General features: G+C 63.5%; 54 protein-coding genes (2 of these 54 cut by a window edge). 21 read left to right on the top strand and 33 right to left on the bottom strand.

Annotated elements, in window-relative coordinates; genetic code table 11:
- The 14 genes from A3AI_RS0111820 to A3AI_RS0111755 all read right to left on the bottom strand — a co-directional run.
- Positions 1-41, bottom strand: the start of a protein-coding gene (locus tag A3AI_RS0111820) for a sugar ABC transporter ATP-binding protein (protein WP_024515774.1). It extends 1462 nt beyond the left edge of the window; only the first 41 of its 1503 coding nucleotides appear in the window; its start codon is at positions 39-41; the stop codon falls past the left edge of the window.
- A gap of 35 nt (positions 42-76) precedes the next feature.
- Entirely contained in the window at positions 77-1030 is a 954-nt protein-coding gene (locus A3AI_RS0111815) for a sugar-binding protein (RefSeq protein ID WP_024515773.1), read from the bottom strand.
- Positions 1031-1363: 333 nt separating this feature from the next.
- Positions 1364-1885, bottom strand: coding sequence for a bifunctional 3-hydroxydecanoyl-ACP dehydratase/trans-2-decenoyl-ACP isomerase (gene fabA, locus A3AI_RS0111810; RefSeq protein WP_024515772.1), 522 nt, complete (start codon positions 1883-1885; stop codon positions 1364-1366).
- A 126-nt stretch (positions 1886-2011) separates the two neighbouring features.
- Positions 2012-2479, bottom strand: a complete 468-nt coding sequence (locus tag A3AI_RS0111805) for a cupin domain-containing protein (protein ID WP_036048076.1) — start codon at positions 2477-2479, stop codon at positions 2012-2014.
- A 204-nt stretch (positions 2480-2683) separates the two neighbouring features.
- Complete coding sequence (locus A3AI_RS0111800) at positions 2684-2998, bottom strand: hypothetical protein (RefSeq protein WP_024515770.1); 315 nt, start codon at positions 2996-2998, stop codon at positions 2684-2686.
- A 107-nt stretch (positions 2999-3105) separates the two neighbouring features.
- Positions 3106-5136 (bottom strand): YgiQ family radical SAM protein, encoded by a 2031-nt coding sequence (locus tag A3AI_RS0111795; RefSeq protein ID WP_024515769.1) that lies wholly within the window; start codon positions 5134-5136, stop codon positions 3106-3108.
- A 100-nt stretch (positions 5137-5236) separates the two neighbouring features.
- Positions 5237-6070: a pentapeptide repeat-containing protein gene (locus A3AI_RS0111790; RefSeq protein WP_024515768.1), complete on the bottom strand. Its 834-nt coding sequence runs from the start codon at positions 6068-6070 to the stop codon at positions 5237-5239.
- A 94-nt stretch (positions 6071-6164) separates the two neighbouring features.
- Positions 6165-6860 carry an ABC transporter ATP-binding protein gene (locus A3AI_RS0111785; RefSeq protein ID WP_024515767.1) on the bottom strand — a complete coding sequence of 232 codons (696 nt, stop codon included), beginning with the start codon at positions 6858-6860 and terminating at the stop codon, positions 6165-6167.
- Positions 6860-7609 carry an ABC transporter ATP-binding protein gene (locus A3AI_RS0111780; protein WP_024515766.1) on the bottom strand — a complete coding sequence of 250 codons (750 nt, stop codon included), beginning with the start codon at positions 7607-7609 and terminating at the stop codon, positions 6860-6862. The genes A3AI_RS0111785 and A3AI_RS0111780 overlap by 1 nt, the downstream gene beginning before the upstream one ends.
- Entirely contained in the window at positions 7606-8910 is a 1305-nt protein-coding gene (locus A3AI_RS0111775; RefSeq protein ID WP_024515765.1) for a branched-chain amino acid ABC transporter permease, read from the bottom strand. The genes A3AI_RS0111780 and A3AI_RS0111775 overlap by 4 nt, the downstream gene beginning before the upstream one ends.
- Positions 8907-9854 carry a branched-chain amino acid ABC transporter permease gene (locus tag A3AI_RS0111770; protein ID WP_024515764.1) on the bottom strand — a complete coding sequence of 316 codons (948 nt, stop codon included), beginning with the start codon at positions 9852-9854 and terminating at the stop codon, positions 8907-8909. Before A3AI_RS0111770 ends, A3AI_RS0111775 begins: the two co-directional genes overlap by 4 nt.
- Positions 9855-9989: 135 nt before the next feature.
- A complete protein-coding gene (locus A3AI_RS0111765) occupies positions 9990-11228 on the bottom strand; it encodes a branched-chain amino acid ABC transporter substrate-binding protein (RefSeq protein ID WP_024515763.1) in 1239 nt (412 codons plus the stop codon).
- 361 nt (positions 11229-11589) lie between these two features.
- On the bottom strand, positions 11590-12612 hold the full coding sequence (locus tag A3AI_RS0111760) for an alpha/beta hydrolase (RefSeq protein ID WP_024515762.1): 1023 nt from the start codon (positions 12610-12612) through the stop codon (positions 11590-11592).
- Between the two features lie 183 nt (positions 12613-12795).
- Entirely contained in the window at positions 12796-14043 is a 1248-nt protein-coding gene (locus A3AI_RS0111755) for a glycosyltransferase family 87 protein (RefSeq protein WP_024515761.1), read from the bottom strand.
- 96 nt (positions 14044-14139) lie between these two features.
- Here A3AI_RS0111755 and A3AI_RS0111750 point away from each other — a divergent pair, with 96 nt between their 5' ends.
- The 6 genes from A3AI_RS0111750 (at position 14140) to A3AI_RS0111720 (ending at position 22237) form a co-directional block, all read left to right on the top strand.
- Positions 14140-15666, top strand: a complete 1527-nt coding sequence (locus tag A3AI_RS0111750) for a UbiA family prenyltransferase (RefSeq protein ID WP_084800894.1) — start codon at positions 14140-14142, stop codon at positions 15664-15666.
- A 69-nt stretch (positions 15667-15735) separates the two neighbouring features.
- Positions 15736-17064: an FAD-binding oxidoreductase gene (locus A3AI_RS0111745; protein ID WP_024515759.1), complete on the top strand. Its 1329-nt coding sequence runs from the start codon at positions 15736-15738 to the stop codon at positions 17062-17064.
- Between the two features lie 9 nt (positions 17065-17073).
- Complete coding sequence (locus tag A3AI_RS0111740; RefSeq protein ID WP_024515758.1) at positions 17074-17817, top strand: SDR family oxidoreductase; 744 nt, start codon at positions 17074-17076, stop codon at positions 17815-17817.
- 431 nt (positions 17818-18248) lie between these two features.
- Entirely contained in the window at positions 18249-19268 is a 1020-nt protein-coding gene (locus A3AI_RS0111730; RefSeq protein WP_024515757.1) for a patatin-like phospholipase family protein, read from the top strand.
- The gene (locus tag A3AI_RS0111725) at positions 19269-20723 is read left to right on the top strand and encodes a GntP family permease (protein ID WP_024515756.1); all 1455 of its coding nucleotides are present in this window, start codon (positions 19269-19271) and stop codon (positions 20721-20723) included.
- A gap of 281 nt (positions 20724-21004) precedes the next feature.
- Positions 21005-22237, top strand: coding sequence for a rhodanese-like domain-containing protein (locus tag A3AI_RS0111720; RefSeq protein ID WP_024515755.1), 1233 nt, complete (start codon positions 21005-21007; stop codon positions 22235-22237).
- Positions 22238-22286: 49 nt separating this feature from the next.
- On the opposite strand, the gene A3AI_RS45220 is transcribed toward A3AI_RS0111720, so the two are convergent.
- The 4 genes from A3AI_RS45220 to A3AI_RS50220 form a co-directional block, all read right to left on the bottom strand.
- Entirely contained in the window at positions 22287-23249 is a 963-nt protein-coding gene (locus A3AI_RS45220; protein ID WP_024515754.1) for an aldolase/citrate lyase family protein, read from the bottom strand.
- 100 nt (positions 23250-23349) lie between these two features.
- On the bottom strand, positions 23350-23604 hold the full coding sequence (locus A3AI_RS0111710) for a hypothetical protein (protein WP_024515753.1): 255 nt from the start codon (positions 23602-23604) through the stop codon (positions 23350-23352).
- Between the two features lie 45 nt (positions 23605-23649).
- Entirely contained in the window at positions 23650-24024 is a 375-nt protein-coding gene (locus A3AI_RS0111705) for a CsbD family protein (RefSeq protein WP_024515752.1), read from the bottom strand.
- Between the two features lie 96 nt (positions 24025-24120).
- Positions 24121-24210, bottom strand: a complete 90-nt coding sequence (locus tag A3AI_RS50220; protein WP_156927753.1) for an AraC family transcriptional regulator — start codon at positions 24208-24210, stop codon at positions 24121-24123.
- A gap of 128 nt (positions 24211-24338) precedes the next feature.
- Here A3AI_RS50220 and A3AI_RS0111700 point away from each other — a divergent pair, with 128 nt between their 5' ends.
- From A3AI_RS0111700 to A3AI_RS0111690, 3 genes are all read left to right on the top strand, one after another.
- Complete coding sequence (locus A3AI_RS0111700; protein WP_156927735.1) at positions 24339-24743, top strand: hypothetical protein; 405 nt, start codon at positions 24339-24341, stop codon at positions 24741-24743.
- 152 nt (positions 24744-24895) lie between these two features.
- Positions 24896-25867, top strand: coding sequence for an amidohydrolase family protein (locus A3AI_RS0111695; protein WP_024515750.1), 972 nt, complete (start codon positions 24896-24898; stop codon positions 25865-25867).
- 186 nt (positions 25868-26053) lie between these two features.
- On the top strand, positions 26054-27733 hold the full coding sequence (locus A3AI_RS0111690) for an arylsulfatase (RefSeq protein ID WP_024515749.1): 1680 nt from the start codon (positions 26054-26056) through the stop codon (positions 27731-27733).
- Between the two features lie 271 nt (positions 27734-28004).
- Here the strand turns inward: A3AI_RS0111690 and A3AI_RS49910 are convergent, their stop codons facing one another.
- Both A3AI_RS49910 and A3AI_RS0111675 read right to left on the bottom strand, forming a co-directional pair.
- A complete protein-coding gene (locus A3AI_RS49910) occupies positions 28005-28139 on the bottom strand; it encodes a hypothetical protein (RefSeq protein WP_283807225.1) in 135 nt (44 codons plus the stop codon).
- Positions 28140-28513: 374 nt separating this feature from the next.
- Positions 28514-30421: a potassium transporter Kup gene (locus A3AI_RS0111675; protein WP_024515748.1), complete on the bottom strand. Its 1908-nt coding sequence runs from the start codon at positions 30419-30421 to the stop codon at positions 28514-28516.
- Between the two features lie 374 nt (positions 30422-30795).
- Between A3AI_RS0111675 and A3AI_RS0111670 the strand changes: the two genes are divergently transcribed.
- The gene (locus tag A3AI_RS0111670) at positions 30796-33147 is read left to right on the top strand and encodes a Tex family protein (protein WP_024515747.1); all 2352 of its coding nucleotides are present in this window, start codon (positions 30796-30798) and stop codon (positions 33145-33147) included.
- 254 nt (positions 33148-33401) lie between these two features.
- On the top strand, positions 33402-34820 hold the full coding sequence (locus A3AI_RS0111660; protein ID WP_024515746.1) for a M20 family metallopeptidase: 1419 nt from the start codon (positions 33402-33404) through the stop codon (positions 34818-34820).
- A 117-nt stretch (positions 34821-34937) separates the two neighbouring features.
- On the opposite strand, the gene A3AI_RS0111655 is transcribed toward A3AI_RS0111660, so the two are convergent.
- From A3AI_RS0111655 to A3AI_RS0111645, 3 genes are all read right to left on the bottom strand, one after another.
- Complete coding sequence (locus A3AI_RS0111655; RefSeq protein WP_024515745.1) at positions 34938-35663, bottom strand: type 1 glutamine amidotransferase; 726 nt, start codon at positions 35661-35663, stop codon at positions 34938-34940.
- A gap of 103 nt (positions 35664-35766) precedes the next feature.
- Positions 35767-37248 (bottom strand): glycosyl hydrolase family 79 N-terminal domain-containing protein, encoded by a 1482-nt coding sequence (locus tag A3AI_RS0111650; protein WP_036048072.1) that lies wholly within the window; start codon positions 37246-37248, stop codon positions 35767-35769.
- A 142-nt stretch (positions 37249-37390) separates the two neighbouring features.
- On the bottom strand, positions 37391-38935 hold the full coding sequence (locus A3AI_RS0111645) for a cation:proton antiporter (protein ID WP_024515743.1): 1545 nt from the start codon (positions 38933-38935) through the stop codon (positions 37391-37393).
- Positions 38936-39062: 127 nt separating this feature from the next.
- On the opposite strand from A3AI_RS0111645, the gene A3AI_RS0111640 reads away from it, so the two are divergent.
- From A3AI_RS0111640 to A3AI_RS0111625, 4 genes are all read left to right on the top strand, one after another.
- The gene (locus A3AI_RS0111640) at positions 39063-39830 is read left to right on the top strand and encodes a tetratricopeptide repeat protein (RefSeq protein ID WP_024515742.1); all 768 of its coding nucleotides are present in this window, start codon (positions 39063-39065) and stop codon (positions 39828-39830) included.
- Between the two features lie 137 nt (positions 39831-39967).
- Positions 39968-41878 (top strand): propionyl-CoA synthetase, encoded by a 1911-nt coding sequence (locus A3AI_RS0111635; RefSeq protein WP_024515741.1) that lies wholly within the window; start codon positions 39968-39970, stop codon positions 41876-41878.
- Positions 41879-42080: 202 nt separating this feature from the next.
- Complete coding sequence (locus A3AI_RS0111630; protein WP_024515740.1) at positions 42081-42347, top strand: hypothetical protein; 267 nt, start codon at positions 42081-42083, stop codon at positions 42345-42347.
- 24 nt (positions 42348-42371) lie between these two features.
- Positions 42372-42578: a DUF6494 family protein gene (locus tag A3AI_RS0111625; RefSeq protein WP_024515739.1), complete on the top strand. Its 207-nt coding sequence runs from the start codon at positions 42372-42374 to the stop codon at positions 42576-42578.
- A gap of 131 nt (positions 42579-42709) precedes the next feature.
- Here the strand turns inward: A3AI_RS0111625 and A3AI_RS0111620 are convergent, their stop codons facing one another.
- On the bottom strand, positions 42710-43405 hold the full coding sequence (locus tag A3AI_RS0111620) for a DUF1013 domain-containing protein (protein ID WP_024515738.1): 696 nt from the start codon (positions 43403-43405) through the stop codon (positions 42710-42712).
- A gap of 323 nt (positions 43406-43728) precedes the next feature.
- Between A3AI_RS0111620 and ispH the strand changes: the two genes are divergently transcribed.
- Genes ispH through rnhA form a run of 3 tightly spaced genes read left to right on the top strand, consistent with a single transcriptional unit; the run spans position 43729 to position 46138 of the window.
- Positions 43729-44691, top strand: a complete 963-nt coding sequence (gene ispH / locus A3AI_RS0111615) for a 4-hydroxy-3-methylbut-2-enyl diphosphate reductase (protein WP_024515737.1) — start codon at positions 43729-43731, stop codon at positions 44689-44691.
- Between the two features lie 5 nt (positions 44692-44696).
- Entirely contained in the window at positions 44697-45677 is a 981-nt protein-coding gene (locus A3AI_RS0111610) for a homoserine kinase (RefSeq protein WP_024515736.1), read from the top strand.
- Entirely contained in the window at positions 45674-46138 is a 465-nt protein-coding gene (gene rnhA, locus A3AI_RS0111605) for a ribonuclease HI (protein ID WP_024515735.1), read from the top strand. The genes A3AI_RS0111610 and rnhA overlap by 4 nt, the downstream gene beginning before the upstream one ends.
- 110 nt (positions 46139-46248) lie before the next feature.
- Here the strand turns inward: rnhA and A3AI_RS0111600 are convergent, their stop codons facing one another.
- The 7 genes from A3AI_RS0111600 to A3AI_RS0111570 all read right to left on the bottom strand — a co-directional run bounded on the left by A3AI_RS0111600 (position 46249) and on the right by A3AI_RS0111570 (position 53862).
- Positions 46249-46734: a peroxiredoxin gene (locus tag A3AI_RS0111600; protein WP_024515734.1), complete on the bottom strand. Its 486-nt coding sequence runs from the start codon at positions 46732-46734 to the stop codon at positions 46249-46251.
- Between the two features lie 73 nt (positions 46735-46807).
- Positions 46808-47056, bottom strand: coding sequence for a type II toxin-antitoxin system Phd/YefM family antitoxin (locus tag A3AI_RS0111595; protein ID WP_024515733.1), 249 nt, complete (start codon positions 47054-47056; stop codon positions 46808-46810).
- A complete protein-coding gene (locus A3AI_RS50215) occupies positions 47053-47346 on the bottom strand; it encodes a type II toxin-antitoxin system RelE/ParE family toxin (RefSeq protein WP_024515732.1) in 294 nt (97 codons plus the stop codon). The genes A3AI_RS0111595 and A3AI_RS50215 overlap by 4 nt, the downstream gene beginning before the upstream one ends.
- A gap of 69 nt (positions 47347-47415) precedes the next feature.
- The gene (locus tag A3AI_RS0111585) at positions 47416-49101 is read right to left on the bottom strand and encodes a long-chain fatty acid--CoA ligase (protein WP_024515731.1); all 1686 of its coding nucleotides are present in this window, start codon (positions 49099-49101) and stop codon (positions 47416-47418) included.
- A gap of 140 nt (positions 49102-49241) precedes the next feature.
- Positions 49242-50645, bottom strand: coding sequence for a serine hydrolase (locus A3AI_RS0111580; protein WP_051382378.1), 1404 nt, complete (start codon positions 50643-50645; stop codon positions 49242-49244).
- A gap of 280 nt (positions 50646-50925) precedes the next feature.
- Complete coding sequence (locus A3AI_RS0111575) at positions 50926-52779, bottom strand: glucan ABC transporter ATP-binding protein/ permease (protein WP_024515729.1); 1854 nt, start codon at positions 52777-52779, stop codon at positions 50926-50928.
- A gap of 24 nt (positions 52780-52803) precedes the next feature.
- A complete protein-coding gene (locus A3AI_RS0111570) occupies positions 52804-53862 on the bottom strand; it encodes an ABC transporter substrate-binding protein (protein WP_245286871.1) in 1059 nt (352 codons plus the stop codon).
- Between the two features lie 354 nt (positions 53863-54216).
- Here A3AI_RS0111570 and hisE point away from each other — a divergent pair, with 354 nt between their 5' ends.
- The gene (gene hisE / locus A3AI_RS0111565; protein ID WP_024515727.1) at positions 54217-54621 is read left to right on the top strand and encodes a phosphoribosyl-ATP diphosphatase; all 405 of its coding nucleotides are present in this window, start codon (positions 54217-54219) and stop codon (positions 54619-54621) included.
- A 167-nt stretch (positions 54622-54788) separates the two neighbouring features.
- Complete coding sequence (locus tag A3AI_RS0111560; RefSeq protein WP_024515726.1) at positions 54789-55370, top strand: YqaA family protein; 582 nt, start codon at positions 54789-54791, stop codon at positions 55368-55370.
- Between the two features lie 53 nt (positions 55371-55423).
- Here A3AI_RS0111560 and A3AI_RS0111555 read toward each other — a convergent pair whose 3' ends face one another.
- On the bottom strand, positions 55424-55729 hold the full coding sequence (locus A3AI_RS0111555; RefSeq protein ID WP_024515725.1) for a hypothetical protein: 306 nt from the start codon (positions 55727-55729) through the stop codon (positions 55424-55426).
- Between the two features lie 112 nt (positions 55730-55841).
- On the opposite strand from A3AI_RS0111555, the gene A3AI_RS0111550 reads away from it, so the two are divergent.
- Positions 55842-56810, top strand: coding sequence for an NAD(P)H-dependent flavin oxidoreductase (locus tag A3AI_RS0111550; protein WP_024515724.1), 969 nt, complete (start codon positions 55842-55844; stop codon positions 56808-56810).
- 624 nt (positions 56811-57434) lie between these two features.
- Here the strand turns inward: A3AI_RS0111550 and A3AI_RS0111545 are convergent.
- Positions 57435-57671 carry the final stretch of an ABC transporter substrate-binding protein gene (locus tag A3AI_RS0111545; protein WP_024515723.1) on the bottom strand. Its footprint extends 1377 nt past the window's final position, so the window shows 237 of its 1614 coding nt (coding positions 1378-1614); the start codon falls outside the window, past its right edge; its stop codon occupies positions 57435-57437.

Genomic DNA, 57671 nt, shown 5'->3' with positions numbered 1-57671 from the left:
ATCTTGCCGATGTCGACCAGTTCGAGGAACGGCTCCGGCATGGACGGCCGCACCGGGGGCAGCGCTGACAAGAGCCTTACTTGTGGAGCATCTGCTTCATCTGCGCCATGAAGTCGTCGACGTTCGATTTGTCGATCAGCTTGCCGGGAACAATGATGACGCCGTTGGCTGGAATGCCCGACTTGTCGCCTTCGACATATTTTGCCATCAGCTTCATGCCCTGGTAGCCCCACTCGAACGGCTGCTGCACAACGGTCCCGACGATGCTGCCCTCCTTGACCCCACCCAGCGTGATCGGATCCTCGTCAAAGCCGATGATCTTGATCTTGTCGAGCTTGCCCGCTTCCTTCAGCACCTCGTAGATGCGCGGCGTATTGTAGGAGTAGAAGCCGACCAGGCAGCTCACGTCAGGCATGGCGGCGAGAATGTCCTCCACATTGCGCTTGGCGCGGGTCTGGTCGATCTCGTCGCCGCGAACATCGACGAGTTCGACCTTCGAACCCTTGATCGTCTCCTTGACGCCTTCGATACGCTCACGCGCATTGTCGGCCCCGGGTAGTCCGACGAAGCCAACGCACTTGCCTCCATTCGGCAACGCCTTCAACATCAGCTTGCCGGCTTCCTTGCCGAGATCGGTGTTGGACGAGCCGATATAGGCCACGCGCTTCGATTGTGGGGCATCGCTGTCGGTGGTGAACAGCACCGTCTGGGAGGCGATCTTGTTGAGCTCCGCCGTCTGGTTCTTGGGATCCACCGAGCTGACCATGATTCCGGCAGCGCCCGCTGCTACGAGGTCGTCCATCACCCGCTGCTGCACCGCAGCGGCAGCCTGCTCCGGATATTTGAACTGAAGGTCGTAACTGGGCAGTTCGCCCTGCGCCTTCTTCACGCCGGCCTCGGCGATCTTCCAGAAGTCGGAGGCGCCGTTGACGACGAAGGCCAGGACCTTCTTGTCGGCCGCATTCGCCGAGCCGAGACCAAGCGCCATTGCCAAGGCAACGGACGCACCTGCAACCAAGAGACGCTGCATTACACTCCTCCCTGTGGTCGGCCATTCGCGCGGCCAACGTTTCATATTATTGAGCGAACCTCTATTTCTGCTGCCCACGAGGAGAGCTGCCATTCGCATTTGCCGAAGAATGCTTCGTCGCAGCTCTGCCCCGCAAGTCGAAATGCGGAACGCAACTCAAAGTACTTGAAGCAGACTGGATGTTCAACTGCTAGGCGTTCGCCCGGCTGGTACAATCGGCCGATATTCGCGACAACGGAAAATCCGGCGGAGCTGTCCGACGATCATCGGCGACAGGATTCGATTGTCAGCTTGATGTAATCCGTGGGACGGAGCTGGATTCCCAACGAGAGGTCAGACCGCTGACATCGTCAGACCAACCCTCATGTCCTTGGCGACGTAGACGCATTCGTCGTCGGCAAGCACGCGGCCGTTGGCGATCCCGAGAACCAGTCTGCCGCGCCGCGCCTGGCGCATATGAATCTCATAGCGCACGCGCATTGTGTCCGGGGTGATGGGCCCTCGGAACTCCACCGCGCCAACACCGACGGCGCGGCCTTTGCCGGGTGAGCCCGACCAGCCAAGCCAATAGCCGATCATCTGCCACATGGCGTCCAGGCCCAGACAGCCCGGCATGACGGGATCGCCAGGATTGAAGAACCAGAGCTTCGGCGTAATGTCCAACTCGCCGATCATATGGCCTTTTCCGAATTCGCCGCCGTTCATGCTGATCTCCGTGATGCGGTCAATCATCAGCATGGGAGGCGCGGGCAACTGCGCGTTGCCCGGACCGAAATAGCCGCCTTCGCTTGATTTGAGCAGATCGTCCCTGCTGTAGGACGATTGCGGCGTGTGAAAATCGTGTGGGTTGGGCAAGACAACAAAGCCTTCGGTGCGATGCGGGACCGGCGTTGCTCAACGTCGGGCGACCCAGTCGCCTACATCATTATCGGCGATGCATGTCTTGCTGTCCATCCACGCGACGAGTTCGGCGTGTCCAAATCAACGATGGGACAGCATCGGCGGGCCGACAACCTCAATCTGGAAGCTCGCCCCCAGCGCCAGCATGTCAATGTCGCCGCCCCTTGCAATCACGCGAAACGCATCTTCACAGCCTCCCGGCGAAGCGATGACCACCATCCGGAATGGGGTATCAAACGGGTTGCACCAGGCGTGGGGAATATTTCTCAGTCCGGAGACCGATGTGCCGGCGGGTGCGTCAAACGTTCGGTCGCCGCAAAGGAAGCGCGCCGTACCCTCCAGAATAACGAAATGCTCGTCCTCATTTCGGTGGATGTGTACGGCTGTGCCGTCACCTGGCTGCGATATGATCTCGACCACCGAGAAATCGCCGCCAGTGTCGGCTGCCGATGTACGAATCAGGCAGCGCTCCCCGGGGCGCGTCTGTAGCCACTCCTCCTTGCCGTCGGCAGAAATTGAATCGTCGAGCGCAGAAAATCGCTTTCTCATTAGCGTCTCCATGAATACGCATACGTCACCTTTCGCATCGGCGACGCGGCGGCTATTGGCTGCAGAATGAGACGGAGTTGAGGACAAGCATCGGCGGTCGCCGTTCCGGTTACAGCGGTAACGCAAAAAAGCCCGGGAATGCTGGTCGCTCTGCTTAGCCCCACAGCTACTTGGTCTGCCGTGAAGGCTGCAGGTCACCAACCGCTAGACATCAGAGCTTTTTGCTGGGCTTGGGAGCGTTGGTGTCCGACCGTCGGAGAGCATCATCGTCTGTGCTGTCAGCAGCCAGGGCATCCACATCAATCGCGCGGCACGTAGCCAAAAAGCGAACGGGTCGGCGACCTCGGAAAGGCTCCCGAGCGCTTCGAAGGACGGCGTTGCACGCAAGTTGATCGAGATCTGCTCCCACTCACCATTCGGCGATCTCTGGTGAACAATGTCGATGTCGACTCCGGGCAACCTGGCGCTTGCTTTTGTAGAATCCATCTCGCTCTGTCGGCCATATGTCGTTTCAGACATGAGAGCTCCTGTCCCGTTTGACGTCTCGTTCGATGACTTCCACAGCAGGCCCGTCTCTCGCACGTCATTATCAGCAAATGAAGCTCGGCCTGGAACACGGCCCCGCTTCACTTGCCCATCCGCAGGCCCTTCGTCGTGAACCGCTGCATCTTGTCCCCGCCGCGCAACGGGCGGCGCGTGCCGGCGGCCTTGCCGGTGCCGGGCGGCTGATGGGCCGGCACGAGCTGCTCGGGGCGCGAGCCGATCAGGTCGGCGCGGCCCATCTGTTTTAGCGCCTCGCGCAGGATCGGCCAGTTGTCGGGGTCGTGATAGCGCAGGAAGGCCTTGTGCAGCCTTCGCTGCTTCAACCCCTTGATCGCCTCGACCTTGTCGCTGCCGCCGTGCCGCACGCCGCGCAGCGGGTTGACGCCGGTGTGGTACATGGCGGTCGCGGTCGCCATCGGCGAGGGCAGGAAGGTCTGCACCTGGTCGGCGCGGTAGCGGTTCTTCTTGAGCCAGAGCGCGAGGTTCATCATGTCCTCGTCGGTCGTGCCCGGATGTGCCGCAATGAAATAAGGGATCAGGTAATATTTCTTGCCGGCCTCTTTCGCTGCGGCATCGAACATCTGCTTGAAGCGGTCGTAGGCGCCAATGCCCGGCTTCATCATCTTGTCGAGCGGGCCGCGCTCGGTGTGCTCGGGCGCGATCTTCAGATAGCCGCCGACGTGATGGGTGACGAGCTCCTTGACATATTCGGGGCTCTGCACCGCGAGGTCGTAGCGCACGCCGGATGCGACCATCACCCTTTTGACGCCCTTCACCTCGCGCACCTTGCGATAGAGCCGGATCAGATCGTCATGCGAGGTGTTCAGGTTCGGGCAAATGTCGGGGAATACGCAAGACGGCCGTCTGCACAATGCTTCGACTTTCGGATCCTTGCACGCCATCCGGTACATGTTGGCGGTGGGACCGCCGATGTCGGAGATCACGCCGGTGAAGCCCGGCGTCTTGTCGCGGATCCGCTCGATCTCGCGCAGGACCGAGCCTTCCGAGCGGTTCTGGATGATGCGGCCCTCATGCTCGGTGATGGAGCAGAAGGTGCAGCCGCCGAAGCAGCCGCGCATGATCGTCACCGAGAACTTGATCATCTCCCAGGCCGGAATCTTGGCATCGCCGTAAGAGGGATGCGGCGCGCGGGCGTAGGGCAGGTCGTAGACCGAATCCATCTCCGCCGTGGTCAGCGGGATCGGCGGCGGGTTCAGCCACAAATCGCGGTCGCCGTGGCGCTGCACCAGCGGGCGCGCGTTGCCGGGATTGCTCTCCCGGTGCAGCACGCGCGAGGCGCGGGCATAGGCCTCGCGGTCCTGCTCGACCTGCTCGCAGGCCGGCAGCCGGATCACGGTGTCGCCGGGGTGGCGGCCTGCGCCTTCATCGGCGGAGTCGAGGTCGTCGGCATGCAGCTCGGTGTAACCATCAGGCACGCGGCGGAACAGCGCGGTGCCCCGGACGGAGCCGAGATCGCGCGGCGCTTCGCCGGCGGCCAGCCGGTGCGCGACCTCGACGACGGCACGCTCGGCGTTGCCGTAGAGCAGGAGGTCCGCCTTGGCATCGGCCAGCATCGAGCGTCGCACCTTTTCGGACCAGTAGTCGTAATGCGCAATACGGCGCAACGACGCCTCGATGCCGCCGAGCACGATCGGCACGTCCTTGTACGCCTCGCGGCAGCGCTGCGCGTAGACGATGGTGCAGCGGTCCGGCCGCCGGCCGCCGCCGCCGTCCGGCGTATAGGCGTCGTCATGGCGCAGCCTGCGGTCGGCCGTGTAGCGGTTGACCATCGAGTCCATGTTGCCGCCGGTGATGCCGAAGAACACGCGCGGCTTGCCCAGTGCCTTGAACGGCTCGGCCGACTGCCAGTCAGGCTGGGCAATGATGCCGACCCGGAAGCCCTGGGATTCGAGCAGCCGGCCGATGATCGCCATGCCGAAGCTCGGATGGTCGACATAGGCGTCGCCCGTCACCAGCACGATGTCGCAGGCATCCCAGCCGAGCGCCGTCATCTCGGCGCGGCTCATCGGCAGGAACGGCGCCGGCTTTCCGGGTTGCGCCCGGTGGCGGGGCCAGGAACTCAGGGGCTTTGCGGCAAGGGCGAGGGTGCTCATGGCGCCGACGAATAGGACTCTGGCGTCGCAAATTCAACTGGCCGGCATACCATCTGACGCGGCCGTGTATCGGTTCCCCTGACGACCCGGGGGGTCTGCCCTAGGGCTGGCGCCGCGCCAGGTTCAAGTTCGAGGCCTTGTCCAGATTGCGGGCCTTTTCCAGCGCGGCCGCGCCTGGCAAAAGGGCCGACGCCAGGTCGGTCTCGGTAAAATCGGCACCGGCGAGGCGGGCGTTGGACAAGTCGGCTCCCGCAAGGTCGGCACGGCTGAGGTTGCAATTCGCCAGATTGGCGTTCCGCAGTTTGGCGAATTCGAGATCGGCGCGCGCGAGGTTGGCGCCGCTCAGATCCGCATTGCTGAGGTCGGCGGATTTGAGCACGCCACGCATCATGCCCATCGATTGGTTGCGCATATCGGCGCTCAAGTCGGCGCCCGCAAGCCTTGCCCCGATCAGGCTCGCACCGGAAAGATCCGCGGTGATGCGCGCGTCTTTCAAATCGGCACGGCCAAGCCTGGCGCGTTGCATCTGCGTGCCGAGCAGCGATGCCCCTACCAGGGACGCCCCGGTCAAATCCGCATCGATCAGCCACGCCTGATTCAGGATGGCCCGATCGAAGCGCGCGCCTTTCAGATTCGCACCGTTGAGCTTGACGAGGCGAAGATTGCCGCCGGAGAAGTCGACGCCCGAGAGATCGAGGTGCGACAGCCGCTTTCCCTGCAAATCTGCAGAGCGCGCTCCCGTGGCGTCTTGAGGCGACGCCTCGAGAAGCGCCTCGACCTCGCTGCGCGTCATCTCCGATGTCGACATTTCGGGGCTGTCGAGGTCGACGTTGCGCAGCATGTCCTGTGCTACGGCGTCAATGGGATCGACCAGCAGTGCCGTCATCGACACCAGAGCAATCGACGCAAAAGCAAATGCGAGACGAAACAGCATCGCCGTCTCTCCGCTAGCCGGTTTCAGCTGTAGCACCGGATCAGGACCTTGGCGATGCCCGTTGCCGCCCTTTTTAGCGCCGGGTGGCTTCGGCCTACACTTCGAGCCATTCCTTGCGAACGGCATCGTTGGCTTTCAGCTCATCCGGCGTGCCTTCGAATACGATGCGGCCGTGGCCCATGACGTAGACGCGGTGGGAGATTCGCAGCGCAATCGACAGCTTCTGCTCGACTAGCAGGATGGCGACACCGGCTTCCGCGATCCGCGCGATGAGGTCGCCGACCTGCTGCACGATCAGCGGCGCGAGCCCTTCCGTCGGCTCGTCGATCATGATGAGCTCCGGATCGCCCATCAGCGTGCGGCAGATGGTCAGCATCTGCTTCTCGCCGCCGGACAGGACGCCGGCCGGTGTGTCGGCGCGCGCGGCGAGATTGGGGAACATCTCCAGCATGCCCTCGAGCCGCCACTTGCCGGGACGGCGGACATCCTTGACGCCGAGCAGCAGGTTCTGGCGGACGGTGAGGCCGGGGAAGATGTCGCGATGCTCCGGCACATAGCCGAGACCGCGATGCGCGATCTTGTAGCTCGGTAGCCCCGCGATCTGCTGTCCCTTGAAACGAATTGTGCCCTGCGGCGGCACCTCGCCCATGATCGCCTTCACCGTGGTGGAGCGGCCGACGCCGTTGCGCCCCAACAGGCTCACGACCTCGCCGCCGGCGATGTTGAGATCGACGCCCTGCAGGATGTGGCTTTTGCCGTAATAGGCGTGAAGATCCCTGACCTCCAGCATCAGTGCCCCTCCTCGCCGAGATAGGCTTCCCTGACCTTGGGATTGGCGCGAATTTCCTCCGGCGTGCCGGAGGCGATGATGTGTCCATAGACCAGCACCGAGATGCGGTCGGCCAGGCCGAACACCACACTCATGTCGTGCTCGACGATCACGAGCGTGCGCCCTTCGGTCAGGCGGCGGATCAGCGCTACGGCGCGCTCGGTCTCGGCGTGGCTCATGCCCGCGGTCGGCTCGTCCAGCATGATGACATTGGCGCCGCCGGCGATGGTGATGCCGATCTCGAGCTCGCGCTGCTCGGCATAGGTCAGAAGCCCCGCAGGCACGTCGCGGCGATGGCTGAGATGGATGTCATCGAGGATCTCGGCGGTGCGCTGCTTCACTTCCGGCAGGTGATCGACGTTCTTCCAGAAGGCGTAGCGGTGACCGGTCGCCCACAGCACGGCGCAGCGGACGTTTTCCCACACGGTCATGCGGGCGAAGACGTTGGTGACCTGGAACGAGCGCGACAGCCCGCGCCGGTTGATCTCGAAGGGACGCAAGCCCGAGATCACGCCGCCGTTCAGGCGGATCTCGCCCGAGCTCGGCTTGAGATGGCCGCTGATCAGGTTGAACGTCGTCGACTTGCCGGCGCCGTTAGGGCCGATGATGGCGTGACGTTCGCCCTTCGCGACGCTCAGATTGAGGTCGCGGATGATGCTGACATTGCCGAAGTGCTTCTGAACGGCATTGACTTCGATCGCTGCGGTCACGCGAGATACCCCCGGTCACGGGCCACAGTGGCGGCGCGGTCCCAGGCCTCCGCGACACGCCGCCAGGTGAGGCGGGCGACCAGGAAGCCGCCGACGACGAGCAGTGCCGCGACGATCCATGTCACAGGCGCTGTCGCGTTGAAGGGAATGCCGAGCAAATTGATGATGTTGCCCTCGCCTTCGCTCGCGGTGTAGCGCGCCACCGTCTCGATCGAGAGGATGACGCCGAGTGCCAGAGCCAAAGTCGGGATCGCCGCCATCAGATAGGACGGGATCACCATGCCGAGCGATCCGGCACGGATCAGCGGACGGTGCATCATCAGGAGCCCTGCGATGCCGCCCGGCGCGAACATCACGATGCCGATGAAGATGATGCCGAAATAGAGCTGCCAGACCGTGGTGAGGTTGGTGAGCCCGAGCTGCAGATAGGTGACGAGGATCGCGCCGAGGATCGGCCCAAAGAAATAGGCGGCGCCGCCGATGAAGGCCGCGAACAGCACGAGGCCGGATTGCGTCGCGCCCAGATAGGCAGAGTTGGCGATCTCGAAATTGATCGCGGCGAGGCCGCCGGCGATGCCGGCGAAGAAGCCGGCAAAGCCGTAGGCGAGATAGCGGACGACGTGCGGGTCGTAGCCGATGAACTCGACACGCTCGGGATTGTCGCGCACTGCGTTGCAGATGCGCCCCAGCGGCGTGCGGGTCAGCGCATACATCGCGATCGCCGAAATCATCACCCAGAACGCGATCAGGTAGTAGACTTGGAGCTGCGGCCCGAAGGTCCAGCCGAACATGTGCGGCAGGGCGGTGCGATCGGTGGTGATGCCGGCTTCGCCGCCGAACATGCTGCGCAGGATCAGCGAGGACGACGCCACCAGCTCGCCGATGCCGAGCGAGATCATGGCGAACACGGTTCCGGCGCGCTTGGTCATGACCCAGCCAACCAGGATCGCAAAGGCGACGCCGCCGATGCCGCCGATGAGGGGAATGAACGGCAGCGGGAGCGGCCAGTTGTAGTTGGCGACCGCGTTCATGGCATGGACGGCGATGAAGCCGCCGAGGCCGTAGTGAACAGCGTGCCCGAAGGACAGCAGCCCGGTCTGGCCGAGCAGGATGTTGTAGGACAGCGCGAAGATGATGGCGATACCGATCAGGCTGAACGAGGTGAGCGAGCCGCCCGAGGAGAAGATCAGCGGCAGCACGATGAGCGCGATCGCTGCGATCAGCCAGATGCTGTAGAAGCGCGCGCTGCTGCCGGACTGCTCCTTCGGCATATCGGACGTGGTGGTTGCGGCATCGCTCATGTCTCGCGCGTCCCCAACAGGCCCATCGGGCGGAAGATCAGGATCAGCACCAGCAGCACATAGGGCAGGATCGGCGCGATCTGCGCGATCGTCACATTCCAGATGTCGGTCAGAACCGACGGGCCGAGGCTCGGGTCAAGCGGCCCGAACGCGCTCGCAAGCGACCCGTTCAGCGCGACCGCAAAAGTCTGGATCAGGCCGATCAGGAGCGAGGCGATGAAGGCGCCGGGCAGCGAGCCGAGCCCACCGAACACGATGACGACGAACAGGATCGGGCCGAGCAGGCCTGCCATGTCGGACTGCGTCACCAGCGAGGGGCCGGCGATGACGCCGGCAAGGCCGGCAAGCGCGCTGCCGACGCCGAACACCACCATGAACACGCGTCCGACATTGTGGCCGAGATGCCCGACCATGCTCGGATGCGTCAGCGCGGCCTGCACGATGAGGCCGACGCGCGTCCTCTTGAGGACGATCAGAAGCGCCACGAAGATCGCGACGGATACGACCAGCATGAAGATCTTGTAGGCGGGATAGTTGGTCGAGAACACGGTGAAGGCGGGAAAGTCGAGCGCCGCGGGGATCCGGTAATCCATCGGGCTCTTGCCCCAGATCATCGAGACGATTTCCTCGATCGCGAAGGCAAGGCCAAAGGTCAGCAACAGTTCGGCGACGTGTCCGTGCTTGTGGGTGTTGCGCAGGCCGTAGCGCTCGACCGCCATGCCGACCGCGCCGACCAGAAGCGGCGCCAAGACCAGAGCCGGCCAGAAGCCGATCCATTTGGTGAGCTGATAGCCGAAGAATGCGCCCAGCATGTAGAAGCTGGCATGGGCGAAGTTGAGCACGCCCATCATGCTGAAGATGACGGTCAGCCCGCTGGACAGCAGGAACAGCAGCATTCCGAACAGAACGCCGTTGAGCGTGGAAATGACGATCAACTCAAGCACAGCGCCCTCGCTGACGGGCTCGTTGGCTCACAGGGGACAAGATTCCGAAGAAAAAGGGACGTCCGGCATGACAGGTCAGCCGGACAAGGAAGCCCCGGTGCCAGGATACTGCACCGGGGCGGATGCGTCGGCCTATCAGGGCCGCTTCATGTTGCAGGTCGTCGGCAGCATGGTCTGCGCGGTGTCAATCTTGGACACGAGATGCCAGCCCCAGCCGGTGTTTTCCTCGTCGAAGGGTTCCTTATCCTTGTCGGTCATGGTTCCGAACGAGGAGATGTAGATTGGCTGGAAGAATTGGTGATCGTCCTTGCGCATGAAGCCTTCGCCGCCGTCGAGCACTTCGAACTTCATGTCCTCCAGCGCGGCCGCGACCTTCACCGGATCGATCGAATTGGCCTTCTCGGCCGCCGCCTTGAACATCCGCATCTCGTTGACGGCGCGTGGATACCACAGCGACAGGTTGACCTTGGCACGGAAATCCTTCTCGAACTCCATTGCCGCCTTGTTACCGGAGTTCGGGAAGCCTTCGGTGATCTGGAACACCTGATGGTCGAGGCCGGTTTGCTTGATCGCGGTCGGCCCGCCGGCACCGCCGGCATAATAGGTATACCAGTTGACCTTGAGGCCGGCATCGGCCGCCGCCTTCAGCAGCAGCGCGATGTCCTGTCCCCAGTTGCCGGTGACGACGCTGTCGGCGCCGGAGGCCTTGATCTTGGCGATATAGGGCGAGAAGTCGGTGATCTTGAGCAGCGGATGCAGCTCGTCGCCGACGATCTGGATATCGGGCCGCTTGGCAGCCAGCATCTTGCGTGCCTCGGTGCGGACCGACTGGCCGAACGAATAGTCCTGGTTGATCAGGTAGACTTTCTTGATCGACTGCTCACCCTTCATGTAGTTGGTGAGCGCCTCCATCTTGATGTCCGAGTTGGCATCCCAGCGAAAGTGCCAGTAGCTGCACTTCTCGTTGGTCATGCTCGGATCGACCGCGGCATAGTTGAAGTAGAGCACTTCCTTGCCGGGGTTGCGTCCATTGTTCTTGGTGACGAAATCCTCCAGCGCCGCGCCAACCGACGAGCCATTGCCCTGTGTGATGTAATGGATGCCGGCGTCGACCGCCTTCTGGGCCTGGACCAGGCTTTCCTGCGGGTTGGTCTTGTTGTCCATCGGCACGATTTCGACCTTGTGACCGAGGATGCCGCCTTTCGCGTTGAGTTCATCGGCAAGGTACTGGAACGTCTTGAGGCCGCCTTCGCCGACGCTGGCGCCGCCTCCCGACAGAGGATCGATATAACCAATCTTGACACTGTCCTGCGCATGCGCCACCCCGAAGACAAACGGCAACGTCACCGCGGCGGACATAATAATTTTGCGCATGCTTGGGCTTCCTCTTTGAGCTTATGAGACCTGTCGGAAGGTCTTATCGATTGAAAACAACAAGGCCATTCATAATTCGGCTAATCGCGCATTGACAAGGCTGCGCGCGGCCGAGCTTAGCCTGCCGGTATGTCGTGGACGCATGTATGGGCAATGCGCAATGTGATCGGCGCTTGCCTTATTTGGCGCACTGGCGCGCAACCGGTCAGCGAGTTTGCCTTGAGGCCCCGGGGTTTGCGACCGCCAAAATTGCACGTCTGTCCTCGGATATTCCGCCGGGAGGACAGATGCCCTGTGGCGATTTAACTCACCCTTGCTGCGCGCTTGAAGGGGCCTGCGGCGCGGCTACCCAGGTGATCCTCTAGGCGGCGGTCGCCTCAATCGAGTGGCGTATCACCCGCTGCACGTCCGCATTCGACAGAAACAGATCGTGATTGATGATGCCCCAGCCGGCATCGGAGGCGTCGACCACGCGCACCCCGAGGCGTTCGATGGCCGCCTTCTCGGCGGCGCCGACCCGTGTCATTCCACCGGCCAATCGCCCTGACAGCTCCAGCGCACGATCGTTCGTCGCGGCGATGACGGTGATCTTGCCGGCAAGCGGACCGATGCGGCCGACCGCGGATGAGAACACGTCCATGTCGATGTCGGGCGCGGCGAACACCACGGCGCCGATTCTGCCGGTCACGGTGTCACCGTAGTGCCCATAAAGCTGCCGCAGGCTCTCGAGCGCCAGCATGGTTCCCATGCTGTGCGCGACGATGTGGACGCGTCCGGCGCCGGGAGCCGACACGATGGACGACAGCACGCGTTCGAAGCCATCGCGCGACCACATCGCGCTATCGCGGTCATAAGCGTAATCGAATAGTCCCGCCTTCGAAGGCCAGGAGAAGACCATTGTCCGGCCGCGGAACCTGATTGCATCCGAGAGGTGTGCCGCATCAAGCGCCGCCGTCTCGAACGTCTGCTTGAAGCCGTGCACATATATCAGCACATCCGGTCCACCGCCGGCTTGCGCGAGCAGAGTGCTGACGTCTCCCTGTACCGGCTCGACCGTATCGATGCGCCAATCGGCAAGTCCGACTGCGGCGAGCGAGAGGCGGCCATCGTCCGGCGGCACCAGCTTGGCGCGCGCAACCGTCATCTCGGGAGCCCGCTCCGGCCCAAACCATGGCTTCGCGCGAGCGCCGTTCACCGGCTTGCGCGTGGTCGTGACAAGCAAGGTGGGATCCACCGAAAGCGACGAGGCGTCGTAGCGCGTGCCGGTCGCGGCCATGTCGGTGCAGCCGCCGAGCGCGAGCGTGCCGGCCACGGATGAAAGGCCGCCCAGCAGCGCGCGGCGGGAGACAAGAACGTTGGGCTGCAGCAAATCTGGGACGATCACACGGAACCTTTGGGAACAACGCCTGCACCAAGACCCGCCCCGGCGCTTCTCTGAATGGCAATGGCGGCCACAAAGCGGCACGGCCGACGAAGAGAGCGCAAAATAAAGCCTTGTGGACTGGCCGATTGGAACAGCGGCAGGTTCCCATCGTGGCGCTATGGAGATGCCGTGCCCGCGTCTCCTTCAGAGCCGTTCGGCGCCGATCTGGAACTCCTGCACGGTCGCGGGCTTCGCGCTGCGCAGCATGATCATGAAGATCAGCGCGATCATCGCAACGACGCCGAACCCGCCGATCGACAGCACATCGAGATATTGCACGTCCTTCGACGTCCCGAGGCGCGTGGCGATCAGACAGCCATAGACGCCGACGATCATCGGCACGGTGTAGATGATCGTCCGCTCGCCCTCGCGTGCAATCGTCTGCAGTTCCGGAAGCAGCATCGCCAGCCCCATGCCGAAGATCAGGAAGTCATAGTCGTAGGCGTATGGGCTGAGCGAGACTGAGACCATCGCGGTCAGGCCAAGCGTCCAGCGCGCGGGAAGCTGCCGGTACAGCGCAAGGGCGATGCTGCCGAGCGCGATGGCGGCGACGGCGGCCTGGCTGAAAAAAGCGGCCGACGCGGATGCCCCCAGCGTTCTCAGGCCGGCGTAGGCAGAGATCATGCGGTACAGCGGATAGTAGCCGCCCTGCAGGAACATCGCGGAATCGTGCACGCTCTGCATGAGCGCAGGCCAAATTTTCACACCGAATACCAGCGTGCAAACCAGCGAGCTGCCGATCACGACCGTGCCGGCCGTCATAACGACGGTCCAGCGCCGGGTCAGGAGCGCGTAGGCTCCGAAGGCAATCGCAAGATGCGGCTTGATGACCATGAGGCCGAGCGCCAATCCGGCCACGACGGGCCGCTCCTCGATGGTAAGGCAGATCAATCCTATAAGGCCGGCGGTGAGGAAGCCATTTTGACCGCAGGCGATCGTGACTTCGATCGCGGGAAAAAGAATGATCAGCAGGACCGGGAAGTACGTCGTGGCAATTGACCTCAGCACGGTGAGATAGAATGCAAGCGTTCCGGCAATGAACAGAAGGTACGCAGTGCCGATCGGAATCAGGCCGAACGGCGCAAGCAAGAGGTCGAACTGCGGCGGATAGGTCCACGGCATGAAGTTTTCGGAGCCGCCAGAGGCCGCCTTCTGCATGTCGATGAATCTTTCGAACTGGTAGGCCAGATCGGCATCGCCCAGCCGGACATGCTGGGCGATGATGTGGAAGGCATCGAAGTCGACCAGCTCGCGGTGCTGCCCGAAACCCAGTCGCGCAAACCAGATGGCCTTGAGCGCAACGCCGATGGCCAGCACGGCCAGGAGCGCGCGCGTATAGGCGGCCTGCTTCGGCGCCGAGGACTCAATTGTTTCGAGCGTTTTTGCGAGCATCGCCGGCACCCGTCTTTGCGAAAACTTAAGGTAGTTTGAATAGGTTAAGCAGCCGAAAACGCGGCGCACGATCACCCAGGCATTGATGGTTTAGGAATGTTGAAGGAGCAGCCAGCTTTCCCTGCCCATGCGTCCCAAAGCCGGCAGCTCGAGGCCGTTGCAGGAGAGGAGGCGGCAATCCGGCCTGCGCTGCACTCCACGCACGAAGGCGGGACAGTTCCGCTTGTGGTCGATCTGGATCGCGCGCTGATACTCTCGAACCCGCAACTGGAAGCCATCCTTGCGCATTTCGGGCAGAACGCCGTCCGGCTCGGAGAAGCGGTGCGCGCACGGCTGCGCGGGAAGGCCGCGCTCAAGTCCCACATCGCCGCCACGACGTCCTTCGATGTGACCCGGCTTCGCTACGATGAGGCCGTGCTCGACCTGGTGCGCGCCTCGGTCGCGGAGGGTGTTCCTGTCTATCTCGTCTCCTGTCACGATGAGCAGCATGTGCGCGCAATTGTCGAACATCTCGGACTCTTCACCGGCTGGTTTGTGTCGTCCGCCGGCGACGAGCTGTCCCAATCGGCCAGGACGCAGCGCCTGATCGACGCATTCGGACACGGAGGATTCGATTACGTCGGCAGCAGCGCCGACGACCATCCGATCTGGACCGTCGCGCGAAAGCGGATTGCCGCGCGCCAGTCGAGGGCTGTGCGCACGAGCCTTGCCGGACTCGACGGCGACGCCATCTTTCTCTCGTCGCGTTCCAGCCGCCTACATGCGTGGGCGAAACTGCTGAGGGTGCATCAGTGGGCGAAGAACGCGCTCGTTTTTGTCCCGCTGGCGACGGCCCATCGCTTCGATCTTTCCGCGTTCGGCGCCGCGATCGCGGCCTTCGTCGCCTTTTCGCTCGCCGCCTCCGCGATCTACATCGTCAACGACCTCGCTGACATCGAAGCCGATCGCCAGCACCCGACCAAGAAGAACCGGCCCCTGGCGGCGGGAGCGCTGCCGGCGGCAGCGGCGCTGTACGCGGCAGGCGGTCTGGTCCTGGCCGCGATCGCGCTCGCCTCATGCGTCACCATCGAGTTCGTGGCGGTGCTGGGCTTCTATCTCGTCCTGACGACGGCCTATTCCTTCTACCTGAAGCGGAAGATGCTGGTCGACGTCATTGCGCTGGCGATCCTGTACACGACCCGCGTGATTGCGGGGGCCGCGGCCGTGGCGGTGCCCTTGTCGGCGTGGCTCCTGGTGTTTTCGATTTTCATCTTCACGACGCTGGCGCTGACCAAGCGCTATGTCGAACTCGCCGCGCGGATCGATGCCGACCTGCCTGATCCCTCAAACCGCGACTATCGCAAGTCGGATCTCGGCGTCGTCGCAGCGCTGGCCGCCGGTGCCGCCTTCAACGCGGTGACGGTCTTTGCGCTCTACATCTCTTCAGATGCCGTTCACCATCTTTACCGCCGCCCGGATGCGCTGTGGCTGATCTGCCCGATATTAATGTATTGGTTGAGCCGGATCCTTATGTTGGCGCACCGGCGTGCACTCGACGATGATCCGGTTCTCTTCGCCCTGAAGGATCTCAACAGCCTGGTCGCATTCGGCCTGATTGCTGAAATCCTGGCCATTGCGATCTGACGTCGGCAGACATCGCCGAGCGATCAGCCTGCAACCGCGCCAGGCTCAAGCCCCGGAGGGCCCGAAACAGTGACGGCGATTTCGGGCTGGGGCCGCTATCCCATCATTGACACCGAGCTGATCGGTCCCCGTACGACCGAGGCGATCGTGCGTGCGACCGAGCAGGGCGATCAGGCGGTCGCCCGCGGCAATGGCCGGGCTTACGGAGACGCCGCCGTCGGCGTCCGCCAGACCATCACGATGACTCACCTCAATCGCATGCGCGCCTTCGATCATGCGACGGGTCAGGTAACCGTGGAAGCCGGCGTCCTGCTGTCCGATCTGATTGCGGCCTTCCTGCCCCGCGGGTTCTTTCCCTATGTCGTTCCGGGCACGAGCTTCATCACAGTGGGCGGAGCGATTGCGGCCGACGTGCATGGCAAGAACCACCATGGCGAGGGTGGCTTCGGTCGGTATGTCGAAACACTGCTCCTGGCGCTTCCGACAGGCGAGGTCGTTCGCGCGTCGCGCAAGGATCATCCCGACCTGCTCCAGGCGACGATCGGTGGAATGGGACTGACCGGCTCCATTCTCGAAGCGACGATCCAGCTCCGCCGCGTCGAGACCGGCTGGATTCGCCAGCGCACTATGGTTGCGAACAATCTTGCCGCCGCCATCGCCGCGCTGGATGGCAATGAGAGTGTCACTTATTCGGTGGCCTGGATCGATTGCCTGGCAAAGGGCGCAAGCCTCGGCCGCTCGCTGATCTTCCTGGGCGAGCACGCGGCCTCTAATCAGCTCGACGAGAGGCAGTTCGCGAATCGCTTTCCGCTGCGAAAGCCGCCTCTCTCGGTGCCGATCGACATGCCGTCCTTTGCATTGAATCACTGGAGTGTCGCGGCCTTCAACGAGCTCTATTTTCGCGCCGGCGCGCGCAAGGCCGGTTCATCCATCCTGGTGCCTGCTGCACCTTACTTCTTTCCGCTAGATGCGCTCGGCAATTGGAACAGGATTTATGGACGGCGCGGCTTCGTGCAGCACCAATGCGTGCTTCCCGCGAAAAATGCGGAAGCTGCGCTCGCCGACATGCTCGGGCGGATTGCGAGGCGCGGCGGCTCCTCATTCCTGGCCGTGCTGAAGAAGCTGGGCGAGGCAAGTGGCGGGCTGTCGTTTCCGATGCCAGGCTACACGCTCGCCCTCGACTTCCCGATCGGGCGCGACCTGTTCTCCTTCCTCGATGAGCTCGACGTGCTCGTCGTCAAAGCAGGCGGCAGGCTTTATCTCGCGAAGGACGCCCGGCAGTCGCGCGCGACCTTTGATGCAGGCTACGCTGATTTGTCCGGCTTTCGCGATGTCAGGCGGACGATCGACCCTACCGGGAAAATAAAATCGCGGCTCGCCGCGCGACTTGGAATCTGAGAGGAGCCGATGGCCATGGCCGAAAAAGCCGTTCTGATCCTGGGAGGCACCTCGGACATTGCCAGGGCAACCGCGCTGGCCTTCGCCAAGCGCGATTGGACGGTCCGGCTGGCGGGACGCGCGCCGCCCGAGCTTCAGCGCGAGGCCGACGATATTTCGGCGCGCACGGGCCGCACGGTCACCATCCACCAGTTTGATGTGCTCGCGACAGGCTCGTTCGCCGCCTTCGCCGATGCGCTGCCCGGCCTTCCGGATGTCGTCATCTCGGTCGTCGGCCTGCTCGGCGACCAGGCCCGCGCCGAAACCGACCCTGACCACGCAAGCGAGATCATGCGCTCGAACTACGAGGGCCCGGCGCTGATCCTCTCGCTGTTCGCGGAGCGATTTCGCGCGCGCGGCGCCGGCGCCATTGTCGGGATTTCATCCGTCGCGGGTGACCGCGGACGCGGCTCCAATTATGTCTACGGGTCCGCGAAGGCTGGATTCACAGCCTTTCTCTCCGGCCTGCGAAATCGCCTGGCTGCATCAGGCGTTCATGTGATGACGGTCAAGCCGGGGTTCGTTCGAACCCGGATGACCGAACACATGAAGCTGCCGCCGATCATCACGGCGACCCCGGAGGAGGTCGGCGAAGCCGTGCTCGCCGGCCTCAGTCGACACAAGGACGTCATTTATGTGCGACCGATCTGGCTCCTCGTGATGCTGATCATCCGCATGATTCCGGAGCCGGTCTTCAAGCGGCTGAAGCTATAGACTGAAGCTTCGGGCGATAGCTTCAGTCGAATAGCAAGACTCAGGCCAAACGCGTCGCGACAGCTGCATTGCAGAGCCGCTGTTTCGTCGGAACTAAATCTTTACCGTCGGAGCGGCGGCTAAAGCATGATCCGGAAAAGTATGTAGCGGTTTTCCGAAAAGATCATGCTCAATCAAAGGCCTAAAGCGCGATAACGATTCAACCAAATCTCATCGCGCTTTAGCTGATCGCCTCAATTGTGTTAATGAAGTACGCTATCTCTCCCGAAGGTACGGGATCGATAGCTGACGCACATGGAAGGCCATCCGCCTGATCGAAAATCCCCGGCAGAATTTTCTGGTATCATGAAGAACGGCCAGATCTACAAGAACACCGTCGTCCAAAACTAACCCATCAGCTCCGCGCCACTGTTTCTCAGTCAGGATTGACCATGAATCGGGAGCCCGTTGTCGTCGACCTTGCCTTGCAGGGTGGAGGCTCGCATGGAGCGTTCACCTGGGGTGTCCTCGATCGTCTGCTCGAGGAGGAATGGCTCAACATCGTGGCCATCTCGGGAACGTCGGCCGGCGCCATGAATGCCGCAGTGTTTGCCGATGGCTGGACCGCGGGCGGCGCCAATGGCGCGCGCGAGGCGCTCGACAAATATTGGCGCCACGTATCGCGCGCAGCCGCCTTCAGCCCGCTGCAGCGTTCCCCGCTCGACAGGCTCATGGGGCGCTGGACCCTCGATACTTCGCCGGCCTACATTTTCACGGATTTGATGTCGCGGCTGCTTTCGCCCTATGACTTCAATCCGCTCGACTTCAATCCGTTGCGGCAAGTGCTTGCCGAGAACATCGATTTCGAGCGGCTTGCGCGATCGCCGATCAAGCTGTTCATCACCGCGACGACGGTGCGGACCGGCCGCGGGCGCATTTTTCGCAACGCCGAGATCACGGCCGACGTCCTGCTCGCCTCGGCCTGCCTGCCGACCATGTTCCGAGCGGTCGAAATCGACGGCGAGCCCTACTGGGACGGCGGCTTCGCCGGCAATCCGACGATGACGCCGCTGATCCGCGAGAGCGACGCGCACGACACGATCTTTGTGCAGATCAACCCGACGGAGCGCACCGATGCGCCGCGATCTGCCTCGGAGATACTGAACCGGCTGAACGAAATTTCCTTCAATTCGGCGCTGATGAAGGAATTGCGCATGATTGCGATGTTGCGGCAGATTGCCGATCCTGGAAGCGGCGAGGGCGCGAGCTGGGCAAAGATGCGGGCGCACCGGGTCATGAGCGACATGCTGGCGCAGCTCGGGGCTTCCTCCAAGCTCAACGCGGAATGGGAGTTCGTCTCGATGCTCCACGCCGAAGGACGGCGCGCGGCAGAGGAATTCATCGATCGCTTCGGCAATGATATCGGCAAGCGCTCCACCATCGACCTGGATTTCCTGCTGACGGAGTGCTGAATGGGACTTCTGGGCATTCTGGTCGGGCTTGGTCTGCTCGTCGCCCTCGCTTTTCGCGGCTGGAGCGTGCTGCTGCTCGCGCCCTTCGCGGCGCTGGTGGCGGCCATGTTCGGCGGTCAGCCGTTGCTTGCCAACTGGACCCAGACCTTCATGGCGAGCGCCGCCGGCTTCCTGGCGCAGTTCTTTCCGATCTTCCTGCTCGGCGCCGTGTTCGGAAAGGTGATGGATGACAGCGGTGCGGTCACGGCGGTGGCCGCCTTGATGTCCAGATGGCTCGGTCACGGCCGTGCGGTGCTGGCCGTGGTGCTGGCAGGAGCGCTCGTCACCTACGGTGGCGTGAGCCTGTTCGTCGCCTTCTTCGTCATCGTTCCGATGGCCCAGTCGCTATTCCGTGCAGCCGCAATTCCGCGTCGGCTGCTGCCGGCTGCCGTTGTGCTCGGCACGTCGAGCTTCACCATGTCGGCGCTGCCCGGGACGCCATCGATCCAGAATGTCATCCCGATGCCGTTTTTCGGTACGACGCCGTTTGCCGCGCCCGGCCTCGGCATCGTCGCCTCTCTTGTCATGCTCGCGGTCGGCCTGTGGTGGCTGCGACGCGCCGAGACAGCGTCGCGTCGCGCCGGCGAGGGCTACGGCGAGGACAAGCAAGGGGCGGCCGAGCGCGCGCAGGATGATGAGCTGGTCCGTGAGCGCGCGACGACCGCCCGCGAGTTCGATCCCGCCGAGATCCGCCATGGACGTCGCAGCGAAACATCGCCGCCGGCCTTGAGCGCCATCCTGCCCCTGATCGTCGTCGTCGCCGTCAATCTTCTGATGTCGCTCGTCGTGCTGCCGCGGCTGGATTTCTCCTATCTGGCTGAAGAGCGCTGGGGCGGTACGTCGATCTCCGCCGTTGCCGGCGTATGGTCGGTCGCCATCGCGTTGACAGCGGCCATCGCGACGGCCATTGCTTTCAACTGGAGCCGGCTGCCGGCCCTTCGGGAGACCATGGACGCCGGCGCCAATGCATCGGTTTTGCCGGCGCTGAGCGTTGCAAGCCTCGTCGGGTTCGGCGCCGTCATTGCGGCGCTGCCGGCCTTCGAGATGGTGCGCGACTGGGTCTTGGCCATCGAAGGCGGCCCGCTGGTCTCGCTCGCGGTCGCAACCAATGTTCTCGCGGCGTTGACCGGCTCGGCCTCGGGCGGCTTGACGATCGCGCTCGATGCCCTCGGCCAGATCTATATGGAGACGGCGGCGCGGACCGGCATCGACCCCGCTCTCATGCATCGCGTCGCGGTGATCGGCTCAGGCACGCTCGACATTCTGCCGCACAACGGCGCCGTGGTCAGCCTGCTCTCGATCTGCGGATTGACCCACCGCGACAGCTATTTCGATATCATCATGGTTGGAATTGTTCCTTCTCTGCTGGCCTTGGCGGTCGTGATCGCGCTTGGAACTGCCTTCGGCTCATTTTGAATGGATTGATGCGTGAATTTGCCGCCGAAGCGGGCCTTTGGCGTCAAGTTTCAGCGGCTGAGCGGCAAAGCTGACGGCTGGGGTATGGACTGCCTTTCACTCCTGCAAAAATAATGTCCTGCAAGAATAATGGCTTGCAAAAATAGTGTTTCGCAAGATGGGATCTTGAGGACATAGGGTTCGCTGCCCATCGGCATCAATGCCATCGGGGAGAATGCGATGGAGGAAAGCGCAGCGCGCTGATAGCTTGGTCGGGAAAACTCGAGCCCGGCCCGCCATCTATGACCCTTCCTTTCGTGACACCCCAGGATATCCGCACAGCGTTGTTATTGCGCGAGGAGATAGCGCTGCTCGATCTCAGGCATGAGGCCGCGTTTGCGGCCGGCCATCCCTTGTTTGCGGCCAATATGGCGGCCGACCGGATCGCGATCGAGGCGACGATAAGGCTCCCGCGCAAGAACGTGCCGATCGTGCTCTATGACGCCGGCGAGAGGCTGGTCGAGCCGGCGGCCGAGCGCTTCGCGGACTTAGGCTATGGCAATATCAGCGCGCTCGGTGGCGGCCTGCAGGCCTGGCGGGCGGCAGGTTATGAAGTCTTCCAGGATGTCAACTCCTACGCCAAGGCGTTTGGCGAGCTGGTCGAGTCGCGCAGGCACACGCCCTCGCTCACTGCCGACGAGGTCGCCGCCTTGATCGCGGACAAGGCCAATGTCGCCATTCTCGATGTCCGCCGCTTCGACGAATACGCCACCATGAATATCCCCGGCTCGGTTAGCGTGCCGGGTGCGGAGCTTGTGCTTCGCGCGGGACGTGCTGCACCCGATCCCGACACGACCATCATCGTCAACTGCGCGGGACGGACACGCTCGATCATCGGTACCCAGTCGCTGATCAATGCCGGGGTGACCAACAAGGTGCGTGCCTTGCGCAACGGCACCATCGGCTGGACGCTCGCAAAGCACGGCCTCGAGCGCGGCGCGGACCGGCGCGGCGGGATCGGCGCGGTCGACGGCGCCAGGGACAAGGCCCGCGACGTCGCCTACCGCGCTGGCGTCCGCCATATCGGCCAGCGCGAGGCAGCCGCGCTGGCAGCCCAAGGCGGTCGCACACTCTATCGTTTCGATGTCCGCCCCGAGGAGGAGTATACGGCCGGTCATCTAAAGGGCTTTCGCCATTATCCGGGCGGCCAGCTCGTGCAGGAGATCGACATGGCGGCTCCCGTGCGCGGCGCGCGCATTCTGCTGTCCGACGACAAAAGCGTCCGCGCCGACATGACGGCGTCCTGGCTCGCGCAGATGGCATGGGAGGTCTATGTGCTCGACGGCGGCTATGACGGCGCGCTGGAGGTGGGGCCGCCGCAGCCATTGTCCAAGCCCGATCCGTCGCATCGCTACCGGCGTCCCTATGAAGGCATCGATGTCGCGCGCGAGGCAATGCAGGCCTATCTCGATTGGGAATACGGGCTGGTTGAGCAGCTCCGCCGCGATGCGACCCACGGGTTCTCCGTGATTTGATTGAGGGCCGCCCTTTATGCGGGTCGCGCGGGCCAGCTCGGGGCCTGAGCTAAACCGGCAGGGTTCGCTTCTGATACGCCCGTCCCTTGATCGCGGCCTCCTCGCTGTGGCCCGCGATCACGCGCACGCCTTCGTCGATCCGCGCAATGATGTTGTCCGGGCTGCAGCTCTGCAGGAAGGCGACGCCGTTGTTGCGGCAGGCCGCTAGCACACGGTCGCGCGCGATCTGCATCTCCGGTGGAAAGGGCTCCTGCGGGATTGTACGATAGCCGAGCGAGAGGCTCAGATCGCCCGGGCCGATCTCGGCAAATCCGAGCCCCGGCACGCTGACGATCTCCTCGCAATTGGCAATGCCCTCCGGGCTTTCGAGCTTGACCCCCAGCAACAATTCGCCGATCGGATTGAGCGGCCAGGGATCGCAGCGCGCCATATAGTCCTCGGCCGACAGGCCCCAGATCGGCGCCGCGGTCGATTCCGAGCCGCGCCCCCGCGTGCCAATGCCCAAGAGCCGTCGCCCGGTGGTATCGGTGCTTGGGTCCTTCGGCCGCGTCGCGCCTGCCATCCGTGCCGTCGGTGAGGGGATATTCGGATCGACACCAATGGTGTTGTGCGGATAGCGGCAAGATTCCACGAAGGCGCGCACCGCGTCTGCGCTCTCCGCCTGGCACAGCAGGATGCCGTGCACCCCGCGGCCGAGGATCTGGCGGAATTGCCAGGCATTGTAGCGCACATGCGCGGCGTCGATGCCGTTAACCGGCGCCTCGACGATCACTGCAGGCGTGTGGTGCCCCGAGCGCGTCGGTCCGGCCTCGGCCATGCCGCGCATGTATTCGGCAAGGCCGGCCATGTCGAAGGCGCCGTGCTCCATGCCGACATTCATGTAGTCGGCCCAGCTCGCGGCGTCGGAGCGTCCTTGCGCAGGCGTGAGCACGTGGCCGCTATGCGGGCCGTCGTAATAGACCGCCTGATGCTGCTCCAACAGCTCGATGCAGCGATTGATCCGCCTGCCCATGAAAGCTCGCCCTCGCGGCCTCTCCTGGAGGCAGGAGACAGGCTAGCATGACGCGGCCGCGGCGCGCGAGAATCTGACGCTGCGGTTCAGCCCAATGCCATCAGCTCATCCGTCGCCGGCCGATGGCAACGCCCAGCAGGAACGCGACGAGCAGCGAGCCGAGTGGTGCCTCGCGCGCGATGTTGCTGAGAATGCTGAGCGGCCTGCCGGGCTTGCGTCCCGCCTCGATGGCGTCGTTGATGCCACGGACCGTACCCGCGACCGCCTCCGAAGCCTGTGTGAAAGCCGACTTCGGCTCCGGGAGAGGGTCGAGGCCCTCATAGACATAGGGCGCCAGCGGAATATCGTCACTCACGACTTCATCTCCGCAAGTTCGTCATCTCTGTGATCCCACGCCCGGTCAGCCGAAATAGCGGCCGCGGCGGCGCGAGGGCGGCGAGGGCCGCATCATCATCAAGGCGAGCGCAAAGCCGATGCCGCCCGCGATCAGGACCGATCCGATCGGATTGTCCCGAACCCTCTTGGCAAGTGCTTCCGACCCATCGCGGAACGTGTCGCCGCTGTTCTCATAGGCCTGCTTGGCATAGTTGCTGGCGGCATCGGTCGCGTCGCGCGTCGCATCCTTGGCCTGGCCGTACAAATTCTGCGCGGTGCCGGCGGCCTCGCGCAGGCGACCCGAGGCCTGGGTGCCGGCGTCCCCGGCCATTTCGCCGACCGTGGTCTCTGCCTTCCCAGCAAAATCCTTTGCCGTACCGACAATCCGATCCTTGTCCATGGCGTTCACTCCCGTAGCAACAGAAGACTTGGACTGCTAACCGGCCGCGGCAGATTCGGTTCCATGCCGCCGGCTGATTTGCCGCGGCGCATTCCGCTAACGGGCCTGCTGCCTGAATTCTCCCGGCGTCATGTTGGTCGCGCGGCGGAACGCGCGGGTGAAGCTTGCCTGCGACCTGAAGGGCAGCCTCGATCAGGAAGCACTAGCGCGATGGCGATCAATCCGATCCCATCGCGCTTTCGCGCAACCGTCATGATCAGGATGCGAACAGGACCTAAGTTCACCAGCGCTTGGCCCGGGATAGGGGAACGGTCATGAGGACTCTTGTAGCTGTTACGTTTGCGGCATTGGTGCCGTTCTCGGCCGCGTCGGCACAGCCGGCAATCTTCCCGGGTAGAGAGCCGCCGGTCGCCTCGGCATTCGGTCCCGATCCTGTCATCCAGATCACGACGACGTTCCGCGCCCGCATCGAGGGCGTGGCTGATATTGGCGATGTACCCTCGCCGACGGCCCAGGACAGCGCGCGCCGCACGCTCTACAACATGGCGGCGAACGAATGCACTGTTCTCGCCGAGTACTGGAAGGCAGAATGCCGGCTCAATTCGCTCTCGGTCGATGTCTCGCTCGAGAGACTCGCGGGACCAGGCGCAGAGCGCGAGACGCCTTCGATGTTCGGCACCGCTGTGTATGAACTGAGGCTGCAATCGCCGGGGCGGTAGGTCTTCTGGCTGGCAGACGCGACAGCGGCCTCTGGGAAGGGATTGGCGTATTTTGCCGGCTTGATTACTGTTGTCGTGCAGCGCAACCCGCGTCGGCGGCACCATAGCGCAGCAGGATTCGACAGGGCTCAAACACAACGGAGCATCAGGCCATGCGTACCATCACGCTTGAAGAGCATTTCGCGACGCCTGCGTTTCTCGATGGCCCGGGCCGCGATCTCAAGGAACAGGCGCGCCAGCTTGGCAGCCGCGCCGAGCATCTGATGCGCGATCTGTGCGACCTCGGCAAAGGGCGGATCGCCCAGATGGACGCCGCCGGCATCGACATGCAGGTGGTGTCGCTGACTGCACCGGGCGTCGAGCAATTGGAAGCTGCGGATGCCGCGGCGCTCGCACACGAGACCAACGATGTGCTGGCCGACGCGATCGCCAGCTACCCGACAAGATTGTCCGGCTTCGCGGCGCTGCCGATGGCGGCACCGGACCAGGCCGCCGAGGAGCTCCAACGTCGCGTCAGCGATCAGGCATTCGCCGGCGCGGTGATCAACGGCCATCAGCGCGGCCGCTATCTCGACGACAAATTCTTCTGGCCGGTGCTGGAGGCCGCCGAAGCGCTGGACGCGCCGATCTATCTGCATCCGACCAGGCCGCCGAGGCCCGTGATCGATGCGTCCTTCGGCGGCTTTGCGCCGCTTGTGACCGAAATGCTGGCGGGGCCGGGCTTCGGCTGGCACATCGAGACCGCGGTGCATGTGCTGCGCATGGTGCTGGGCGGCGTATTCGATCGCTTCCCCAGGCTGCAGGTCGTGATCGGCCATATGGGCGAAGGCCTGCCGTTCTTCATGCAACGGGTCGACGTGATGCCGGTCGAGCTGACGCGGCTCAAGCGCCCGGTCAGTGCGTATCTGCGCGACAATCTGCACTACACTTTCGCCGGCTTCAATTTCGCGCCGACATTTCTCGATCTGCTGCTCGAGATCGGCGTCAGCCGCATCATGTTTTCGGCCGACTATCCCTACGCCTCGATGGGCAAGGCGCGCGCGTTTCTTGAGCAGATCCCGGTGTCCGCCGCCGACCGCGAGCGGATCGCGCATGGCAACGCGGAAAAATTGTTCGGGCTTTGAGCGCGTTTTGCCGCGCGGCCGAAAGCCGCTCCTTTCGGCCAGCCGTCGAAGGCTCGATATCAACGAGAACTTTGCTGGAGCGCTTGGCACAAAACGCACATCGCGATCGAAACTCATGGGATATCATCTCGAAGCCGCGATGAAACGCGCAGGGCCTGCTGTTAGGCCCGTTAGTGGAGGTGATTTATGGCGAACAAGGTCGACGGCCCCAGCGTATCAGAACAGTCAAGTTCACTCTCTCGGCAAAGTGTGCCCACCCGGCGAAATCTCCTCGCAGGGACAGCAGCGATCACGACCGCTCTTGCGACCTCGGCTTTGGTGTCGCCCGTACAGGCGCAGCAAGCGACGCCAGCTCCGGCGGCAGGTGCTTCGGGCCGCAAGCCGAACATCCTCGTGATATTCGGCGACGATATCGGCATTCCGCAGATCAGCGCCTACACGATGGGAATGATGGGCTATCGCACGCCCAATATCGACCGCATCGCCCGGGAGGGCGCCATCTTCACCGACAGCTACGGCCAGCAGAGTTGTACGGCTGGACGCGCATCATTCATTCTCGGCCAGGAGCCGTTCCGAACCGGCCTTCTCACGATCGGCATGCCGGGCGATCCTCACGGCATCCAGGACTGGATGCCGACCATCGCCGACGTCATGAAGACGCAGGGCTATGCCACCGGCCAGTTCGGCAAGAACCATCTCGGCGACCGCGACGAACATTTGCCTACCAAGCATGGTTTCGACGAGTTCTTTGGCAATCTCTATCACCTCAATGCCGAGGAAGAGCCCGAAGGATATTTCTATCCAAAGGACCCCGCATTCCGAAAGCAGTATGGACCGCGCGGTGTCATAAGGTCATCGGCGGACGGAAAGATCGAAGACACCGGCCCGTTGAATACGGCGCGCATGCCGACCGTCGACGAGGAGTTCCTGGGTGCGACCAAGGATTTCATCGGCCGGCAAGCCAAGGCAAATCGCCCTTTCTTCGTGTGGTTCAACACGACGCGCATGCATGTCTTCACCCACTTGAAGCAGGGGTCTCTCGGCAAGACGGGGAAGGGCATCGAGGCGGACGGCATGGTCGAGCACGATGGAATGATCGGCGAACTGCTTCAACAGCTGGATGACCTCGGCATCGCCGACAACACGATTGTGGTCTACACCACCGACAACGGCGCAGAACTCGCACTGTGGCCTGACGGCGCCATGACACCCTTCCACGGGGAAAAAGGCACAACATGGGAAGGTGGGATGCGCATTCCGATGATGGTGCGCTGGCCCGGCGTGGTGAAGCCGGGAACACAATACAACGACATCATCTCGCTGATCGACTGGTTCCCAACGCTCTGCGCGGCAGCGGGCATCCCCGACATCAAGGAGAAGATGAAAACCGGGTTCGCCGCCGGCGGCAAAACTTTCAAGGTGCATCTCGATGGCTACAACTTCATGCCGTATTTCAAAGGCGAGGTGAAGCAGGGTCCGCGCGATGCCCTCTATTATTTCGATCAGGGCGGGAATCTCAACGCCATCAGATGGAATGACTGGAAGCTGAGTTTTGCAATTGCATCCGAGGGCAACATCGCAACCGCAACACGAGAAGTGCCATCCTGGGCGTTGATTGCCAATCTGCGGATGGACCCCTACGAGCGCGGCATGAAAGAAGGCGGTGGAGCGATTGAGTTTCTTGCGCGAAATATGTGGTTGATCGTGCCCGTCCAGGGAAAGATCAAGGAGTTCTTCTCCGACTTCGATCAATTCCCATACCAGGAGGGCAGTTCGCTCAATGCGTCCGGGATCAACTACGGCATGCTCCGCCAGCAGGCGGCACTGAAACGGCTCAACGAACTGGAGCGATTGACGCCGCAATAGCGAGTTTTCGCATGGGAGATTTCTTGCTTGGGCATCTTCGACCTCACCGGGCGACCGGTGAGGTCTTTTCTGTAAGAGCAGTAACGCACACGTGAGGGTTGCGCCTCGGCTGCAGAGACGTATTCGTCGCAAGCGTGACGTACAGCCATTGATCGCCGATATTCGGAGCGTTGTTCAAGAACTCCTGTTTCAGACTGGCCTGAAAAAATGATCAAACATCAGCGCGCGCGGTGAACGGCAGCGCGGCAACGCACCGTGCCGAAGCGGGCCGTCACTGCGGCCAATCCTTGTAGAGCGTGATTACGATCATCATCAGCGAGCCGATTGCGACCACCACCGGGCAGATAAACGGCAACTCTTCCAGCACGCCGACGAGAACCGCCCGGACGCGGAGCGTTCTCTTCATTCTCTTCATATGCGCGAAGCGCCAGCCTGCCACACCCATCGGACATCTCCGGTTGGCCCACAGCAGCGGCGGCGATTCTTCAACGCGAAGGGATCCCCGGCTATAGCCAATTCGGGTGTATCCCCAGATCAAGGTGAAGGAACCCTTGCAAGGTCGTAGGTCCGCTCGCCTCGATCGGGGCCATTGAAGTTTATCTACATAAGACACCCCAAGCTCCGCAGCTTCTCAAGCGCGCAACGCCTTTGCGGTGGCCTATCCGGCTGCGACCTCCGAGATGATCGACGATGCCGGCCATTATTCGATGCTGGCGACGCCGGTCCGCGTCGCCACATCGAGAAGCAGGTCGCAGCGGCTGGCCGACAATTGAGCAGGCGCTAGATTTCGATTTCGGTCCCGAATTCGACAACCTGCCGCGTGGGCACGTCGAAGAAGGCGGCCGTCCGCTCGGCGTTTCGCTGCAGGAAGGCGAAAATCGCCTCGCGCCACACCCACATGCCCGGGACATCCTCGCGCGGGATGATGGTCTCACGGCCGATGTAATAGGTAACGTCGGCGAGGTCGATGCCCTCGAGCTTGCCCTGCCGACAGGCAAGCCGCAGCCCTTCATGGATAGTCGGGTATTGCATGAAGCCGTAATGCAGGATGACCCGCGTGATGCCTTGCGTGATCTCGATCACCTCGACGCGATCCTCGTCGGCGATGCGCGGTGACTCCGCGATCAGAATCGTGACCAGCAGCACGCGCTCGTGCAGGCACTGGTTATGCTTGACGAACTGGGTCAGCGCGAGCGGAACGCCCGTCGGCGTCGACGCCAGGAAGATCGCCGTCCTGGAGAGGCGGGCGCGGCATTTGCTGATTGCGGTCTCGATCAGTTCTTCCTCGGGCTGTCGAAGCCTGCCGCGCGCGCCTTCGACCAGCTTGACCCCACTGCGCCAGGTCAGCATCAGGAAGGCGACGACGCCGGCCAGCACCAGCGGGAACCAGCCGCCTTCGATCAGCTTGGTCGAATTGGCGGCGAAGAAGATGCAGTCGATGATGAAGAAGAAGCCGTTCACCGCAATGACGATGACGGGCGAATAGCCCCACTGGATGGCGACCAGCGCCGCAAGCAAGGTCGTGATCACCATCAACAGCGACACGGCAATGCCATAGGCGCCGGCCAGCGCATCCGACGAGCCGAAGACGATCACCGCGCCGAGCGTCGCCGCCGCGAGCAGCCAGTTCACCAGCGGCACGTAGATCTGGCCGATGGCATGGCTCGTGGTGTGGTTGATCTGCATCCGCGGCAGAAAGCCGAGCTGGATCGACTGCTGGGTCAGCGAAAATACACCGGAGATGATTGCCTGCGACGCGATCACGGTGGCAACGGTTGCGAGCGCAACCAGCGGATATTGCGCCCAATCAGGCGCGAGCTGATAGAAGGGATGGTCGAGTGCGGTCGGATCGGTGAGCAAAAGAGCGCCCTGCCCGAAATAGTTCAGCATCAGCGCCGGGAGCGCGACACTGAACCAGGCAAGCCGGATCGGCACGCGGCCGAAATGCCCCATGTCGGCATACATTGCCTCGCCGCCCGTCACCGCGAGAAACGCGGCGCCAAGCACGGCGAAGCTGATGCGAAAGTCTTCGTGGATCAGGAACTCGAAGGCATGAAGAGGGCTCAGCGCGGCAAGCACGGCCGGCGCCTTGACGATGCCGTGGATGCCAAGGGCTGCAATCACGGCAAACCAGACGAACATCACGGGGCCGAAGATCTGCCCGATGATGCTGGTGCCATGCTTCTGCATGATGAACAGCCCGACCAGGATGACGATGGTGATGGGTACGATGATGTGTGCAAGCGAGGGCGCATCAACCTTCAATCCTTCGATGGCGCTGAGCACGGAAATCGCCGGGGTGATGGCGCCGTCGCCATAGAGCAGCGCTGCGCCGACAAGACCGACGATCAGGAGCTGCGCGCGCCACGTGCCGGGCGCGGCACTACGCACGTGCAGCAGCGCCAGCAATGCCACGATGCCGCCTTCGCCACGGTTGTCGGCACGGAGGATCAGCAGCGCATATTTGATCGAGACGATCAGGATCAGCGCCCACAGGATCAGCGACACCAGGCCGAGGATCGCGCCTGGGCTGGGCGTCCCGCCATCGGCCGCAGCCCGGGCCGCCTCTTTCAATGCGTAGAGGGGGCTGGTGCCGATGTCGCCATAGACGACGCCAAGGGCACCGATTGTGGCCGTGACCGGAAGCGCGGTGGAATTGATCGAACTCGCGACGGGCGTGGCGGTCATTGCAAGAGACCCCAAAGCTGTCATCCGCCGGACGGATGACCGGCGGTCACGACCAAGTCATAGTCTGCGGCATCGCGCGATAAATTGCTACTGGCTTGAAACGGAAAGCGAGCTGGATTCCGCGGAATATTTGGTGGTAGTTGGCCGGTCAGGCGCCGCCCACGGATCGTGCCGCCGGTAACGGCGGATAGTCTCAAATACAAACCGTCCAGTAAGCGTGGCGGAAAGCTGTGCAAAGATCGGGCAAATGCCGCGCGTTACTGACACGGTGATTTGCTCCACAATGCCGCTTGATGAATCAATCGAACCTGGTCCATAAGCACCGTCCCGCGACGGCAGTTCGGTCGCCTCGATCGGTTCCAGAGGGATTTTGCGTGGCAAACATCAATCAGAAAATTGCGCAAGAGCTTGGTGTTCGTGAACAGCAGGTCGAGGCCGCGGTCACGCTGCTCGACGGTGGCGCTACGGTGCCGTTCATCGCCCGCTACCGCAAGGAGCTGACCGGCACGCTCGACGACGCGCAGCTGCGCACGCTGGAGGAGCGGCTGACCTACCTGCGCGAGCTTGAAGAGCGCCGCAAGGCCGTTCTCGAGTCGATCCGCGAGCAGGGCAAGCTCGATGCGGCGTTGGAGGCCACGATTCTCGCCGCCGACAGCAAGGCGCGTCTGGAGGACATCTATCTTCCCTTCAAGCCGAAGCGCCGTACCAAGGCGGAGATCGCCAAGGAGGCGGGGCTCGAGCCGTTGTCGGAGCTGCTCTTGAAGGAGCCGCAGAACGATCCGAAACAGGCGGCGAAGCCGTTTGTCGATGCCGAGAAGGGCGTGGCTGACGCGGCCGCCGCGCTGGAGGGGGCGCGCGCGATCCTGGTGGAGCGTTTCGATGAAGACGCCGACCTGATCGGCGAACTGCGCGAGGAGATGTGGTCGAAGGGGCGCATGGTCTCCAGCGTGCGCAAGGGCAAGAAGACCGACGGCGAGAAATTCAAGGACTATTTCGACTGGAGCGAGCCGCTGCACAAGATGCCCTCGCACCGGATCCTCGCGATGTTCCGCGGCGAGAAGGAGGAAATTCTCGACCTGCAGATCGATCCGGAGCCGCAGGCCCAGTCCCAGGTCCAGCCGCCGGCCGCGGGCGTGCCCGGCACTTATGAATTGAAGATCATGAGGCGCTTCGAGATCTCCGACCAGAGCCGGCCGGGTGACCGCTGGCTGATGGAGACGGTGCGCTGGGCCTGGCGCACCAAGATCCAGCTCCATCTCAACATCGACCTGCGCATGCGGCTGTGGACGGCGGCCGAGACCGAGGGCGTGCGGGTGTTCGCCTCCAACCTGCGCGACCTGTTGCTGGCGGCGCCGGCCGGCGCACGCGTGACCATGGGGCTCGATCCCGGCTATCGTACCGGCGTGAAGGTTGCCGTCGTCGATTCTACCGGCAAGGTGCTGGCGACCACCGCGGTCTATCCGCACGAGCCGCAGCGGCAATGGAATGAGGCGCTGGCCACTCTCGGCAAGCTGGCGGTCGCGCATCGCGTCGATCTGATCGCGATCGGCAACGGGACCGCCTCGCGAGAGACCGACAGGCTCGCGACCGAGCTGGTGAAGCTGCTGCCCGATCTGAAGATGACAAAGATCGTGGTGTCGGAGGCCGGCGCGTCGGTCTATTCGGCCTCAGCTTTCGCATCGGGCGAACTGCCTGGTCTCGACGTCACCATGCGCGGTGCGGTGTCGATTGCGCGGCGGCTGCAGGATCCGTTGGCCGAGCTGGTGAAGATCGATCCCAAGGCAATCGGCGTCGGTCAGTACCAGCACGATCTCGGCGAAGCCAAGCTAGCGAAATCGCTCGATGCGGTGGTTGAGGACTGCGTCAACGCGGTCGGCGTCGATCTCAACACGGCCTCGGTGCCGCTGCTGTCGCGGGTCTCGGGCATCGGCCCGTCGCTCGCGCAGAGCATCGTGCAGCATCGCGACGAGAACGGCCTGTTCAAGTCGCGCAAGGCGCTGAAGGAGGTGCCGCGGCTGGGACCGAAGGCGTTCGAACAATGTGCGGGCTTCCTGCGCATCAATGGCGGCGAGGACCCGCTCGATGCGTCGGGCGTGCATCCGGAAGCCTATCCGGTGGTGCGGCGGATTCTGAGCGCCACCAAGAGCGACATCAAGGCGCTGATCGGCAACAGCGACGTCGTGCGCCAGCTCAAGCCGCAATCCTTTGTCGACGACACGTTCGGCCTGCCGACCGTGACCGACATCCTGCGCGAACTGGAAAAGCCCGGTCGCGACCCGCGGCCCGCGTTCAAGGCGGCGGTGTTCAAGGAGGGTGTCGAGGAGATCAAGGATCTCAAGCGCGGCATGATCCTGGAGGGTACGGTCACCAATGTCGCCGCGTTCGGCGCCTTCGTCGACATCGGCGTGCACCAGGATGGCCTTGTCCATGTCTCGGCGATGTCGAAAACCTTCATCAAGGACCCGCGCGAGGTGGTGAAGCCGGGCGACATTGTCAAGGTGAAGGTGCTGGATGTCGAGGTCGCCCGCAAGCGCATCTCGCTGACGCTGCGGCTCGACGACGAGGTCGGCGCCAAGCAGGATGCGAAGGGGCCGGCGCGCGAGACGTCGCAGGTGTCGACGAAATCCGCCTCCAGCCGCAAGCCGCAGGAGCAGGCGGGCGGCGGCGCGCTTGCCGAAGCCTTGCGTCGCGCAGCCGAGAAGAGCGGCCGCGGCAAGGGGGCCTGAGCCGAAGCGGCGGCGCCCTTCTTGCTTCGAGCACGGCGAAGGAGGGGGCCTTGAATGGATGTCTGTGTCAAGCGTCGTTATCGATGAATTTTTCACGACGCGCTTCTCTGAGCGTCTCCACGGTTACCAGCGCTATTTCAACCATCGCGTGCGCCGCGCCGCGCGGCGCTCGCGATAGCCGGCGTTGACAGCACGTGAAATCGCGCGCCGACGTGCTAAACACGTATGCCGGTTTATTAGGAGATATTTGCCCCATGAACGACAGCCGCGACATCTGGCAATTCGTTGACGCCAAGCAGGAGCCGTTGATCGCGCTTAGCGACCGGGTCTGGGCGATGCCGGAGCTGTGCTATGCGGAGACGCGGTCCGCTGCCGAGCATGCGGCCGAGCTCGAGCGGCAGGGCTTTCGCATCACGCGCAATGTTGCCGGAATCCCGACCGCGATGATCGGGGAGGCTGGTGAAGACGGTCCGGTGATCGCGATCCTCGGCGAATATGACGCGCTGCCCGGCCTGTCGCAGGAAGCAGGCATCGCCGAGCCACGTCCGCTCGAGAATGGCGGCAACGGCCACGGCTGCGGTCATAATCTGCTTGGCGCCGGCGCGATGCTCGCGGCGGTCGCTGTGAAGGATTGGCTAGCCAGAAACGGCCTCAAGGGCCGCGTGCGCTATTATGGCTGTCCGGCGGAAGAGGGCGGAGCGGCCAAGGCCTTCATGGTGCGGGCCGGCGCCTTCGGCGACGTCGATGCCGCGATCTCCTGGCATCCAGCAAGCTTCTGCGAGGTGATGCCGGCGGTGTCGCTCGCCAACACCCGCATCGACTTCACCTTCCACGGCCGCGCGTCGCACGCGGCAGCCTCGCCGCATCTCGGGCGCAGCGCGCTCGATGCCGTGGAGCTGATGAGTGTCGGCGTCAACTATATGCGCGAGCATATGCCGGGCGATGCGCGTGTCCATTATGCGCTGCTGGAGACCGGCGGCATCGCGCCGAACGTCGTGCAGGCGCGGGCGAAAGTGCGCTATTCGGTGCGGGCGCGCGATCTTGCCGGCATGCATGAGCTGGTCGAGCGGGTGAAGAGGGTGGCGCAAGGCGCGGCGCTGATGACCGAGACCAGGGTCGAGCCGCAGATCATCAGCGCGGTGTCGAACCTGCTCGCCAATGACCCTCTGGAGCGCGCGATGCACGATGTGCTGCAGCAGCTCGGCCCGCCACCCTTCGACATGGCCGACCGCAAGTTCGCGAGGGCGATTCAGGACACGCTGACCGATCAGGATATCGACAGCGTCTACCGCACCGTCGGCGAGCCGCGCGGCGATGCGCCGCTGTGCGACAAGATCATCCCGCTGGATGCGCCGCGTAACCTGATGCGCGGCTCGACCGATGTCGGCGACGTCAGCTGGGCGGTCCCCACCGTGCAGGCCCATGGCGCGATGATGGCGATCGGCACGCCCTTGCATTCGTGGCAGGTGGTGGCGCAGGGCAAGATGCCCGCCGCGCACAAGGGCATGGTTCATGTAGCCAAGGTGATGGCGGCAACCGCCTGCAAGCTTCTGACCGACCAGGCGCTGCGGGACGCAGCGAAGGCCGATCACGCCGCCCGCACCGCGCGCCATCCTTACCATTGCCCGATCCCGGCCGACGTGGCGCCTCCGCTGGATATGGCGCGGGTGTGAGGGGCTTGCGTCTTTCGATCCGTCATTCCCGAGAAGGCGCGTAAGTGCCGTGTAAGGATGAGCGGGTCCGCAGTTGCAGCAGGGCCGTCGCCCTACGAGCGCGCTGAAGCGAGTACCTCAGGGTGACGGTGATGGGTGCGAGCTCTTGCAGAGAAACCGAGTGATCGCCTCGCCGAGCCTCTCGTTCTCCAGCGGCAGCTCCAGCGAGGCCTTTGCCGTCGCCACCACATCATCCGGCGCGTTGCCCTCGCGCAGTTCACAGCAGACTTTGGCGAAGCCGACCGAAAACTCTGGATGGGGCTGCACCGACAGCGCGGCGCCGTTGCCGTAGAGCAACCCGGCATGGGGTGTGAAATCGGAGAACATGAAGGTCTTGGTGGCAGGTGGCGCCTCAATGACCTGGTCCTGGTGCGAGCAGGCGAGCGCAATGCGTCGGTCCTCGATCACGCCATTGCCGGGCGCGATGTCGTAGACATGGCGGCCGATGCCCCAGCCCTTGTCCGATTTCCGCACGACGCCGCCGAGTGCCTGCGCCATCAATTGGTGTCCGAAGCAGACGCCGACCATCGGAGTTCTGCTCGCATAGGCTGCGCGGACAAAATCCTCCAGCGGCGCGATCCAGTCGAGCGCATCATAGGCGCCGGCCGAGGAGCCCGTGATCAGGATCGCCTCCAGCGTCTTCGGATCGGGAAGCGGCCCGCCCGCGATGACGCTCACGACGTCAAAGGCGATGAATGCATCCACGGCATGGATCATGCGCTGAAACATCTGGGGAAACGACCCGTGACGGTCGCGCCGCCGCTGGGCGATGAGCCCGGTCTCGATGATCGTCACGCGCGGCATGAAATGTCCCGCAGATGGAAGTTTGGTACGCCCGAGAGTTGAGCCAAAATGCAAGAAGCTACAAGCGATATGGCGACACGTCCCTCATGTCCGGCGGACATTGCTAGCTGCATGCAGGGTTCGCGGCCTTCGGAATCGCAAGAAACGTGATGGTGCGAGGCGCGAGTGCGACCAATCCCGCCGCGGTCGGCATGCCAGCAATCTCCGGCAGTGCGTCACTGTCTCGCAAGGAGAGCCTCGCGTCGTTGAGCAGCACCGTGCCGCTCTGCAGCCGCGGTGCATGCAATGTGTAGCGCATCGTGGCAAGCGGCAGCGTCAGCGCGCGCGGCTTGTCCGAGGCGTTGATCGCAAGCATGGTTACACCGCCCGACCGTCCGGGATCGCAATGAGCGTAGACATGCAGGCCGCCTTGCATCGGCACCCCAGCATCGAGCACGGTCGTTCCCATCAGTCGATGCCACAGCAGCGCCGCCCAGTAGTTCGGTCGCGGCGCAAAGCTCTTTTCGTCGAGCAGGCCGTAGTCGCTGCCGGACAAAGTGTTGTGCATGACGACGGCCACGCCCGATTTCGCCAACCGCCCCAGCTGATCGAGATAGCGGAAGCTGTCGAGAAATGTCGCGTCCCACGCGTTGCCGCCGCAGGCGGCGTCCGCAGTTTCGGTCAGCCAGATCGGCTTTCCGGGTGCATATTCGTGGCGGAGGGTCTTGTAGAAGGCGAGCGCCTTGTCGGTGCGGGAGAGCCACGCCTCTGTCAGCGCCTGCGCCGGCCAGTCGCGGCCGCCGCAGCGCGGCGAGAGCGCATCGTAGTGATGATAGGAGATCACGTCGAAATCGCGAGCCGTGGCCGCGAGCAGATCGCGGGGTCCCAGCCCGGATGCAGGGGCCGCGCCGTCGCCGATGCTACCAGGGCCGGCAATGAGAGTTTCAGGCGAGGCGGTCTTCATGAAATCGCGAAACGTCCCGACGTCGCGCCCGTACGCGGTCGCGTCATATCCTGGCGGCGCAGCGTTCTGCGATGCGAGGTCTGGCTCGTTCATGAACTCTACGGCTGCGATATGGGCGCCGAGCGAACCCGTATAGGCGAGCAGGCGTTTCGCCTGCGCAGGCCGCCAGGCGCCAGCGGCATCGCGGCTGCCCGGGCTGACGGCGAAGGAGGTCACGATCTGCGCATCAACGGCAGCCGCAAAGTCGAGCACGCCCCGCCACTGTGCACGCGTCAGGACGCCGTTGTAGCCGGAAGGCGGCGCTCCGCTGCTCTCGTCCGCATCCGCAAAATACGTCGCATTGGCCCAACTCCCGCTGACTCGCATGTAGGCCGGGCCCAGCGCCGCCGCGAGCTTGCGCAAGCGCGCGTTGGCGAGATCGATCGGCGGCCTCTCGGCGTAGAGCTCACGATCCCGCCGGCTGCCATAGGGCTTCCAGAAACGTCCGCCCGTGACCGTTACCATCTCCACATTGTAGGACTGAAAGCGTGGATCGACCTCGCCAATGCGCGGCATGGTGCCGGGCATGATCGGTTGCTGGCCGCCGGCTTCGTTTGCGGCCAGCAGCAGGGTCAATGCCGCTATTGCAAGTCTCGAGGCCATCGAGATCGCTTAAGGAACGTTGCGGGAAATGTGATCTTATAAACGCGCCACGTGCGTGGGCTCAATGGGCAATGTAGCGTGCATTGCTCGCCGTTCAGATTGGGGCGCCGACCTGGACAATGTACAGCCTATCGTCACGCAATCAGCCGTTGGCGCCCAACTCGGCGCGGTCGAGTTCTTCCTCGATCTGGTGGAAGGCGTCGTCGCCGATCGCCTCGGATTGCCGAAGCTTCAGGATCGCGTTGCGGGCGGCTGCGATCGCGCGCCGCCGCAAGGGGTCGGCGGGCAGTTCGCTCGAGGTAATGGCACCATCAGGATCGCCTTCAGCCTGCAGCAGGACCCCGCGATATTCCAGCCGCAGCAGCTCCGCCTCCTCGGAAGGATCGCCGTCGATCTCCTCCAACGCGGCGCGATAGGCGGCGCCGCGGGCACGGGCGACTTCGCCGGCGACGAAATTGTCCTGCTTGAGGTCAAGCGCGACAATCAGCGGCCGCAGCGTGACGCCCTGGATCACCAGCGATCCCAGCACCACCCCGAAGGCGGTGAGCAGGATCAGGTCGCGATAGGGAAAACTTTCCGGCAGTGCAAAGGCGGAAGCCAGCGTGACGATGCCGCGCATGCCGCACCATGCGATGACGATGCCGCTTTTCGGCGACGGCAATTTGATGGTCTCGCGCGCGCGAGCCGGTCGCAGGGCCGCGAGTGTCCGCAAGGTCACCTGATAGATCGCGATCCAGCCGATGCGGGCTAGGATCACGGCGGCGAGCACGAGACCCGCGATCTCGCTATATTGCCAGCGGACGGCATCGTCGAGCCGGCTCCAGATCGGGCCCAGCTGCAGGCCGATCATGATAAAGGCCAGCACATTGAGGATGAAGACCGCGGTGTCCCATACCGCATAGCTCGGCACGCGCAACCGCGCCGAGGTACGCGCCGGCACAAACTGGGCCAGCGCGATGGCATAGACGACGATGGTCAGGATCCCCGAGAGTCCGAGCCGCTCGGCCACGATCCACACCGTGAAGGCGCCGACGAATTGCAGGATGATCGCGCTCGGCGCATCTTCGAAGCGCGGGGCGGCAAACATCCAGAACTTGGCAAACAGGTGGCCCGCCACAACGCTACCGACCAGGACGAGCGCGATCGAAGAGGAGAACTCGCTCCAGCTCAGATGTTGGGCCGCCCAGGCGGCGACAGCGATACGGTAGATCAGGAGCGCGCTGGCGTCATTGAGCAGGCTCTCGCCTTCGAGGATCTTCATGATCCGGTAGGGCAGGTTGACCTGGCGCAACACGGCGGTCGCCGCCGCCGCATCCGGCGGCGCCACGATGGCGCCGAGCGCGATCGCGGCCGGCCATGGCATGTCAGGCAGCAGATGATGCACCAGCACCGCAACGATCACCGTGGTGGCGCCGACCGCGGCGATCACCAGCGTCGAGATCGGCAGCCAGTTGGCCCGCAAATCCCGCAGCGAGGTGTCGTAGGCGGCGTCCAGCAGCACGGGTGCGACAAACAGCGCCAGCGCAAGTTTTGGATCGAGCGTCCAGAAGGGTGAGGCCGGGACGAAGGCGAGCAGCGCGCCGCCGACGGCGAGGAACGTCGGATAGGGCACGCCCAAACGCCGTGCCAGCGCCGACAGAATGACCGAGGCGAGCAGGAGGCCGATGATCCATTCGAAGGTGGTCAACTTGAAAGTCCCTGGAGATGGCAAGACGCTGTGTTGCGTGTGTAACTTAGCATCAAAATCCACATGTACAGGCGGGGCATTGCCGTGCGAGCGGTGGCGTGGCAAAGCGGGGTTTTATGGTTCCGGGATGCGCCTGGCCTTGAAAGCTTTGTTATTGTCCACCGCGCTGGCGCTCTCGGCGTCGGCCGGCGTTGCGTTCGCGCATGCGACCGCCGCGGGTGCGGAGAAGGAACCGCCGATCGATCCCGCGCCCTGCCTTGCCGCCGTTACCGCGGGGGTCGATGACAGGATCATCAACGATTGCGGCCCACTGATCGACAGTGACAAGACGGCGCGCGCCGACCGAATCAAGGCGCTGACGGCGCGCGGCAGTGCGTTCGCACGGCAGGGCCAGGCCGACCGCGCCATTGCCGATTACGACGTCCTGCTGCGGGTCGACCCGACGCTCGCAAACATCTTCAATGCCCGCGGCGAGCTCTATTGGAAGAAGGGTGACCGGCCGAGGGCCGTCGCCGATTTCTCTGCGGCTCTCAAGCTCGATCCGAATCACCCGGCTGCAAAGGACAATTACCGCCGCATCGCGCTGGAGCTGGAGCGGCTCGGCGCGATGATGGCGGTGGCGGGCAAGCCGAGCTTCAATTGCGCCACCGCCCGCCGCGCGGTGGAAAAGGCGATTTGCGCCAGCCCCGACCTCGCCGATCTCGATCGCGAGATCAATGCGATGAACGCCAAGCTGGTGCGCGCGGCAGCCGGCGGCACCACGGTGCGCGACCTGCGGCGCAAGCAGGAGGAATTTATTGCCAGGCGCAATGCCTCGTTCGGAAAGGCCGGCTACGACCTGCAGAAGGCGATGCGCGAGCGGCTGGATTACCTGCAGTCGATCGGGCCGCAATAGCCAAACGGCGCACTTCTTTCGGCTTGAAACGAAGGCGCATCCCTCGGACAATGCCGCAAAAATCGTGACCAATTGATCCGGATCATGGCCGAGACGACCGCGGCCGGTGAGGTCAAGACAAGCGGGAGAGAGATGCCATGAACATCCTGGGAAAAAGCCGTTACCACGAGGTCTATGCGCGCTCGCTCGCAGATCCCGAAGGTTTTTGGGCGGAAGCGGCGCGGGAGATCGACTGGATCGAGCCCGCGAAAAAAATATTCGATTCCACGCAAGGCGCCTACGGCCGCTGGTTCACCGGCGCGGTGGTCAACACCTGCTACAACGCGCTCGACCGCCATGTCGAAACTGGCCGCGCCGACCAGCTGGCGCTGATCCATGATTCGCCACTCACCAACACCATCACCAAATTCACCTATGCCGAGCTGCTCAGGGAAGTGCAGACGCTTGCGGCGATCATGACCGATTTCGGCGTCACCAAAGGGGATCGCGTCATCCTCTATATGCCGATGGTGCCGGAAGCGGTGGTGGCGATGCTTGCCTGCGCGCGTATCGGCGTGGTGCATAGTGTGGTGTTCGGCGGCTTTGCGGCCAAGGAACTGGCGACCCGCATCGACGATGCGCGGCCCAAGCTGATCTTTTCCGCGAGCTGCGGCATCGAGCCCGGCCGCGTCGTGCAGTACAAGCCGCTGCTCGATGAAGCGATCAGGCTCGCCTCCGCCAGGCCCGATGCCTGCATCATCCTGCAGCGGCCGCAAGCCGAATGCGATCTCACACCGCGACGCGATTACGATTGGGCGAGCCTGCGCAAGAAGGCGCTGCTCGCCGGCAAGCTTGCGCCCTGCGTACCGGTGCTTGCGACCGATCCGCTCTATATCCTCTACACGTCGGGGACGACAGGCGTGCCGAAAGGCGTGGTGCGTGACAATGGCGGGCACCTCGTCGCGGTGAAATGGTCGATGTTCAACCTCTACGGCGTCAACCCCGGCGAGGTCTGGTGGTGCGGCTCCGACATCGGCTGGGTGGTCGGCCACAGCTACATCGTCTACGGGCCGCTGTTTCATGGTGCGACCTCGGTCATGTATGAGGGCAAGCCGGTCGGCACGCCCGATGCCGGCGCATTCTGGCGCGTCATCTCCGAGCACAAGGCGGTTGCTTTCTTCACTGCGCCGACCGCGTTTCGCGCCATCAAGAAGGAAGACCCCGAAGGAAAATTCATCAGGCAATACGACCTGTCGCGTTTCCGCACGCTGTTCCTCGCCGGCGAGCGTGCCGATCCGCCGACGGTCGAGTGGGCGGAGGCGCAATTGGAAGTGCCTGTCATCGACCATTGGTGGCAGACCGAGACCGGCTGGTGCATTGCCGGCAATCCCATGGGATTGGGCATGCTGCCGGTCAAGCACGGCTCGCCGACCGTGCCGATGCCGGGCTACCAGGTCGACGTGGTGGATGAATCAGCCAAGCCGGTGCCAGCCAACACCATGGGCTCGATCGTGATCAGGCTGCCGATGCCGCCCGGTTGTCTGCCGACGCTGTGGCAACAGGAGGATCGCTTCAGGGACGCCTATCTCACCGAATTTCCCGGCTACTACAAAACCTCCGACGCCGGCTTCAAGGACGATGACGGCTATGTCTTCGTCATGGGTCGCACCGACGATATCATCAATGTAGCAGGGCACCGGCTGTCCACCGGTGGCATGGAGGAGATCCTCGCCTCACATCCCGATGTTGCCGAATGCGCCGTGCTCGGCGTCAATGATGCGATCAAGGGCGAGGTGCCCTGCGGCTTCCTGGTGCTGAAAGCGGGCGTGACGCGCGCGCCTGTTGAGATCGAGAAGGAGATCGTGGCGCTGGTGCGCGAGAGGCTTGGACCGGTCGCCGCATTCAAGCTCGCCATCACCGTGGCGCGTCTGCCGAAGACACGCTCGGGCAAGATCCTCCGTGGCACCATGAAGAAGATCGCCGACGGCGAGCCCTGGTCCATGCCGGCGACCATCGAGGACCCCAAGGTGCTCGAGGAGATCGGCGCGGCGTTGAAGGACAGGGTGTGAGATCTGCACGCTCATTCCGGGGCAATGCGCGCGCGTGAACCCAGGTGTGCCGCAGCACACCTGAGAATCTCGCGCCGCAACTTCTGGATTCCCGGTTCGCTGCTTTGCCGGCGCCCCGTGCCCCGGGATGACGCTGTGGGGGGACTTACAAATTCCTCAATCCGCGCTACTGAGTGCGGGCCGACCAAGCCTGGAACCCTGGATGCGCCTGATTACCGCCCGACACCTCCTAGCCCTTGCCCTCACCGCGCTGTCGCTGTCCGCCTGCGTCTCGCGCACCGAGGTCCCGATGTCCGCGGGACTCAGCGAGGATGACGATGCCTATTGCCGCCGTACGGCCGGCACAGCCGGTTCGCCTGAATATGTCGCCTGCCGCAAGGATCGCGATGTCCAGCGGGGCGACGCGGTCACCCGCGCCGACAAGAAGCAGCGCGATCTCGGTGAATGGATGCTAAACCACCCGAACTGACGTTTATCCCAGCGGGAGGCTGTCATGAACGAAGACCTGTTCAACGAAAGCTTGCGCAGGTTTCTGAAAAAGGTCGGTATCACATCGCAGCGCGAGATCGAAAAGGCGGTGCGCGACGGCATCGCCAGCGGGCGCCTCAAAGGTCATGAGAAGCTGCAGGCGAAGATGGTGCTGACGCTAGGAACCGTTGGCCTGACCCATGAGGTCTCGGACGAGATCGAGTTGGGCTGAACGCGCCAAGAACCGTAGCAAGAACCGTAGGGTGGGTAGAGCGAAGCGAAACCCACCATCTTCCGCTGCCTTGGCGAAGGCGGTGGGTTTTGCTTGCGCTCTACTCGCCATACGAAGCGGCAGCTCGCCCCTTACTCTTCCTCTTCGTGCTTCTTGCCGCCGATCGTCTTGAGCTTGGCGAACACGGCGTCGACGTTGAGATCGTCGCTCTTCCGCTCCGACGTCTCGTACTCCGGCTCCTTGCGCGTGGTTTCGGAGGCCGGCAGCAGCGTGGCGCCACCATAGGCCGCATCGATCGGCTTCTCCTTGGCCGCGCGCTGAACCTCGAAATCGAGCTCGAGCTGCGAGCAGAGGCCGAGCGTGACCGGGTCCATCGGGGTCAGAGTGGAAGCGTTCCAGTGGGTGCGGTCGCGTACGCTCTGGATGGTGGTCTTGGTGGTACCGACGAGGCGCATGATCTGCGCGTCTTTCAGCTCCGGGTGGTTGCGAACCAGCCACAGGATGGCGCTCGGCCGTTCATGGCGGCGCGACACCGGGGTATAGCGCGGGCCCTTGCGCTTGGCCTGGGGCGGCAGCACCACCTTGGTCTCCTGCAGCCGCAGGCGGTATTCGGGGTTCCTCTCGCCCTTTTCGATCTCCTCGCGGGTGAGCTGCCCATTGGAAAGCGGGTCCATGCCCTTGATGCCCTGGGCGGCGTCGCCGTCGGCAATGGCGCGCACCTCGAGCGGGTGCATCTTGGTGAAATCGGCGACCTGATCGAAAGTCAGTGCAGTATTGTCGAGCAGCCAGACGGCGGTCGCCTTGGGCATCAGCGGTGCGTTGCTCATGGCAAATCTCCTTTGTGCTTCGCCCACCTGTTTTGCAGGCGAAACCGGGGGTCATCAACGATGACGGGAATTGCGGCCTATATAGGCCCTTTGCGGCCGCCCGCGCAATGGTTCTGGGCCGCGGCCCCGAACAGTTAATGAACCTCGATCTTTTATTAAGTAAGCTAGGACGCTTTGTGTTATGCAGCGCTTAAGGGGCCGGATTGGGCGCTAAACTGCCTTGACAGCGCCCGAAACCAGTACCAAGTCGTAACCTGAATTGACCGTCCATTGACCGTCCCTGGCCTGCCGGTGAGGGGTGATTCGGTCCCGAGATCGCTCCCATGTCCGCCAAACCAGACCTGAAACTCGTGCTTTGTTCGCCCCGTGGCTTCTGTGCCGGGGTGGTGCGGGCCATTGATACCGTGGAACGGGCCCTGACCATCTATGGCGCCCCGGTCTATGTCCGCCACGAGATCGTCCACAACAAATATGTCGTCGACGGCCTGAAGAAAAAGGGTGCCATCTTCGTCGAGGAGCTCGCGGAGATCCCCGACAATACCGATGCACCGGTGGTGTTTTCGGCCCATGGCGTGCCGAAATCGGTTCCGGCCGAGGCCCAGGAACGCAAATTCTTCTCACTGGACGCGACCTGTCCGCTGGTGACCAAGGTGCACCGGGAGGCTGCGATCCACTTCAAGCGTGGCCGCGAAATCCTCCTGATCGGCCATTCCCATCACCCCGAGGTGGTCGGCACGCTCGGGCAGCTGCCGCAGGGCGCGGTGACCTTGATCGAAACCGCCGACGATGCTGCGACCTTCACCCCGAAGAATCCGGATAACCTCGCCTTCGTCACCCAGACCACGCTCTCGATCGACGACACCGCCGATATCGTCGCGGTCCTGAAGGGGCGTTTCCCCAACATCTCCGGGCCGCACAAGGAAGACATCTGCTACGCCACCACCAACCGTCAGCTCGCGGTGAAGAAGGTGGCGCCGGTGGTCGACGCGCTGATCGTGGTCGGCGCGCCAAACTCGTCGAACTCGCAGCGCCTGCGGGAGGTCGCCGAGCGCGAGGGCTGCCCGATCGCGGTGCTCGCCCAGCGCGCCAGCGACATCGACTGGAATCGCTTTGAAGGCATCACGAGTCTCGGCATCACGGCCGGCGCTTCCGCGCCCGAGGTGATCGTCGAGGAGATCATGGACGCCTTTGCCCAGCGCTACGAGCTGCATGTGGAGACGGTGTCGGCCGCGGAAGAGAACGAGTTCTTCCCGCTGCCGCGCTCGGTACGCCCCGACGCGGCCTAAAGCCCATGGCGGTCTATACCGACGTCGCCGCCGACGAGCTTGCTGCGTACCTCGCCCAATACGACCTCGGCGACCTGCTGTCCTACAAGGGCATCGCCGAGGGGGTCGAGAATTCCAACTTCCTGCTGCATACCTCCAAGGGCTCCTTCATCCTGACGCTTTATGAGAAGCGTGTCGCGAAGGGCGACCTGCCGTTCTTTCTCGGCCTGATGACGCATCTGGCCGAACACGGCATCATCTGCCCGCAGCCGGTCAAGAACAGGCGCGGCGAAGCGCTCGGCGAACTCGTCGGGAGGCCGACCGCGATCATCACATTTCTTGAGGGCGTCTGGCCGCGCAAGCCGAACGCCACCCATTGTGCCGGCGTAGGTGGGGCGCTGGCCAAGATGCATCTGGCGGGCCGCGATTTTGCGATGTCGCGGGAGAACGCGCTGTCGGTCGCAGGCTGGCGGCCGCTGTTCGATGCGGCGGCCTCGCGCGCCGACGAGGTGCAGCCGGGCCTGCGCGACTTCCTCGCGGCCGAGCTCGATCATCTCGAGAGCGGCGTGTGGCCGACCAATCTGCCTGATGGCGTCATCCATGCCGACCTGTTTCCGGACAACGCCTTTTTTCTCGGCGACAAGCTCTCCGGCATCATCGACTTCACCTTCGCTTGCCACGACATCCTCGCCTATGACGTCGCGATCTGCCTGAACGCCTGGTGCTTCGAGGCCGATCATTCCTTCAACGTCACCAAGGCGCGCGCCTTCCTCTCCGCCTATGGCAAGGAGCGCAAGCTGTCGGAGGCCGAGCAGGACGCGCTGCCGCTACTGGCGCGCGGCGCTGCGATCCGCTTTCTGCTGACGCGGCTGGTCGACTGGCTGAACGTGCCGCCGGGCGCGCTGGTGCGGCCGAAGGACCCGCTGGAATATGTCCGCAAGCTGCGCTTTCACCAGAGCGTCAGAAGCGTGCGCGATTATGGTCTTGCCGCAGGACTGGTCGCGTGAGCGCTCTGCCCAAGGTTGCCGTGTACACCGATGGCGCCTGCTCGGGTAATCCCGGGCCGGGCGGCTGGGGCGCCATCCTGCGCTTCGGCGACGTTGAAAAGGAATTGAAGGGCGGCGAGCCTCACACCACCAACAACCGAATGGAGCTGATGGCGGCGATCTCGGCGCTGGAAGCGTTGAAGAAGCCCTGCGACGTCGAGCTCTACACCGACAGCCAATATGTGCGCCAGGGCATCACCAGCTGGATCCACGGCTGGAAGCGAAACGGCTGGCGCACCGCCGATAAGAAGCCGGTGAAGAATGCCGAGCTGTGGCAGCGCCTCGACGAAGCACTAAAGCCGCACCAGGTGCATTGGCACTGGGTCAAGGGCCACGCCGGCCACGACGAGAACGAGCGCGCCGACCAACTCGCTCGCGACGGTGTCGCGATGGCAAGGATGCAGCAGAGGGTACGGGAGTAGATTTTTTTGGTCATTCCGGGGCGCCTCGAAGAGGCGAACCCGGAATCTCGCGCCACAACCTCTGGATTCCGGGTTCGCGCTTGCGCGCGCCCCGGAATGACGACAAGGAATTACAGCTGCGCCAGCAGCGTGTCGCCGCCGGAGACCTCGACCTTGCCCGGGGCGGGCTCGAGGTTGAGCTTCTTCACCACGCCATTGTCGACCAGCATCGAGTAGCGCTTGGAGCGGATGCCGAGGCCGTTGCCGGACGCATCAAGCTCCATGCCGATCGCCTTGGTGAAATCCGCGTTGCCGTCGGCGAGGAAAGTCGCCTCGTCGCGCTGGTCGGTGTCGCGCTTCCAGGCGTTCATCACGAAGGCGTCGTTGACGGAGACGATGGCGATGGTGTCGACGCCCTTGTCCTTGATGGCATAGGCGTTGAGGAAGATGCTCGGCAGGTGCATCTTGTGGCAGGTGCCGGTGTAGGCGCCGGGCACTGCGAACAGCGCGACCTTCTTGCCCTTGAAAATGTCGTCGGTGGTTTTGACCTGCGGACCCTCCGCCGTCATGACGCGGAATTTGGCCTCGGGCAGCTTGTCGCCAACTTGGATGGTCATCGTCGGTTCTCCTTGAACGGGACGGCACGTTCTAGTGCATTTTCGTGACCGGGGAAATCACTTCGGGCGCGACCTATTCCGTGTCAACGTCCTCCAGCCTGACTCCTTGTCCGGCACGCAGGCTCCCGCGAGCCTGTTCGATGCGACGCAGGAAGCGTGGATCGTGCTCAAGGCGATAGTCGAACCAATCCTCTTCCGATTCGAAGCCAATCAACACGCCAGCCGGTCTGCCGTGCCGAGTGATGATGATTTCCTGTGTCTCGGCTTCCCGAAGGTACCGGGACAGATCATCCTTGATTTCCGAGAGCGGGACTTCCTTCACTCCGGATTTCCGAATTGTACGAGCCATGTTTCGGCCTCCGATTTGGTTACGATCGCGAGGGTCTCGACGGTCGTATCGGCTACGTCATAGAACACCCGAATTTCTCCTACCCGAAGCCTGTATTGCGGGCGGCGCAATCCGCGCAAACGTTTGATTCGACTGCGGCTGACCTTCCTCGGCTCGGACTGCAAATGGGTTTCGAGCGCTGAGCGCAGCGACGCCCGAAGGTTCGCTTTGAGCCGCTTGAAGTCCTCGACGGCTTGGGGTGCCAAGACGATTGCAAAGGGCATTCTGGCTAGAATATAGCTAGAATACCCTGGCGTTAAAAGGTCAAAAGGCGAACCTGGGCGAAAACGACCTTACGCCGCTGCCGCCGTTTTCTCGTCGCGCAACTGCCGGCGCAGGATCTTGCCGACATTGGTCTTGGGCAGCGAGGTCCTGAACTCGATGTGCCTGGGCACCTTGTAGGCGGTCAGCTGATCGCGGCAGAACTTGACGATGTCTTCGGCTGTGAGGTTCGGGTCCTTCTTCACCACGAAGGCCTTCACCGCCTCGCCCGACTTCTCGTCGGGTACGCCGATCACGGCGCATTCCAGCACGCCAGGGTGACTTGCGATCACTTCCTCGATCTCGTTGGGATAGACGTTGAAGCCCGAGACCAGGATCATGTCCTTCTTGCGATCGACGATCTTGATGTAGCCGTCCGCCGCCATCACGCCGATGTCGCCGGTGCGGAAAAAGCCGTCCGCGGTCATCACCTTCGCGGTCTCGTCGGGCCTGTTCCAGTAGCCGACCATCACCTGCGGGCCCTTGGCGCAAATCTCGCCGGCCTCGCCGATCGGCACCTCCTTGCCGTCGTCGTCGCGGATCGAGATCAGGGTCGAGGGCACGGGAATGCCGATCGAGCCGTTGAACTCGGCCATCGTCGCGGGATTGCAAGTCAGTGTCGGCGAGGTCTCCGACAGGCCGTAGCCTTCCGCGATCGAGCAGCCGGTGATCTTCTTCCACTGCTCGGCGACGGGCCGTTGCACCGCCATGCCGCCGCCGTTGGAGATCTTCAGCTTGGAGAAATCGAGCTTGGCGAAGTCGGGGTGGTGCATCAGTCCGTTGTAGAGCGTGTTGACTGCGGGGAAGCTGTTGACCTGATACTTCATCAACTCCTTGATGAAGCCGGCTATGTCGCGCGGGTTCGGAATCAGAAGATTGGCGCCACCGGCGCGCACCGCGAGCAGATAGCAGGCAGTCAGTGCGAAGATGTGATAGAGCGGCAGCGCGCAGACGACCAGTAACTGGTCGACATGCGGCGGGCTCACCAGTGCCGGCTGCAGCCAGGCGTCGTTCTGCAGCACGTTGGCCACGATGTTGCGGTGGAGCAGGGTCGCTCCCTTGGAGACGCCGGTGGTGCCGCCGGTATATTGCAGGAAGGCGACGTCGTCGGGCCCGATCTTCGGCTTGTTGAAGGACAGGCGCTTGCCCGCCGCGAGCGCGTCGTTGAAGGCGACCGCTGACGGCAACGAGAAGGCCGGCACCATCTTCTTCACCCGGCGTACCACCAGGTTGACGATCACGCCCTTGAAGCCGAGCAGGTCGCCCATGCTGGCGACGATGACGTGCTTGACCTCGGTATGCGGCAACACCTGCTCAACGGTGTGGGCGAAGTTCTCCAGTACGACGATCGCCTCGGCGCCGGAGTCCTTGAGCTGATGCTCGAGCTCGCGCGGGGTGTAGAGCGGATTGACGTTGACGACGGCGTAGCCCGCGCGCAGCACCGCGGCGGTCGCGATCGGGTATTGCAGCACGTTCGGCATCATCAGCGCGACGCGTGCGCCCTTGGTCAGTCCCCTGCTCTGCAGGAAGGCTGCCAGCGCCTTCGACATCTCGTCGAGGTCGCGGTAGCTGATCGACTTGTCCATGCAGATGAAGGCCTTGCGAGCTGAGAATTTCGCAAAGCTCTCCTCGAGGAGCGCGACCAGCGAGCCATATTGGCTGATGTCGATATCGGCCGGCACGCCGGCTGGGTATTGCTTTAGCCAGATCCGCTCCATGGCCTCTCCCCTCTACCGAAGCACACGCCCGCCCAAGGCGGGGTGGCTTGTTTTAACGCAGTATTGGGCCATGGGCGCGGCCATGGCAAGCGGGCCAAGTTGCTGCAGCTGCTTTGGATTAACGGCCGCTTTGCCGCACGCTAGCCGGACGGCTTGGCATCCGAGGCGGCCGGCTTGCCGTCCCCCGTCGTAGGCTTCGGCTTTTTGGCGGCGACCGGTTTGGGCTTGACGGGCTTGGCGGTCGTGACATCCGACGCTGTGGCGGCAGGCTTGTCAGCCGATTTTGCGGCAGCGTTCGGCTTGGCATTGGCATGTTTGGCGGCTGCAGGCTTGGTCGCAGCCTTTGGCTCGGATTTGGCGTCGCTCTTCGCTTCGGCCGCCGCGTCCGGTTTCTTTGCCGCAAGACGCGCCTTCTTGCCCCTGGCCTTTGGCGTGTCCTGGCTCGCCGTGTCAGCAGCAACGGCTGCGATCAGCGCGGCTCCCGTCCGCGTCGGCCCGGTGTAGACGACAACAGGTTCATTCGGCTCAGGGGCACCTGCGATCAGCGCCACAGGATTGGCGACCGGCGGCTGCAGGCCCGCAGTGTAGAACATCGGGTTGGTGTCGCCTGCGCCGGTCGATCCAGCCGTACCGTTGCTCGCGACCTCGTCCTCGTCGCTCGCCGGCTTGTGGCGATGGCCGCCGCACATATCGTCGCGCAGGTTCGGTGGAGAGGTGTCGACAGGCGCCAGGTTTTCGACCGTGCCGAGCGAGGGCTTCAGCCAGCCCAGCGAGTTCTGCGCGAAGCCGCGCTCAAGCAGCTGGGCAGCGCGCACCGCGCGCATCTGGCCCGAGGAGGCGCCCAGCACGACGGCGATCAGCCGCCTTCCGTTGTGGGTGGCCGAGCCGACCAGATTGTAACCGGAGGCGCAGATGAAGCCGGTCTTGAAGCCGTCGGCACCAGGGTAACGGCCGATCAGCTTGTTGAAATTCTGCGTGACACGCTTGCCGAAGCGGATCGCGGGAATGTGGACGTAATACTCATATTCGGGGAGGTCGCGCAGGAAGGAGCGCGACAGGATGCCGAGGTCGCGCGCCGAGGTGATCTGGCCATCGGCGGGCAGTCCGTTCGGATTGACATAGCTCGTCTGCGTCATGCCGAGCTTCTGCGCAGTGTCGTTCATCATCGCGGAGAAGCCGTCGATCGAGCCGCCAACGCCCTCGGCGAGCACCACCGCCATGTCGTTGGCAGATTTCACCAGCATCATCTTCAGCGCGTTGTCGACGGTCACCCGCGTGCCCGGCTTGAAGCCCATCTTCGACGGCGATTGCGAGGCCGCCGTCGGCGATACGGTGAACAGCGTATCGAGCGTGATCTTGCCATCCTTGACGGCCTTGAGCGTGACATAGGCGGTCATGATCTTGGTCAGGGACGCGGGGTACCACGGGATGGTCGCGTTCTCGGCCTCCAGCACCTTGCCGGTATCGGCCTCGATCAGAAGATGCGCCTCGGTGGCGCAGGCAACGCGCGGCGCGGCGAACGCCAGCGCGGCGGCGAGCACCATTCCGTTCAGCGCGGCTTTGCGAAGCAGGCCGCGGAACGGCGAAAAAAGATGCGAGGTGCGAAGCAGAGGCACAATCCGGTTCCGGTCCTTTGCGATCCTTCTCTCAAGATCCGCCTGCTCAGGCGAGACAAAGACGGGTCTTGAACGCGAAAGTCTGTTCTCACGCATGTTGTGGCGCCGGCGCGCACGGCAAGTCGAAACCTATACCGGCTCGGCGATCCAGAACAGAGGCTTCCGCCGACTTATTCCTCGGATATCACGGCCGAATTCTGACCGGATATCAAGCCTTGACGATGGAGCTTCCGGCCGACGTCTCGGTGCTTTGGTTCGCGTTCTGGTCGGTGCTTTGTTTCACACTCTCTTGCACCATGAACTGGGCGCGCGCGAGTTCCGTAAAACGGCCGCCTTTTGCCACGAGTTCATCGAAAGTTCCGCTTTCGATCACCCGCCCGCTCTCGAACAAAAGGATTCGCGTCGCGTTTCGGATGGTGGACAGGCGGTGGGCGATCACGAAAGTGGTGCGCCCTCTCATCACTTCGTCGAGCGCCGCGTTCACTTTTGCTTCCGTGACCGCGTCGAGCGCGCTGGTCGCCTCGTCCAGGATCAGGATCGGTGGATCCTTCAACAGCGCGCGTGCGATCGACAGCCGTTGCCGCTCGCCGCCGGACAACAGCCGCCCGCGCTCGCCGACATTGGTGTCGAAACCGTGGCTGCTGCGATCGATGAACTCCAGCGCCTGTGCCCGCGCCGCGGCCTTGCGCATCTCCTCCTCGCTCGCATCCGGCTTGCCGACGCGCAAATTGTCGGCAATCGAGCGGTTGAACAGCAGCGCCTCCTGGAACACCACGCCGATGTTCCGGCGCAGCGCGGCGAGCTTGATCCCGCGCACGTCCATGCCGTCGATCTTGATGAAGCCGGATTGCGGGTCGAAGGCGCGGTGCAACAGCGCAATCGCGGTGGACTTGCCGGCGCCGGTCGGCCCGACCAGCGCGATGGTCTGGCCGGGCAGCGCGGTAAAGGAGAGGTCCTCGACCGCCGGCCGCTTGCCGTCATAGGAGAAGGTCACGTCGCTGAACTCGACCAGCCCCGCAAGCCGTCCGGCCTCGATCGCATCGGGCCGGTCGCGCACCGCGGGCACCGCGTCCAGCACCTGGAAGAATTCCTTCAGCCGCGGCGCCTCCATGAAGATGTTGTTGATGAAGGCGACCACCTGCTCCAGCTTCTGGATCAGGATGGTGGCGAAGGAGACGAACATCACGATCTCGCCGACCGTGGTCAGGCCTCTGGCATGCAGCGCGATGCCGAGTGCAAAGATCGCCAGCACCGTGATGGTGGTGGAAGCCTTGGTGATCACGGTGACCAGCGCCCACCAGGACAGCACCGGCATCTGCGCCTGCAACAGATTGGCGGCGATGAAGCGCAGGCCCTGCACCTCGGCCTCGATCCGCACGAAGCTTTGCACCAGCGCGACATTGCCGATGGCATCGGACGCGCGTGCCGAGAGATCGCTGTAGTGCTCCTCGACCTGGCTCTGCATGCCGTAGGTCTTGCGCACCACGAAGGTGGTGATCAGCGTGAACACGATGCAGAGCACGAACAGCAGGATCGCAAGCCGCCAGTTCACCACCAGCGACAGCGGCAGCAGCACGATCACCGAGAGGATGGCGGCGAAATGCTCGCGGAAGAAGCCGAGCCACAGCCGCCAGAGCGCGTCGGTGCCGTTGAGCATCACCTTCATCAGCCGCCCCGAATGGGTGCCGGAATGGAAGGTGAGGGGAAGCTGCATGATATGCTCGAAATAGTTCGAGAGCACGGCCTGGCGCTGCCGGTGCGCCAGCCGATCCGCATTCAGCGCAACGGCGGCGCCGGTGATGATGGTGAACAGCCCGAACGCGACCCAGGCTCCTAACAGCGGCCAGGCCGAAGAGGCCGGCTTGTCGGACGAGAGCACGTCAACGATGCGACCGAACAGCACCGGCTCGGCGAACTGGGCGCCGGCCAGCACCAGATTGGCGAAGGCGAGAGCGAGACCAAGCCGCGCCTCCTTGCCGAGCAGTTCGAGCACACGAACATAAAGGCGGAACATGCCGACAGGATCCCCAAGCGCCCGCCAGACGGTGGGCAGGAAGCGCATTCTAATCCGGGATCGCGCGCAAGCTCAATTGATCAGGCGCAAGCTTGCCGGCGGCAGGAAGCTGTCATCGAAGATATCGCCGGCTTGCGGCTTTTTGTGAAATCTGAAGTCTTCGCCGATCTGGTCGATCGCGCGAGCAAAGCGCGCCGGATCGATGCCGCCAAGACCGTTGCGCCTGACCTCGCCGGTCAGGATGTTGTCGGCAATCACGGTGCGCAGCCGCTCCAGTTCCAGATCGCGCTGCCCGCCATCCATGCGGGCGACGACCTCGTCGGCCGCGCGTTCGGGCTGCTCGATGGCGAGATGGATGCCGGCGATGACCGCGCGCAAAAAGCCCCTGACGGCCTCAGGCTTTGCCGCCGCGAAGGCTGGATTGACGATGACGGCAAAGCCATAGGCCGCGCAGCCATAATCGGCGTAGCGCAGCACCGCGAGGTCGCCTGCCGGCACGCCGCGGTCGCGCAGATTGACGGCCGACAGATAGGAGAAGCCGGCCACCGCATCGACCTGGCCCGCGGACAGGATCGGCTCGCGCACTGCCGCGCTCATTTTGTAGACCTTCACGCTCGACGCCTTGATGCCGTTTTCATTCGCCAGCGCCGGCCACAGACGGAACGACAGGTCGCTTTCCGCGGCCCCAAGCGTCTTGCCTTGAATATCCGACAGCCCATGGATGCCGCGGCTCTTGCGTGCGACGATGGCATAAGGCGCCTGGTTGAATAGCACGAACACGGCCTTGACCGGCGGGGCATCCGCCTTGTCGCGGAAGCGGACCAGCTCGTTGATGTCGATAAGCGCGAATTCGCTGGCACCGGACGCAACCCGTGCAATCGCCTCCGGCGAGCCGTCCGCAAAGCCGAAATTGACGGCCAGATTCTCCGCCCCGAACAGGCCGCGATTTGCCGCGAGCACGAACGGCGCCATGCCGGCGTCGAGCGGGCGGTCGAAGGCGAGCTGAACCTGGGTGATGCGCCGGTTGTCGGCCGCTCGGCCGCTGCCGGTCCCACCCGACACGAGCATAGCGAGGCTCGCCAGCGCGGCGAGACAGCAGCGAAACAGGCTCGTCCGTCTTCTACGCATCATGTTACGCCAGGAGCGGCTGTGCCAGCGGTTGGGCTGGCCAGGCGATGCAACCGCCACGCCGGCCATTGTGGCGGATCGAATCTGAACGTTTCATGAGCAATTCGCCACGGCGAATTCGGAGTAAGCCGCCCGTCGCAGCGGCCGAAAGCCCATTCTGAGATGACCGTACGAATACGGTGGTCCGTAATCGTACGGTTTCGGCGCGCGGGCGAATCGGCCTAAAAATACAACCGGACATCCGCTCTTGAGCGGCTCCTCCTTGACCTTGATCCGCCGGTCTCCTGCCGGCGGATTTTTTCTTTTAACTCTTTGCGTTAACGCGCTGGCGATGGCTTTCGTCTATCTTCGGTGGTCATGAGCGATTCGATCGAACGACTCTATCAGGCGGTGCTGGCCGCCCGACATCTGGACCCCGCCACGTCGCGCACCGCGCGGCTGTTTCAGCGCGGCCCGGCCAAGATGGCCAAGAAGGTGGCCGAGGAGGCCATCGAGGTTGCGATCGATTCCGTCAACGGGGACGCGGACGCCATGATCCGCGAAAGCGCTGACCTGCTCTATAATCTCGCGGTGCTGTGGGCCGCCGCGGGCGTCCGCCCGGCCGACGTCTGGCGCGAGATGGAGCGGCGCGAGCACCTGCTCGGCATCGCCGAGAAGCTGCCGAAGTCAGCGCTGAAAATGCCGAAGCCCGCCGCCGCCCGCGCTGCCGCCCGGCGGCCCATTGTGGCGTTGGAAGGCCGCAATCTGCGCAAGCGGCACTAGGCCTTGGTCGCCGTCGCCATCGCGCCACGGACCATTCGTTAAGCACGATTCCCGCGCAAACTCGGCCGGTTTGTCGCATGGCAAAATCGGTGTCGGCCTGGTTCCCTCATAAAAATTTGCTCCGTCGCGAGGTGGACAAATCCGTCGCATGGTGGTTCATCGCGGCCATGCTGAAACGGATCTATGACTGGTGTATCGACGCCGCGCACAAGCCGTATGCGCTGTGGATCATGGCGGGCGTGGCGTTCGCGGAAAGCTCGTTCTTCCCGGTGCCGCCGGACGTGATGCTGATCCCGATGTCGCTGGCGCGCCCCAAATCCGCCTGGCTCTATGCAGCGGTCTGCACGGTGGCGTCCGTGCTCGGCGGCATCCTGGGCTACGCCATTGGCGCACTGCTCTATGACTCGCTCGGCCATTGGCTGATCGATGTCTACCATCTCTCGGACAAGGTCGAGGCGTTTCGTGCCGGCTATTCGACCTGGGGCGCGCTGATCATCATCGGCAAGGGGCTGACCCCCATTCCCTACAAGCTCGTCACCATCACCTCGGGCTTTGCCGGCTTCAATGTCTGGCTGTTCATCCTGTGCTCGATCATCGCGCGCGGGATGCGCTTCTTTGTCGCGGCCGTCCTGCTCAACCGCTACGGCGAATGGATCAGGGTCAGGATCGAGAAGAACCTCACGCTGTGGGTAGTGCTGGGCGCCGCCGTGCTCGTCTTCGGGTTCGTCATCGTCTACTGGCTGCTCTGATACCGGCGCGTTGGCGACCGAGTATCGGGCTGAGGCCGAAGTCTCGCACGGTCCTATCGCTGAAGACGCCAGGCGCGCTCTGCCAGTAATTCATTCGGCTGCCAGCGCCGCGCCGGCCGGCAACTGCCGACTAATAAGCGCGGCGCGAGCACCGCGGCGCCGCCGATCAGGATGCCCGGCACCAGGGCCACCTCCAGCAGGGCCGTTGCCGCAACGACAGCCAGTCCCACGGTCACGGCTTGCTTCATCGCGATACCTCCGGCGGAGATCTTCACGTCGGGAACGGCAGTCGCGTTGAGTGTAGGAAAATTGTCGCGAATTCGCTCCGCGGAGAGGCCAATCGTATCGCCGAGCTCCAATCTCCCGGCGCACGCGTTCCCGCAGTTGCTTTCATGGCATGATGTCTGGCATCTTTACAGTGGAAAGCAAACCATCCCGCATCGCGGAATAAGCCAAAGGAAACGTTCGCGCATGTCCATGCCAGCCTTGTTCAAGGGCCGCCTCTCGATCCCCGTGATCGGTGCGCCGCTGTTCATCATCTCCGTGCCCGATCTCGTGATCGCCCAATGCAAGGCTGGCGTGGTCGGCTCGTTTCCAGCGCTCAATGCGCGGCCGCCGGAATTGCTCGACGAATGGCTCCATCGCATCAGGGAGGAGCTTGCCGCCTATGACAAAGCCCATCCCGAGCGGCCTTCGGCGCCGTTCGCGGTGAACCAGATCGTGCACAAGTCGAACAACCGGCTCGATCATGATCTTGCGCTTTGCGAGAAGCACAAGGTGCCGATGATCATCTCCTCGCTCGGCGCGCGGGAGGAGCTCAATCAGGCGGCGCACAACTGGGGCGGCATCGTCTTCCACGACGTGATCAACCAGAAATTCGCTCACAAGGCGATCGAGAAGGGCGCCGACGGCTTGATCCTGGTGGCGGCCGGCGCAGGCGGCCACGCCGGCACCATCTCGCCCTTTGCCTTCGTGGCGGAGACGCGGCAGTGGTTCGATGGTCCGATCGCGCTGTCGGGCGCGATGGGCAACGGCCGCGCCATCCGCGCGGCGCGCATCCTGGGGGCGGATTTCGCCTATATCGGGTCGGCCTTCATTGCGACACAGGAGGCCAACGCCGTAGAGCACTACAAGGAGATGATCACCTCATCCAGCGCCGAGGACATCGTCTATTCGAACCTCTTCACCGGCGTGCACGGCAATTACCTGAAGCCCTCGATCGTCGCCGCCGGCATGGATCCGGAGAGCCTGCCGACCTCCGATTCCTCCAAGATGAGCTTTGGCACCGACGCCTCCGGCGAGCGCGCCAAGCCGAAGGCATGGAAGGAGATCTGGGGCAGTGGCCAGGGTGTCGGCTCGATCGGCAAGGTCGCGCCGGCTGCGGACCTGATTGCACGGTTCAAGAAGGAATACGACGAAGCCAAGGATCAGCCGTTGTAAGAGCAGAGCAGGCAATCGCCTCGTCGAAGTTCACCCTCCCCGTCGACGGTCCGTCGAGGGGAGGGACGCTGGCGTAGGATGCGAGCGGGGCGACAGGCCTGTCCGCGTCGTTGCTGTTTCAAGGGCACGGCTTCCTGCGGGGGGGGGGCGCGCCATGCAGGTGAACAAGCAGCCGTGACACGGCTCAAGAGGATTTTAGTGTTAAGATTGCCGGGTACGTGCGTTGTCCCCTATCGAGACGAAAGGGAGAGAACAACCATGATGACGATCAGACTGGCGATTGCTGCGCTTCTTACCGTTGCGCTGGCGGGTGCGCCCTCTGTTGCGAGTGCAAAGAAGCACAAGCATGTCACGCATCATTATTCGACGGCGCAACCCGGAACTTACGCCAGCTCTGGAATGTCGGCAGCGGCACCCAGAACGACTTTTGGCACGTCCGGATCTCCGATCGGAACTGTCACCGCTCCGTCAGTTGGGTCGTACTATTGGCCCTCGGTAGGCGTAACAAACGCAGTTCCGACCTGGAGCAACACCGGTCCTAGGTGAAGCAACGGCAATCGCCGCGCTTCACGAACGCAGTCGCTGCACCGGACCGAGGGGGACGGACCAGCTCCGCTGGTCGCCCTACTCCAGTTCAATCGGCTGATACTTTCCGTTGTCGTCGATCGAGGTGCCCCAGATCTTGTGCGAGGCCTGGTGTTCGCCCCTGCCGTAATTGAGCGGCGTGCCGAGACCGAGGTCGAGATTGCGCATATTCTCCAGCGTATCGATCAGCCTTTCGGTTTCGAGGGGCCCAGACCGCTTCATGCCCTGGATCAGCACATTGGCTGCAACGTAGCCTTCGAACGAGACATAGTCCGG

It is taken from the genome of Bradyrhizobium sp. Tv2a-2 (genome assembly GCF_000472425.1).
Lineage (GTDB): Bacteria > Pseudomonadota > Alphaproteobacteria > Rhizobiales > Xanthobacteraceae > Bradyrhizobium.
Note: the sequence above shows the minus strand (reverse complement) of the source record. Positions and strands in the feature narration are given on the sequence as shown.

Excerpts from the sequence above, each read along its gene's own strand:
- A3AI_RS0111765 (WP_024515763.1), bottom strand. The coding sequence starts at position 11,228 with ATGCGCAAAATTATTATGTCCGCCGCGGTGACGTTGCCGTTTGTCTTC.
- A3AI_RS0111720 (WP_024515755.1), top strand. The coding sequence starts at position 21,005 with ATGACCCTTCCTTTCGTGACACCCCAGGATATCCGCACAGCGTTGTTA.
- A3AI_RS49910 (WP_283807225.1), bottom strand. The coding sequence starts at position 28,139 with ATGAAGAGAACGCTCCGCGTCCGGGCGGTTCTCGTCGGCGTGCTGGAA.
- A3AI_RS0111755 (WP_024515761.1), bottom strand. The coding sequence starts at position 14,043 with ATGCTCGCAAAAACGCTCGAAACAATTGAGTCCTCGGCGCCGAAGCAG.
- A3AI_RS0111725 (WP_024515756.1), top strand. The coding sequence starts at position 19,269 with ATGGGACTTCTGGGCATTCTGGTCGGGCTTGGTCTGCTCGTCGCCCTC.
- A3AI_RS0111790 (WP_024515768.1), bottom strand. The coding sequence starts at position 6,070 with ATGCTGTTTCGTCTCGCATTTGCTTTTGCGTCGATTGCTCTGGTGTCG.
- A3AI_RS0111620 (WP_024515738.1), bottom strand. The coding sequence starts at position 43,405 with ATGAGCAACGCACCGCTGATGCCCAAGGCGACCGCCGTCTGGCTGCTC.
- A3AI_RS0111805 (WP_036048076.1), bottom strand. The coding sequence starts at position 2,479 with ATGAGAAAGCGATTTTCTGCGCTCGACGATTCAATTTCTGCCGACGGC.
- ispH (WP_024515737.1), top strand. The coding sequence starts at position 43,729 with ATGTCCGCCAAACCAGACCTGAAACTCGTGCTTTGTTCGCCCCGTGGC.
- A3AI_RS0111650 (WP_036048072.1), bottom strand. The coding sequence starts at position 37,248 with ATGGCCTCGAGACTTGCAATAGCGGCATTGACCCTGCTGCTGGCCGCA.
- A3AI_RS0111750 (WP_084800894.1), top strand. The coding sequence starts at position 14,140 with ATGTTGAAGGAGCAGCCAGCTTTCCCTGCCCATGCGTCCCAAAGCCGG.
- A3AI_RS0111575 (WP_024515729.1), bottom strand. The coding sequence starts at position 52,779 with ATGCGCTTCCTGCCCACCGTCTGGCGGGCGCTTGGGGATCCTGTCGGC.
- A3AI_RS0111550 (WP_024515724.1), top strand. The coding sequence starts at position 55,842 with ATGTCCATGCCAGCCTTGTTCAAGGGCCGCCTCTCGATCCCCGTGATC.
- A3AI_RS0111815 (WP_024515773.1), bottom strand. The coding sequence starts at position 1,030 with ATGCAGCGTCTCTTGGTTGCAGGTGCGTCCGTTGCCTTGGCAATGGCG.
- A3AI_RS0111630 (WP_024515740.1), top strand. The coding sequence starts at position 42,081 with ATGCGCCTGATTACCGCCCGACACCTCCTAGCCCTTGCCCTCACCGCG.
- A3AI_RS0111580 (WP_051382378.1), bottom strand. The coding sequence starts at position 50,645 with ATGGTGCTCGCCGCCGCGCTGGCGTTCGCCGCGCCGCGCGTTGCCTGC.
- A3AI_RS0111795 (WP_024515769.1), bottom strand. The coding sequence starts at position 5,136 with ATGAGCACCCTCGCCCTTGCCGCAAAGCCCCTGAGTTCCTGGCCCCGC.
- A3AI_RS0111775 (WP_024515765.1), bottom strand. The coding sequence starts at position 8,910 with ATGAGCGATGCCGCAACCACCACGTCCGATATGCCGAAGGAGCAGTCC.
- A3AI_RS0111740 (WP_024515758.1), top strand. The coding sequence starts at position 17,074 with ATGGCCATGGCCGAAAAAGCCGTTCTGATCCTGGGAGGCACCTCGGAC.
- A3AI_RS0111560 (WP_024515726.1), top strand. The coding sequence starts at position 54,789 with ATGCTGAAACGGATCTATGACTGGTGTATCGACGCCGCGCACAAGCCG.
- A3AI_RS0111800 (WP_024515770.1), bottom strand. The coding sequence starts at position 2,998 with ATGTCTGAAACGACATATGGCCGACAGAGCGAGATGGATTCTACAAAA.
- A3AI_RS0111625 (WP_024515739.1), top strand. The coding sequence starts at position 42,372 with ATGAACGAAGACCTGTTCAACGAAAGCTTGCGCAGGTTTCTGAAAAAG.
- A3AI_RS0111675 (WP_024515748.1), bottom strand. The coding sequence starts at position 30,421 with ATGACCGCCACGCCCGTCGCGAGTTCGATCAATTCCACCGCGCTTCCG.
- A3AI_RS0111635 (WP_024515741.1), top strand. The coding sequence starts at position 39,968 with ATGAACATCCTGGGAAAAAGCCGTTACCACGAGGTCTATGCGCGCTCG.
- A3AI_RS0111660 (WP_024515746.1), top strand. The coding sequence starts at position 33,402 with ATGAACGACAGCCGCGACATCTGGCAATTCGTTGACGCCAAGCAGGAG.
- A3AI_RS0111655 (WP_024515745.1), bottom strand. The coding sequence starts at position 35,663 with ATGCCGCGCGTGACGATCATCGAGACCGGGCTCATCGCCCAGCGGCGG.
- A3AI_RS0111570 (WP_245286871.1), bottom strand. The coding sequence starts at position 53,862 with ATGATGCGTAGAAGACGGACGAGCCTGTTTCGCTGCTGTCTCGCCGCG.
- A3AI_RS0111705 (WP_024515752.1), bottom strand. The coding sequence starts at position 24,024 with ATGGACAAGGATCGGATTGTCGGTACGGCAAAGGATTTTGCTGGGAAG.
- A3AI_RS0111690 (WP_024515749.1), top strand. The coding sequence starts at position 26,054 with ATGGCGAACAAGGTCGACGGCCCCAGCGTATCAGAACAGTCAAGTTCA.
- A3AI_RS0111695 (WP_024515750.1), top strand. The coding sequence starts at position 24,896 with ATGCGTACCATCACGCTTGAAGAGCATTTCGCGACGCCTGCGTTTCTC.
- A3AI_RS0111640 (WP_024515742.1), top strand. The coding sequence starts at position 39,063 with ATGCGCCTGGCCTTGAAAGCTTTGTTATTGTCCACCGCGCTGGCGCTC.
- A3AI_RS0111600 (WP_024515734.1), bottom strand. The coding sequence starts at position 46,734 with ATGACCATCCAAGTTGGCGACAAGCTGCCCGAGGCCAAATTCCGCGTC.
- A3AI_RS0111785 (WP_024515767.1), bottom strand. The coding sequence starts at position 6,860 with ATGCTGGAGGTCAGGGATCTTCACGCCTATTACGGCAAAAGCCACATC.
- A3AI_RS50215 (WP_024515732.1), bottom strand. The coding sequence starts at position 47,346 with ATGCCCTTTGCAATCGTCTTGGCACCCCAAGCCGTCGAGGACTTCAAG.
- A3AI_RS0111585 (WP_024515731.1), bottom strand. The coding sequence starts at position 49,101 with ATGGAGCGGATCTGGCTAAAGCAATACCCAGCCGGCGTGCCGGCCGAT.
- A3AI_RS0111700 (WP_156927735.1), top strand. The coding sequence starts at position 24,339 with ATGAGGACTCTTGTAGCTGTTACGTTTGCGGCATTGGTGCCGTTCTCG.
- A3AI_RS45220 (WP_024515754.1), bottom strand. The coding sequence starts at position 23,249 with ATGGGCAGGCGGATCAATCGCTGCATCGAGCTGTTGGAGCAGCATCAG.
- A3AI_RS0111730 (WP_024515757.1), top strand. The coding sequence starts at position 18,249 with ATGAATCGGGAGCCCGTTGTCGTCGACCTTGCCTTGCAGGGTGGAGGC.
- hisE (WP_024515727.1), top strand. The coding sequence starts at position 54,217 with ATGAGCGATTCGATCGAACGACTCTATCAGGCGGTGCTGGCCGCCCGA.
- A3AI_RS0111610 (WP_024515736.1), top strand. The coding sequence starts at position 44,697 with ATGGCGGTCTATACCGACGTCGCCGCCGACGAGCTTGCTGCGTACCTC.